Source organism: Massilia sp. 05N420, from assembly GCF_056397205.1.
Genome location: NZ_JBFTMX010000002.1, coordinates 170640 through 221511, shown reverse-complemented (window position 1 = coordinate 221511; position 50872 = coordinate 170640). Strand labels below are relative to the sequence as shown.

The following is a 50872-nucleotide window of genomic DNA, read 5'->3' as shown; positions in this document are numbered from 1 at the left end:
AGCGCCGCGTCGATGCGCATCCTGAACTCAAGGACTTCTACAACGAGCACGACGACTTCACGGTCACCAACAAGGACCGCAACAAGTACAACGAGGCGATGGAAGGCCTGGAGGACTGGGAGAAGGCGCTGCYGAAGGAAGGCAAGCACATGTACCTGGTCGACTTCAGCAACAAGGGCGGCTTGGTGACGCCGCTGATCCTCGAGATCACGCTCGCCAGCGGCAAGAAGTACGTCGAGCGCGTGCCGGCCGAAGTGTGGCGCTACAACCCGAAGAAGATCACGAAGCTGATCATCACCGACGAACCGATGACCAGCCTGGTGCAGGACCCGTACTGGGAAACCGCGGACACCGACCAGAGCGACAACGCTTGGCCGCGCAAGGTGACGCCGTCGCGCCTGGAGCTGTTCAAGTCGCAGCGTGGCGGTGACGACATGATGAAAGACTATAACGAGAAACTGAGCGAAAAGCTGAAAACCAAGGAAAAAGCGGACGACAAGGACGCCCAACCGATCGCGAAATAAATGAACATGACCATGAAACGCCTGCCCGCCAGCCTCGCCGCCTTTTCGCTGATCGCCGCCATCACCGGCTCGGCCTTCGCCCAGCAATTCGACGACAAATTCCGCCAGCTCGACGAGCTGCTGCCCACGCCCACCGACACCCGCACCGCCTCGGGTGCACCGGGCCACGCCTACTGGCAGCAGCGCGCCGACTACAAGATCCGCGCCCAACTGGACGAAGCGAATCGCGCCGTGAGCGGCAGCGAGACCGTTACCTACCACAACAACTCGCCGGACACGCTGAACTACCTGTGGGTGCAGCTGGACCAGAACATGTTCCGCGCCGACTCGGACAACCGCAATATCTCGAGCTACCCCTCGCGCGAGGCATGGCGCACGGCCGGCGCCGGCGGCCCGGGTGGAGCTCAACCTGGCCTGCAGTACGAAGCGGCCCGCTTCCTGGTCGAGAGCCGCAAGTTCGACGGCGGCTTCAAGATCGCCAGCGTCACCGGAACCGACGGCAAGCCGCTGCGCTACGTGATCAACAAGACCATGATGCGCATCGACCTCGACCAGCCGCTGAAGCCGGGCTCGCGCTTCTCCTTCAATATGGCGTGGTCCTTCAATGTGCCGGAGACGAACGTGCTGGGCCGCCGCATGGGCTTCGAACGATTCGATAAACAAGATAAAAACGACCTGTTCGAGATCGCCCAGTTCTATCCGCGCATGGCCGCCTACTACGACGCCCACGGCTGGCAGAACAAGCAGTACCTGGGCGACGGCGAGTTCACGCTGGAATTCGGCGACTACGACGTCGAGATCACGGTGCCGTCCGACCACATCGTCGCCGCCACCGGCGAGCTGCAGAACGAAGGCGAAGTCCTGACCAGCGCCCAGCGCGAGCGCCTGAAGCAGGCGCGTAGCGCCACCCAGCCGGTGATCATCGCCAGCCAGGCGGATGCGGAAGCCCGCGAGAAGGGCCGCGCCACCACCACCAAGACCTGGCGCTTCAAGGCGAAGAACGTACGCGACTTCGCCTGGGCCACCAGCCGCAAGTTCATCTGGGACGCGCAGGGCTTCAGGAAGGGCGGTACCGACGTGCTGGCCATGTCCTTCTATCCGAAGGAAGGCAACCCGCTGTGGGAAAAGTATTCGACCCAGGCCATCATCCACACCATCGACCAGTACAACAAGTATTCCTTCGACTACCCTTACCCGGTGGCGATTTCCGTGAACGGCCCGGTGGGCGGCATGGAATACCCGATGATCTCGTTTAACGGCGGCCGCCCGACCAAGGACAAGAAGACCGGCGAGCTGACCTACTCGCGCAGCACCAAGTATGGCCTGATCAGCGTGATCATCCACGAGGTCGGCCACAACTACTTCCCGATGATCGTCAACTCGGACGAGCGCCAGTGGACCTGGATGGACGAAGGCATCAACTCCTTCATGCAGTTCCTCGCCGAGACCGCGTGGGAAGACAATTACCCGGCCCGCCGCGGCGAAGCGCGCAACATCGTCGACTACATGAAGAGCCGCAACCAGCAGCCGATCATGACCAACTCGGAATCGATCACGAACCGCGGCAGCAATGCTTACGCCAAGCCGGCCACCGCGCTGAACGTGTTGCGCGAGACGGTGTTGGGCCGCGAACTGTTCGACTTCGCCTTCCGCACCTATGCCGAGCGCTGGAAGTTCAAGCGCCCCACTCCGGCCGACTTCTTCCGCACCATGGAAGACGCTTCCGGCACGGACCTCGACTGGTTCTGGCGCGGCTGGTTCTACACCACCGACGCGGTGGATGTGAGCGTGGACGGCATCAGCGAGTACACGATCGGGACCAAGGATCCGGAAGTCGAGAAGAAGTGGAAGAAATCCCTGAAGGACCAGGAACCGGTGTCGATCACCGACCAGCGCAACAGGGGCAGCCTGCCGCGCCGCGTCGACGCGCATCCGGAACTGAAGGATTTCTACAACGAGCACGACGACTTCACAGTCACCAACAAGGACCGCAACAAGTACAATGAAACCATGGAGGGGCTGGAGGATTGGGAAAAGGCGCTGCTGAAGGAAGGCAAGCACCTCTACCTGGTCGACTTCAGCAACAAGGGTGGCCTGGTGACCCCGCTGATCCTCGAGATCACCCTGGCCAGCGGCAAGAAATATGTCGAACGCGTGCCGGCCGAGGTGTGGCGCTACAACCCGAAGAAGATCACGAAACTGATCATCACGGACGAACCGATGACCAGCCTGGTGCAGGACCCCTATCTGGAAACCGCCGACATCGACACCAGCGACAACGCCTGGCCGCGCAAGGTGACGCCGTCGCGCCTGGAACTGTTCAAGAGCCAGCGCCCGCAGGACGACATGATGAAAGACTATAGCGAGAAACTGAAAACGAAAGACGCCAAGAAGGACAGCAAGGAAGCCGTGAAGGATGCCGAGCAGTCCATCGAAGCGGGCAGGAAGGTGCAATGAGCTTTCACCGTTATCGTGGCTTTATCGCCCGGTGTGCAGCGGYCGCCGTCCTGGCGGGCGCCTGCGCGCTGGCGCCGGCGCACAACTTCCACGCCGGGATCACCGACATCAGCTACAACGAGCGTACCGGCAGCCTTGAAGTCGTGCACACCTATATGGCGCACGACGTCGAGGCCCTGCTGACCAATCTGTACCAGCGCCAGTTCGACCTGTCCGACCCGGACGACCAGGCCGTGTTTCGCAAGTATGTCGAAAAACAGTTCTGGCTGGCGGACAAGGACAAGCGCCGCCTGCCGCTGAACTGGGTCGGCATGACGGCCGACGCCCAGAGCGTCGTCGTGTTCCAGGAAGTGCAGCAGACGCCGGCCTCGAAGGTCGAGTTCCTCCACGACGAAGTGATGATCGACTTCCTGCCCGACCAGCTGAATACCGTCAACCTGACGGTGGCCGGCAGCATCCGCACCTTTGGCTTCAGCAGCAATCACCCCGAGTTTTCAGTACATTAAGTTCCAGTTCAATGCGTCTTCGAGTCCTGCCTTGCGCGCTGGCCGCGCTGTTTTCCCCATTGTTGGTTCACCCCGCTGCACATGCCGACGATTTCGTGATCCAGCGCGTACTGGTCGAAGGGTCACGCGCGAGCCAACTCGGCCTGCTTGACTCCGCGAATGCCGGCAGCGTCAGCCAGAAAGAGCTGGAGATGCGCACCATCTACCGTCCCGGCGAACTGCTGGAAGCGGCGCCCGGCCTGATCGTCAGCCAGCACAGCGGCGAAGGCAAGGCCAACCAGTTCTACCTGCGCGGCTTCAACCTCGACCACGGCACCGACCTCGCCACTTATGTGGACGAGATGCCGGTCAACCAGCGCTCGCACGCCCACGGCCAGGGCTGGACCGACCTGAACTTCCTGATCCCGGAACTGACCGCCCGTCTCGACTATCGCAAGGGACCGTACTCGGCGCGCGAAGGCGACTTCGCCTCGGCCGGCAGCGCCTCGGTCACCTATGCGAACCGCCTGGTGCGCGATGTGGCCACGCTGAGCGTCGGCCAGAACGGCTATGCGCGCACCGCGCTGGCGGCGTCCAGGGATGCGGCCGGCGGCGCCCTCACCTATGCGCTGGAACTGCTGCACAACGATGGTCCCTTCACCCATCCGGACGATTACCAGAAGGTGAACGGCGTACTGCGCTACAGCCGCGGCTATGCGAACAATGGCTGGAGCGTCACCGCGATGGCCTATCACGGCCGCTGGAATTCCACCGACCAGATCCCCGAACGCGCGGTGGACGACGGCCGCATCGGCCGCTTCGACCTGGTCGACGATACCGACGGCGGCGAGGCGCGCCGCTACAGCCTGTCCGGCGTGTGGCGCCAGACCTCGGCCGACTCGATGTCGAAGGTGAGCGCCTACCTGATCCGCAACCAGCTGGACCTGTGGTCGAACTTCACCTACTACATGGAAGACCCGCTGCATGGCGACCAGTTCGCCCAGCCGGACCGCCGCGTGACCGGCGGCTTCAATGCCCTGCACACCTGGCATGCGCACCGCACCGACACGGTCACCTCGGACCTGAGCGTCGGCCTGCAGGCCCAGAACGACAATATCTTCAACGGCCTGCTGCACACCCAAGGGCGCCAGACCTTGGAGACCACGCGCCAGGACCACATCGTCGAGACCAGCCGCGCCGCCTGGATCGAGAGCGCCACGCGCTGGGGCGAGTCGTTCCGCGCCATCGTCGGCCTGCGCGCCGATCACTACCGCTTCCGCGTGAAGAGCGATTTGGCCGCCAACTCCGGCAGCGCCGGCGACACCCTGGTCAGCCCGTCGATGAACCTGGTGTTCGGCCCGTGGAAGAGCAGCGAGCTGTATCTGAACTATGGCCAGGGCTTCCACAGCAACGATGCGCGCGGCACGGTCGCCACCATCGATCCGAAGACATTGGCGTCGCTCGGCCAGTCGCCGGGCCTGGTGCGCTCGCGCGGCATGGAGATCGGCCTGCGCCTCGATGCGATCCCGAAGATGCAGACCGCGCTGTCGCTGTACCGCCTCGATTTCGATTCGGAGCTGAGCTATGTCGGCGACGAAGGCACCACCGAGGCCGGCTCGCCCAGCCGCCGCTACGGCATCGAATTCTCGAACTACTACAAGCCGGTGAAGTGGTTGTCGATCGACTTCGACGCCGCCTTCGCGCGGGCCCGCACGCGCGACGTGGAGCCGGGCGAGGACCGCATTCCGGGCGCGGTCGAAGGCGTGGGCCAGCTGGCCATCACCGCCAGCCAGCTCGGCAAGAACGGCGCCTGGGAAGGCGCGCTGCGCCTGCGCTACTTCGGCCCGCGTCCCCTCATCGAGGACAACAGCGTGCGCTCGCATGCCAGCACCACGCTGAACGGCCGCATCGGCTATCGCATCGCCAGGGACCTGCGGCTGGAGCTGGAAGGCTTCAACCTGGCCAACAAGAAGGTCTCGGCGATCGACTACTACTATGCGTCGCAGCTGCGCGGCGAGAGCGAGCCGCGCGAGGACATCCACTTCCATCCGCTCGAATCGCGCTCCTTCCGCCTTAGCCTCATCAAGAATTGGTAGGCAAAAAGTGCTACGCTAGCGGGATGACTACACCGCAACCACCCTATACCGACCCGTCGCGCATCGCCGATGCGCTGCGCACGGACGGCTATGCGCTGCTGCGTCCGCAAGACGTGGCAAGCCTGGCCGGCTGCTCCCTCGACGAACTGCAGGCCCTCGCGCCGAGCTGGGACCGGCTGGAACTCGACAACTACCTGAAGGACGGCGGCCGCTACCGGCGCCGGCGCCACTCCTGCTTCGTCGACGACGGCGGCGCGCTCACGCAGAGTCCCCACCGCGCCCACTGGCAGCCGGTCGAATACAACGCCCTGCACGGCGGCATGCACCGCCTGTTCGTACCGATCGAACCCGGCACCGCCGAGCAGCCGGCCTGGAACAAGCTGCTGCGCTCACTCGGCGCGGTGTGCTCGAAGGTGAAGGGCGAGCAGACCTGGTATGTCGAGGCGCACCAGTTCCGCATCGACACCGCCGACGGCATCGGCCGCCCGACGCCGGAAGGCGCCCACCGCGACGGCGTCGACTTCGTGGCCGTGATCCTGATCGGCCGCGAAAACATCAAGGGCGGCGAGACCCGCGTGTTCGAAGCCGAAGGCCCGAAAGGCCAGCGCTTCACCATGCTGGAACCCTGGACCATGCTGCTGCTCGACGACGCAGCCGTGATCCACGAATCGACGCCGATCCAGCCGCTGGGGGAGCATGGGCATCGGGATACCCTGGTGCTGACCTGGCGGGCCGGGGCGTTCCAGGGCGATGATGTGGAGACCACGGGAGCGTAAGCCACCACGAAACGCAAGACCGTCGTTCCCGCGCAGGCGGGAACCCAAGTTCTGTCCGCGCTGACGATACGCATGCAAACTTGGATCCCCGCCTTCGCGGGGACGACGGTTTGAATCGCGGGGACGTCGTCTTTAAAGCTACGGGCAAAAAAAAACCCGCTACCTTGCGGAGCGGGCGGAATCCAGATTCCGGAGAAAACTGGAGGAGACGGTTCAACTATAGCGCCATTTATTGTGCACCGCAATACGGTAAAACTACGATAGCGCGTTGACCTCGTCCTCCAGTGGGACCGCTCCTACAATCAGGCCTTGAGCACGCGGAAGGACGCTGCTTTTTGCGGCATTGCGGGAAAGACCTGACTCAGCTGCTTATCGCTCAAAAGTAAATGCTGTTCGGCGATTTGTGCCAGGACCGAACGGAAATCGGTCGTCACCGGCAAATCGCGGCCTTCGTTCAGCGCAGCCTCTTCCAGGCCCTGCCAGTCGCCGTAGACCCGGCCGCCGCTGACCTTCCCTCCCATTACCCACATCACGTTCCCGTGGCCATGGTCGGTGCCGCCGGTGCCGTTCTCGCGCGCGGTGCGGCCGAACTCCGACATCACGACCACCACGGTATCGTCGAACAGGCTGCCCAGGCGTTCGGCCAGCACCGCCAGGCCCTGGCCCAGCGGCGCCAGGCGGTTCGCCAGCTGGCCGGTGCCGGCGCCCTGCGCCACGTGGGTATCCCAGCCGCCCAGCGCGACGAAGGCCATCTGGATCTTCGGATCGTTGCGCATCAGCGTCGCCAGGCGCGCGGCATCGTCGGGGAAGCCGTTCGGCAGCGGCGCGCCGCGATCGGCCGCCTGCATCTGCGGCGTCTCGGCGGCGGCCATCATCACTTCGCGGTGGGCCTTGCGGCCATCCTCGTAGGCGCGGCCGAAGCGCGGGTGGCCGGCGTAGAGCTGGTCGAAGGCGGCGCCGATGGCCGGGCGGTCGAGGATGTCGGCACGGGTAGCCGAGGCCACGTTCGGCAGGTTGACGGCCGCGGCCTGGCCGGCCAGAATGCGCGGCATGACGGGGCCGATGCCCAGCAGGCGGCTCGGCGTGGCGGTCCCCGGCAGGGCCGTGACCAGGCGGTTCATCCAGCCATCCGGCGTGCTCTTGCGGCCGGGCGTGGCCGATTCCATGTAGTCCTGGGCGTCGAAGTGCGAGCGGGTGGCGTCGGGCGAGCCGCTGGCATGCACGAAGGCCAGCTTCTTCTGCTGCCACAGCGGCTGCAGGCTGGCCAGCGCCGGATGCAGGCCGAAGTAGCCGTCCAGGTCGAGCGCACCATTCTCCATACCGGGGCTGGCCAGGCCGATGCCGGGACGCAGGCGCAGGTAGTTCTCGTCGCCCACCGGCGCCACCACGTTCAGGCCGTCCACCGCCCCACGCAGCATCACCACCACCAGCTTCCTGCGGGTCGGGCTGTCGGCGGTGCCGCTGCCTGTGACCGCCCAGGCGTGGCGGCCCAGCGGCAGCATGATGCCGGCGCCCAGCGCCAGCGTGTTCAGGAAATCCCTGCGTTGCATGGTCGTTCTCCAGGTATCGAGGTTAGTGCTGCATGAAGTCGGGACTGCCCAGCAGCATGGCCGCGCGCAGATTGTCCGGGCTACGCGCGATGGTGTCGGCGGTGCGCGGCGACAGCGAACCCGCCAGCGTGGCCCGCAGACTGGCCGCATCCAGCGGCACCGGCGGTGCGGGCGGCGTCGGCGGGGGCGGCGCGAACATCGCCGGGGAGGCGTCGCTGCCGGCCAGGTTCTGCATCGGCGGGGCCGGCGGCGGCGGCGCCAGCAGCGGCCTGGTCGCCAGCGGCAGCCGGCCCTGGGCCAGCGCGGTGGCGAAGGCGATGCGGCGCGTCAGGGCGTCCGGGTTCAGCCAGGCCTCCTGGGTATTCTTGTAGCCGTCCGGGGTCTGGCAGCCGTACAGCGGCATGCCGAGCTGGTTCATGGTGTTCACCAGCGGACCGACGTTGACCAGCGGCGCACTGCCGGCGCGCGCGGCCGAGACCACGAACTGGTAGGGCGTCTTGAACTTGGCGCCGGCGGCCTCGCTGTCCATGAACTCGCTGCTGGAGAACAGGGTCTTCAGCACGGCGCGAATATCGCCCTGGCTGGCCAGCCAGGTCCGGCTCATGCGCTCGACCAGGGCCGGCGGCGGCGTATCGCTGACGAAGTACTGGGCCAGCTGGAAGCTGATGTGGCGCGCGGTGGCCGGGTGCATGGCCAACACGTCGAGCGCGTATTCGCCTTCGTCCTGGCCATTCGGTGCGATCTCGTGCCCGAGCCAGGTCTTGGCGCCCTTGTCGTGGCGGCCGGCGTCGAAGCGGAAGGTTTCACCCATGCGCACCAGGCGGCGCTGGTCGAAGGTCCAGCCGGTCAGCATGCGCGCCAGCTCGGTGACGTCGCGCTGGGTATAGCCGGCGTCCACGCCCAGCGTGTGCAGCTCCATCAGTTCGCGCGCATAGTTCTCGTTCAGGCCTTGCGCTCTGCCTTTCGCATTCGGCCGCGGCGTCGAGGAGACCACGTTATCGAGGTAGAACAGCATTGCCGGGTGCTTGGCGGTGGCGCCCAGCAGGGCGCGGAAGGAACCCAGCGCGTAGGGACGGATGGCGTCGCGCTCGTAGCTGGCCACCAGGGCGCGGTCGATGCCCTTGCCGGCGAAGACGTTGAAATGGTTGAACCAGAAGTCGACCATCACCTCCTCGAGCTGGCGCGGGCTCTCGACCGCGCGCAGCAGGCGCGCCTCGGCTTCCTCGCGGGCGGCGCGTCCCTGCTCGATGCGGCGGCGCTGCTTGGCGCCCTCTTCCTCGTTGCGCACTTCCTTGCGCAGCTCGATATAGTCGCCGAGGGCCGTGCCGGCGCTGCGCTTGACGGTCTCCAGCGCATCCAGGCGCGCCGACAATTCCGGCGGCATCGGGATGCTCTCGGGGTGCAGCTGCTCATCGATGTACTGCTGCGCACCCATGCGCTGGACCCGCTCGACGTCGCCCGGACGCGGACCGAAGGCCAGGCGGTTCAGCACATGCACCGCCTGCTGGTCGGGCGCGAGCGGCGCCGCGTGGAGCGCCGGTGTGAAAAGCAGGCTTGCTGCGAGGATGGCGAGCAAAGGACGGCTGGTCATGGTGAACGCTCCGGAGGTTTATCGAACAATCATCTCTACCAGGAAGTGTAGATAGGACTGCCTCTTTGCAAAAGTAAGGATTTGTAACCGCAGTCGCCGTACATACACGAGGCGCCGCGCCGCCTTCCTTTTGCTACACTGTCGCGACCATGACCAGACTCCGCCCCCTCCTCGCTCTCCTTCCTGTGGTCGTGCTGGCCGGCCTGGCCGGCGTCCTCGCCACCGGCCGCGCCGCCGACGACAAGAAGGCGGCGGCACCCCGTCCGGCGCTTACCGTCACCACGGCGCGCCCCGCCAGCGCACGCCTGCCGCTGCGCCTCGCCACCAACGGCAACGTCGCCGCCTGGCAGGAAGCCGTGATCGGCAGCGAGTCGAACGGCCTGCGCCTGCGCGAGGTGCGCGTCAACGTCGGCGACGTCGTCAGGAAGGGCCAGGTGCTGGCCGTGTTCGACGCCGACGTCGTCAACGCCGACCTGGCCCAGGCCAGGGCCGCCCTGCAGGAAACCGAAGCGAATGCCGCCGCCGCCCAGGCGGACGCCGAGCGCGCGCGCGCCCTGCAAAGCTCGGGCGCGATGAGCGCGCAGCAGGTCACCCAGTACATCACCGCCGAGCGCACCGCCAACGCACGGGTGGCAGCCGCGCGCGCCACCCTGTCGCAACAGCAGCTGCGCCTGAAGTACACCCAGGTGGTGGCGCCGGACAGCGGCGTCATCTCGGCGCGCAGCGCCACCGTGGGCGCCGTCGCCGGCGTGGGCACGGAACTGTTCCGCATGATCCGCCAGGGCCGGCTGGAGTGGCGGGCCGAAGTCACGGCGGCCGAACTGCCGCGCATGAAGCCTGGCCTGAAGGCCGAGGTCAGGACCGCCGGCGGCGCCGTCGTCAAGGGCACGGTGCGCACGGTGGCCCCGACCGTCGATCCGCAGACCCGCGTGGCCCTGGTCTACGTCGACCTGCCGCCCAGCCTGTCGCCTGACGCGCCATTGAAGGCCGGGATGTTCGCCGGCGGCCAGTTCGAACTGGGCGAGTCCGATGCGCTGACGGTGCCGCAGCAGGCGGTCGCGGTGCGCGACGGTTTCGCCTATGTGTTCCGCCTGAATCCGGACAACCGCGTCAGCCAGGTCAAGGTCACCACCGGACGCCGCCTTGGCGAGCGGGTCGAGGTGGTGGCCGGGCTGCCGGCGGATGCGCTGGTGGTGGTCAGCGGCGCCGGCTTCCTCAACGATGGGGATTTGGTGCGCAACGTGGTGCCGGTCGCCATGCCGGCGCGCTGAAGGGACGGCGATGAATTTCTCGGCCCTCTCGATCCGCAACCCGATCCCGGCGATCATGCTGTTCGCCCTGCTCACGCTGGCCGGCATCCTCGCCTTCCGCGCCAACAAGGTGCAGGACTTCCCGGACATCGAGCTGCCCATCGTGACCGTCACCGCCACCCTCGACGGCGCCGCCCCGGCCCAGCTCGAGACCGAGGTCGCGCGCAAGATCGAGGACTCGGTGGCGACCCTGCAAGGCGTCAAGAACATCTACACGCGGGTGCTGGACGGCGTGGCCACCGTCACCGTCGAATTCATCCTCGAGAAGGACTTGTCGGACGCCGTCAACGACGTGCGCGACGCCGTCTCGCGGGTGCGCGCCGACCTGCCGGCCGAGATGCGCGACCCCAGCGTGACCAAGACCATCACCGCCGGCCGCGTGGTGCTGACCTTCACCGCCGAGGCGGCGCAAGCCAACGGCAAGCCGGCGCTGGATGCGCCCGACCTCAGCTGGTTCATCGACAATACCGTCTCCAAGCGCCTGCTCAGCGTGCCGGGCGTGGGCGCGGTCAAGCGCGTCGGCGGCGTGTTCCGCGAAGTGCGGGTCGAACTCATTGAAGCGCGGATGGCGGCGCTGCGGGTATCGGCCCTGGACGTCTCGCGCCAGCTGCGCAACGTGCAGCGCGAAGAGCCCGGCGGACGCGGCGACGTCAGCGGCGCCGAGCAGTCGGTGCGCACCCTGGCCACGGTGCGGACGGCCCAGGAGCTGGCGCGCATGGAGATCCCGCTGCCGGACGGCCGCCATGTGCGCCTGAACGACATCGCCACGGTATCGGACAGCATCGCCGAGCCGCGCGCCCTGGCCGAGCAGGATGGCCACACCGTGGTCGGCTTCGAGATCTTCCGCACCCGCGGCGCCGGCGAGACCGAGGTCGCGGAGGGCGTGCGCGTCGCCGTGCGCGAGCTGCAGGCGAAACATGGCAACGTGGTGCTGCGCGAAGTGATCGACAACGCCCGGCCGGTGCAGGAAAACTTCGACGCTTCGATGGAGATGCTGTACGAGGGCGCGATCCTGGCCGTGCTGGTGGTGCTGTGGTTCCTGCGCGACTGGCGCGCCACCATCGTCGCCGCCACCGCCCTGCCGCTGTCGGTGATCCCGGCCTTCCTCGGCCAGTACCTGTTCGGCTACACCCTGAACATGGTGACCCTGCTGTCGCTGGCGCTGGTGGTGGGCGTGCTGGTCGACGACGCCATCGTCGAGATCGAGAACATCTCGCGCCACCTCCGCATGGGCAAGACGCCGATGCAGGCCGCGCTGGAAGCGGCCGACGAGATCGGCATGGCGGTGATCGCGACGACCTTCTCGCTGGTCGCGGTATTCCTGCCGACCGCCTTCATGAGCGGCATCCCCGGCAAGTTCTTCAAGCAGTTCGGCTGGACCGCGGTGCTGGCCATCCTGGCCTCGCTGCTGGTGGCGCGCCTGCTGACGCCGATGATGGCGGCCTACTTCCTGAAGCCGGCCAGGCAAACGGAAGAGAAGGACGGCCCCATCATGCGCCGCTACATGCGCGCCATGCAGTGGTGCCTGCGCCACCGTGGCCTGACCATGCTGGCGGCGGCCGCGTTCTTCGCCGCCTCGATCTCGCTGGTGCCGCTGCTGCCGACCGGCTTCATCCCGGCCGGCGACCGCGCCCAGACCCAGATCAAGGTCGAGCTGCCGCCCGGCGCGACCCTGGAGCAGACGCGCGCGGTAACCGAGCAGGTGCGCCAACTGGCCCTGCGCGACCCGCTCATCAAGACCGTGTTCAGCTCCATCGGCGGCGGTTCCAGCGGCGACGTGTTCGCGCCGGGCGCCGCGGCCGAAGCGCGCCGCGCCGTGCTGACCGTCACCACCGTGCACCGCGACGAGCGCAAGGAATCGCTGGCCCGGATCGAATCCCGCCTGCGTGCAAGGCTCATGGACATCCCGGGCGCACGCTTCACGGTCGGCCCGCCGGAATCCGGCGTCAAGATGCAGCTGGTGCTGCGCAGCGAGGATCCGGTGGCCTTGACGGCCGCCGCGCGCCAGGCCGAACGCGAACTGCGCACCCTGCACGGCATCGGCAACGTCAGCTCGAGCGCGTCGCTGGTGCGGCCGGAGATCATCGTGCGTCCGGACTTCGCGCGCGCCGCCGACCTGGGCGTGACCGCGGCCAGCATCGGCGAGACCGTGCGCGTGGCCACCGCCGGCGACTACGAGCAGGTGCTGGCGAAGATGAACCTGTCCGAGCGCCAGGTGCCGATCCGCGTGAAGCTGCCGGACGCGGTGCGCGCCGACCTCGATGCCATCGGACGATTGACGGTGCCGGGCAAGAACGGCCCGGTCCTGCTGGCCAACGTGGCGGACATCACGATGGAAAGCGGCCCGGCCCAGATCGACCGCCTGAACCGCAGCCGCAACGTGACCCTGGAAGTGGAGCTGAACGGCCGCTCACTGGGCGAGGTGAACACCGAGGCGCGCGCCCTGCCCGCCCTGCGCAAGCTGCCGGCCTCGGTGACGATCGCCGAGCTGGGCGACGCCGAAGAGATGCGCAAGCTGTTCGCCAGCTTCGGCACGGCGATGCTGATCGGCGTGCTGTGCATCTACGGCGTGTTGGTGCTGCTGTTCACCGACTTCCTGCAGCCGGTGACGATCCTGGCCGCGCTGCCGCTGTCGATCGGCGGCGCCTTCGTGGCCCTGCTCCTGACCCACGATGCGCTGTCGATGCCGACCATGATCGGCCTGATCATGCTGATGGGGATCGTGACCAAGAACTCGATCCTGCTGGTCGACTACGCGATCCTGGCGCGGAAGGCGGGCATGAACCGCTTCGACGCCCTGGTGGACGCCTGCCACAAGCGCTCGCGCCCGATCGTCATGACCACGATCGCGATGGGCGCCGGCATGCTGCCGCTGGCCCTCGGCCTGTCCGGCGACCCGAGCTTCCGCTCGCCGATGGCGGTGGCCGTGATCGGCGGCCTGATCACCTCGACCCTGTTGAGCCTGCTGGTGGTGCCGGCGGTGTTCACCTATGTGGACGATGCCAAGCACTGGTTCGGACGGATGGGGAGGAAGTTGCGGAAGCAGCCGCGGCAGCGGGCGCGTAAGGAAAGCGCGGTCAAATGAACGTCGCCCCCGCGCAGGCGGGGGCCCAAGTTGGCCGGCGCTACCGAAACGCGTGCAAAACTTGGGTCCCCGCCTCCGCGGGGACGACGTTCTGAAGCCAACAAAAAAGCCGGCCCAAGGGCCGGCTTGCTCACCTACCAATCGATCTAACGATCAATAATCGCGACGGCCACCACCCAGGATCTTGGCCAGCAGGAAGCCCACACCCGCAGCAATCGCCACGGCGGTACCCGGGTTCTGGCGCACGTATTCGCGGCCCTGGTCCATGTACTGGCCATAGGCGTCGGTCAGCTGTTCCTTGCGCTGACCCAGGCTGTCGCCCGCGCCGCTCAGCATGCCCTGCAGCTTGTCCACGCCGGCGTGGGCGGTCGTTGCCAGGCGGTCGACCACCGGCTGCACGCTGTTGACGGCCTTGTCGACCATCGGCTTGGCGGCGTCCGCGGCCTGGTCGATCTTGCCGTGCAGGTCCTGGGCCTTCTGGTCGACCAGGTTTTGTGCCTTGTTCGCCATGTCCTTCATGTCGCCGCCGGTGCCGGAACCGGTGGCCGAGCCGGTGCCCATGCCGCTCTGGCTGCTGCCCGACGAACCAGTGGGACCCATGCTGGAGCCGCCGCGGTTGAGGTTGGACGAGCCGGTCGAACCGGTCGAACCGGTCGAGCTGTTGGTGCCGCTGGCGGTCGAGCCGCTGGCGCTCATCGCACCCATCGAGCCGACGCCCTGCGACGAGGTCGAGGTCGACGACGAGCCGGCATTGCTGATGCCGCCCACGGCGCCGGTGCTCGACGCGGTCGCGCCGCCGGTGCTCGAGCCGGTCGAACCCATCTGGTCCTTGCCCTGGTTCGGCTGGCTGCTCTTGTTCAGGCTACCCGAGCTGTTCGAGCTGCCTTGATTACCTGCATTGCTACCTTTTGCTTCGCTCGGCTTTTGATTATCCATGATGTATTCCTCGTAAAATTTTGACGAACGCGGAGTAGACCGATACTCGACCATCAACACATTGACCCTGAACACTTTCAGGAGTTCCGCGCATAGGGATGATCCATTTCGGGTTTCGCTGGGTAGGGCCGCGATGCCGGTTCGACACCGGTTGCGCAGCGTCGCGATAGAAAAAATACAACTTACGGTCGATGGGGACTGTGCGCTGACTAACAGAGCTGTTGGATCGTGGAGAAAGGGAGCGTTGGAAAGCAAAAAGGCACCCCGATGGGATGCCTTTTACGCCAAAACTGGTGCCGCTGACCAACATCGAACCAGCATCCCGACCCGTGCATGAGTGGCGCTAAGGGTACTGCAAAACCTAATCATATCAATGACTTACTGATGAGTGCAAGCGATACTGGACGAGCGTCGAAGACGCCTTGTGTTACCCGATGTGATGCCCATGTGATACCTGGACGTCTTCGTATTTACGCCTTTGAAGGCCTAACAAAACTCATTAGTTGCTATTGGGGCAACAAACTCGTACACTGATCCATTCCTACGGTCCGCTGTCGGCCCAACAGCAGGCGCATAAGTCATAGTCATATTTGACCTCGATAAATCAATACCTACGCACGAAATAGACTCATGAATCGAAGTTCCATCCGTTGCGTTGTCGTGGCATTGTCTCTGTCCGTGGCGGTAGGGTTCGCGGTTAAGGCATGTTCCAGTCCTGAACTTGTCGAAACCTTTGGCGAAAAGAGCGAATGGTCAACGTTGCAGGCCATCGAATTCCAAACACGAGACACCCCCCTGCGCGAGCCAGTTGTACGTAAGGTCGCTGATCGTGAGGTTCTTGGGGTAAAAGGGGCAACAGGGAAAAACGTCTGGATTCTATTGCGAACCGAATCCCCTCCGTTCTACAAACAGATGCCGGATGGACAATACGATTTACCGGTTGCCTTTGTGGAAAAGCTAGCCCATGAACATCGACTTTCGTACACGGTTGACGTTGTTCTACGCTCGCACGTACTTGAAAAATGACCCATGTGAAGACCCCTTGGGGGAAATACAGTCGTCGGCTTGGGGGCGAAAGCGGACGCTACAATAGGTGCGCAATCGGCTGCACATAGAAAACGTGCTCGCTCGATAAACGTCCAACAACAAGACCAAAAAGCAAGCCTTTAACCCTTTTTTGGATTCGCGCTTAGGTCAAACCCCCGGGGGTCTTTTTCTCGTGTTTACTGATTTCCACAAAGAGTCCGGCCATGGATCACCTTTGAAGATGCTGGTTGGCCTGCGCCTGTTTCTTCATTTCGTTCCCTGCTTGCTTCGACCATAGCGAATCCTCGGAATCCAGAAATGGCAATGGACGGGCATGTCCGAAACCGACCGCTTACGTACATGCTCAATACGAATGTACGAAAGTAAGCTTGACGTGGTTTCGTACAGGTCCTATTATTCGTACATCACTTTCGTACACATAGGAATCCGAATGTCCCGCCTGTTTGCTTACTGCCGTGTTTCGACCAATGACCAAACCACGGAGAACCAAGTTCAAGAGATCGCTGCGGCGGGCTTTGCTATCACCAAACAGCGCATCGTTACCGAAACGGTATCGGGTTCGGTAGCTGCCTTGGAACGCCAGGGGTTCGCTAGGTTGCTCGACAAGCTGGAATCGGGTGACGTACTGGTCGTAACGAAGCTTGACCGTCTTGGACGTAATGCGATGGACGTACGGGCTACTGTCGAGCGTTTGGAAGGTGCTGGCGTCAAGGTTCATTGTCTAGCCCTGGGCGGCGTAGACCTTACTAGCCCAGCAGGCAAGATGACCATGCAGGTTATTAACGCTGTAGCCGAGTTTGAACGTGATTTGCTAATCGAACGGACGAATGCAGGTATCAAACGTGCTAAGGCCGAAGGGAAAGCCTTTGGGCGACCATCGGCCCTTACGGTAGCCCAGCAGGAACAGGTAAAGGAACAGATCAAAGCAGGCGTAGCCGTTGCACAGATCGCTAAGGCGTTCGATACGTCCCGCCAAACGATCATGCGGGTACGGGCTGGGATGGAAGCGGCCTAACTGCATCCATGGAAACCGCTAGATACTAACTCTGCCTATTTTTTAAGCAATTATTATATAGGGCATACAGAAACGATCCCTTTTCAACGTAGGCGGACCTTGGGGAACCCTGGGGCTTGACCTGTAGAAGCTAAAATCCACAGCTAAGAGAAAGACACCGACAGCGAAGCTAAAAGGTACAGCTAAGAGAAAGACCGTACCGCTGTGGGGGGTAGGGGAGCATACTAAAGATGACCTTAGGCTGACTAAGGACTAAAGGTCAGAAAGTAGGCCCTAAAGGTGCATACTAAATGAAAATAACATAAGGTCTGCACCTATGGTCTAAAGCTATGCAAAACTATAGGTATCCAAAGAATCCTTAGGGTGCATAGGTATCCCCTATGGCGCAATCTGAATAAAAATCACTAAGGGTCTTTCTCTACAGGTTTGCGCCTGGGTCTTAACCTTTACCTGCCTAAAGCAATCCAAAGGAATCTATAGGGGATGATGGTCTACCCGTATGGGCGGTGACGGTCTTCCTTACCAGTCAAGACAGTCTTCTTGATTGGTGTTTTTTTCTTCTAAGTTTCTGCCTGTTCGTCCAGTCTACGGGATGCCCAGGAAGCCATAGAAGGCCCCCCACAACGTTTCTGCGCATCAGGGCATACTTGCCTAGCCTCAACGCTGTACGCTTCCCTACGGGCTTCCTAGCGCGTTTTGGAGACCCCAGGTTGCGCTACGTGATCGGTGTTTTTTGATCCCAACCACCTACTAGGACGCTATTGCGCCTGGGAAGCGTTTAGCGGCGTTTTGAGGCGTCTTTCCCCAAGACAGCATCAATCCTGCTTGACCCAGCAAGAAGGCCTTGTAGGGCTTCCTATGGCTTCCTGTAGCCGCTTATGCCCACACGGCCGCCACGGCCTTATTGACCCATTCGGCTAACACTTCCAAGGGATACCCCTGGCCGTATCTCGCGCCGGTCCCCTTCGTCGTATGACCAAGGATTTCGTCTTGGATGGAATCAGGGCATTGGACAGCCCGCAGCAGGTCTTTCATTGTATGTCGCAGGCTATGGTTATCGACCTTTGCGTTTTTAAGACCATCACGACTACGAAGCCATTTAATCAACGTTGCAGATGCAGAGTCGCTTTTGCACTTATCCGCCGTCGTGTACTGAGGGAACAGGAATTTGGAACCGTTACTGATGACTTGGGCGGCTTTGATGGCTTCAATGGCCTTAGGCGTCAACGGAACCTTACGAACGCTGCCCTTGTCGTTCTTTAAGGAACGCCAGGGATGCTCTTTGAGGTCGATGTAAGGGGTTTCTGTATCGAGATAAACGTCAGCCGATGCCAAGCCGGTCACTTCGGCCAACCTACAGCCGGTTTCGGCCAAGACCGTAACGATACAGCGGGGCTGGTCCCAGCGTTTTTTAGCAGCGACCCATTCGTTCACGGCACGATGCAGGGCTTTCAATTGGTCTAAGTCGAACGGAAGACGGTCCTGGGCATCCTTACCAGCATTGGGAATCTCGACGCTGGAAAACTGGTTATCAATTTTAAGTTCGTTTTCCCTAATAGCGCGCCCAACCGCAGCGATGATGCTATTTAAGTAGCGGGCAACGGTCGTAGTCGTGACCGGCTTACCGTCTTTATTGTGTTCGCCAGCAAGTAGCCATTTCACGAATTCATTCACGTCCTGGCGACGGATTGCAGCAAGCGCACGGTCTTCCTTGAAGAAGTCCCTCAGGTAGCCAAAGGCAATCTTCGCCGTTTTGGCGGCCTTTTCGGAGCGGGAAGTAAGGTACTGGTCAAGACAGTCGCTCAAGGCGAATTCCCGGCGTCCCAGGGCAACCTGCAAGGCCGTAGCGACAACGGGGGATAAGTGCGGGTCAATATCCCGTTGCTGATTAACCGGATGGCCGTATTCGTATGCTTCCTGGAGACGATCCTTAACCTTGGTAGGTAAATCGTCTTCGACCATATCCAGAAAGAAACCCAATGCTTCCTCATCCGCTTTAGGCGCAGCAGGGTCAATACCCCTATTCCGAAGTAGCGTTTCCGCTTGGGCCAGCAGCCCAGCTTTGGACGGATTGCGTAGCTGTTCCCATTCCTTGTCGTGCTTCGCGGCAAGCTTGGCGATCTTGGATGCAGCGGCCTTTAGGTCGTCTGTTTGCAGGCTGATTACGATCTGTTCCTTGCCTGTCCATTCGGAACCTGAGGCTTCCAACAAGGGCTTAACGTCGTCAGGAATACGACGGCGGTAGTAAAGAAGGGAACTGGTAGGCTTCTGCCAGAGATATTTGACCTTGACGGACACGATTCGGGATAGGGCAAGAAGGGGCATGCGGTAGCGTAAGTGGTACGGGTATGATACCCATTTGTGATACCACTCGTGCTAGTAGGATACACCAAATCCCAACCAAATCAATGACTTGGAAGGGAATGGTATAGTAAAACTGGTGCCGCTGACCGGAATCGAACTGGTGACCTTCGCATTACGAATGCGCTGCTCTACCGACTGAGCTACAGCGGCGGGAGCCGTATTCTAACAAACAACTTCGTCAACTGGCTAGCCCGGCTCGGCAATTTTGTCCAGCTTACTCCTGGTGGTAACTGGTCACGCGCTCGACCTCGCTCTTCGAGCCGAGGAAAACCGGCACGCGCTGGTGCAGCTTGGTCGGCGGAATGTCGAGGATGCGCTGGCGGCCGTCGGTAGCGGCGCCGCCGGCCTGCTCGACGATGAAGGCCATCGGATTGGCTTCGTACATCAGGCGCAGCTTGCCCGGCTGGCTGGAATCGCGCAGGTCGGCGGGGTACATGAAGATGCCGCCGCGGTTCAGGATGCGGTGCACGTCGGCCACCATGGAGGCGATCCAGCGCATGTTGAAGTCCTTGCCGCGCGGACCGGTTTTACCGGCCAGCATTTCGGAGACGTAGCGCTGCACCGGCGGATGCCAGTGGCGCTGGTTCGACATATTGATCGCGAATTCCTTGGTCTCTTCCGGAATCTGCATGTCCTTCTGGGTCAGGACCCAGGAACCCATCTCGCGGTCCAGGGTGAAGCAGTTGACGCCGTCGCCGGTGGTCAGCACCAGCATGGTCTGGGGGCCGTAGACGGCGTAGCCGGCCGCTACCTGCTTGGTGCCCGGCTGCATGAAGTCGGCTTCGGTCGGGGCGGTCATGCCTTCCGGCGCCTTCAGGACCGAGAAGATGGTGCCGATCGAGACGTTGACGTCGATGTTCGAGGAGCCGTCCAGCGGATCGAACAGCAGCATGTATTCGCCCATCGGGTAGCGGTTCGGGATCGGGTGGATCGATTCCATCTCTTCCGAGGCCATGGCCGCCAGGTGGCCGCCCCATTCGTTGGCTTCGAGCAGGATCTCGTTCGAGATGACGTCGAGCTTCTTCTGCACCTCGCCCTGGATGTTCTCGGTGTTGGCGCTGCCCAGGATGTCGCCGAGGGCGCCCTTGCCGACCGAGTGGCTGATGGTCTTGCAGGCGCGCGCGACCACCTCGATCAGGAGGCGCAGCGATGCCGGGATGTTGTTGTGGAGGCGCTGCTCCTCAACCAGATATTGGGTCAGGCTGACACGTTTCATGGACTTCCTTTGGTTTGTAATAGTTAATTGGCGAGTGCTTTGCTGACGACTTCACGCACGTCGTTCGACAGCTTGCCCTGGCCGGCCACCTGCTGCAGCGCCTTCTTCATGTGCGCCTGCAGGGCCGGCGAAAAGCGGCGCCAGCGGTCCATGGCGCGCGACAGGCGGCTGGCCACCTGCGGGTTGAGCGCATCCAGGGCGATCACCTGCTCGGACCAGAAGGCGTAGCCGCTGCCGTCCGGGGCGTGGAACTGCACCGGGTTGTTGACGCAGAAGGCGGCGACCAGGCTGCGCGCGCGGTTCGGGTTGCGCAGCGTGAAGGCCGGGTGCTTCATCAGCTCGCGCACGGCCGCCACGTCGGTGGTCGGGGCCGATGCCTGCATCATGAACCACTTGTCGACCACCAGGGCCTCGCCCTGGAACTCGTCGTAGAAGCGCTGCAGCGCATCGCGGGCGCCGGGTGCGCGCGCATGCACGAGGGCGCTCAGGGCGGCCGCGCGGTCGGTCATGTTGGTGGCTTCGTCGAACTGGCGCTGGGCCAGGGCGATCGATTCCTCGTCCGGGGCCGCGCACAGGTAGCTCAGCGCCAGGTTCTTCAGCGCGCGTTTGCCGATCGAGGCGGCGTCCGGGCTGTACTCGCCCGGGGTCTGGTTGGCCTGGTACTGGGCCAGCAGCCCGGTGCGCAGGCGGGCGCCGATGTCGGCGCGCACGAACTGGCGCGCGGTATGGATCGCCAGCGGATTCACCACGTCGAGCTGGTCGGCGATCATGGTTTCCGAGGGCAGCAGCAGCGCCTGTTCGCGGAAGGCCGGATCGAGGCTTTCATCAAGCAGCATCTTGCGCATCGCTTCGACGAAGACGTCGTCCAGGTCGAGCGCGTCCGGACCGCCGTTGGCGCCGGCCATGCCGGTCAGCTTGAGCAGGCGGCCCATGGCCAGGCGCTGGCCGGCTTCCCAGCGGTTGACCGGGTCGCTGTCGTGGCTGAACAGGTGGACCAGTTCGGCGTCGCTGTAGCCGTGCTTCAGGATCACCGGGGCCGAGAAGTCGCGCAGGATCGATGGCGTCGGCTGTTCCTGGACGTCGGTGAAGACGAAGGTCTGGTCGGCATCGACCAGCTCCAGCACGGCCGTGGTGCCGGGCTGCTGGCCGTCGATGGTCAGCGGCAGGTCGCGTCCATCCTTGCCCAGCAGGCCGACGGCCACCGGGATGTGGAAGGGCAGCTTGTCCGGCTGGCCCGGGGTCGCCGGGCAGGACTGGATCAGGCGCAGGGTATAGGTTTTCGCCTGTTCGTCGTAGCGGGTCTCGGCCTGCACGATGGGCGTGCCGGCCTGGCTGTACCAGCGTTCGAACTGGGTCAGGTCGCGGCCGTTGGCGTCGGCCATTGCCATGCGGAAGTCGTCGCAGGTGACGGCCTGGCCGTCGTGGCGGTCGAAGTACAGGTCCATGCCCTTGCGGAAGCCTTCGCGGCCCAGCAGGGTCTGGAGCATGCGGACCACTTCGGCGCCCTTCTCGTACACCGTGACGGTGTAGAAGTTGTTGATCTCGACGAAGGAGTCCGGGCGCACCGGATGGGCCATCGGGCCGGCGTCTTCCGGGAACTGGGCCTGGCGCAGGGTGCGCACCTGGTCGATGCGGGTGACCGCGCGGCCGGTGTCTGTGCCGATCATGTCGGCCGAGAATTCCTGGTCGCGGAACACGGTCAGGCCTTCCTTCAGCGACAGCTGGAACCAGTCGCGACAGGTGACGCGGTTGCCGGTCCAGTTGTGGAAGTATTCGTGGCCGACCACGGCTTCGATGCCCTGGAAGTCGAAGTCGGTGGCGACGCGCGGATTGGCCAGCACGAACTTGGTGTTGAAGATGTTCAGGCCCTTGTTCTCCATCGCGCCCATGTTGAAGTCGCCGACGGCGACGATCATGAAGCGGTCGAGGTCGAGCTCGAGGTCCCAGCGCTCCTCGTCCCAGCGGATGCTGCGCTTGAGCGACTGCATCGCGTAATCGGTCTTGTCGAGGTTGCCCTCTTCCACCCACACCTGGAGTAATGCCGTGCGGCCGTCCTGGAGCTTGAATTTTTCCTCCTGGCAGACCAGGCGCGCGGCCACCAGGGCGAACAGGTAGGACGGCTTCTTGAACGGGTCTTCCCACTTGGCGTAGTGGCGGCCGTCGGGCAGCTCGCCCTCTTCGACCAGGTTGCCGTTCGAGAGCAGGACCGGATATTTGTCCTTGTCGGCGCGCAGCATGACCATGTACTTGGCCATCACGTCCGGACGGTCCGGGAACCAGGTGATGCGGCGGAAGCCCTCGGCTTCGCACTGCGTATAGAAATTGCCGTTCGAAACGTAGAGGCCGCTGAGCGTCGTGTTACTCTCGGGAACGCAAATCGTCTCGATCTCCAGCGTGACGCTGTCCGGCGTGTTCGGGATGCGTAATACTGTGCCGTCGATCGTGTAATCGCCCTCGGCCAGGGTTTTGCCGTTCAGGCGGATTGCCACCAGTTCAATATCCTCGCCGTACAATTCGATGTCGCGCCAGCTGCTGTCCGGATTGCGGCGCATCGTCATCCGGTTGGCGACGATGGTGCGGGCGGGATCGAGGTCAAAACCGAGCTCCACGGTGTCGACCTGGTAGCTGGGGGCAGTGTAGTCCTTGCGGTAGATGGTCTGGGGCGTATCGGTGCGCATGGTTGGGGTCCGCGAACGATGGTGGAATGAATGCTTATTTTACCAACAGCGGCGGCATGCTTCGATTCCACGTTCGTCTGCGGTTTTTATATGTATCGCACTGTAGCTGCCGTAACCGCCCGTAAATGTATTTCTGAAAATTGAACAGCAGGCGTAAACTGTATTCGTGAAGAATTCCGATTGAAGCAAAGATAGTCAGATGGAGCATGTCATGAAACGCATAATGATCGCGGCGGCGGCATCCTTGAGCCTGCTGCTGGGCGGTTGCGCGACCACGATCCGCAGCGACGTCACCACCTTCCACCAATGGCCGGCCCAGATCGCCGACAAGAGCTACGCCTTCGAGGCCCCGGCCCCGCAGGACAACACGCTCGAGTTGCAGAACTACGAGAACCTGGTGCGCGACCAGCTGAGCCGCCTCGGCTTCCACGAGGCGCCGCAGTCGGCGGCCCTGAAGGTGGCGGTGCGTTTCGTCACCGTCGACGTGCCGACCCAGGTGCTGTATCCGTCCTATGCGCCCTTCTATCCCTATTCGGCGCGCTTCGGCTACGGCGGTTTCCGCCGCCGCTACTGGGGCGGCGGCTGGTACAACCCATTCTACGACCCGTTCTGGGGCCCGGTGCCGCGCTACGACGTGGAAGAGGAACACCGCTATCACCGCCAGCTGCAGATCTCCATCAGCTCGGCGACCGACAGCAAGCGCCTGTTCGACGTGACCGTGCGTAACGTCAGCAAGACGATGTCGACCCCGGCGCTGATGCCGGCGCTGGTGCAGAGCGCCTTCGAAGGCTTTCCGGGACCGAATGGCGGGGCGCGGGTGGTCGAGTTGAAGCAGGAGCCGCGCAAGGGTTGAGTTTCAGCCCTTGAATGAAAACGGGACGCGCTGCTCGAGGGCAGGCGTCCCGTTTTGTTTGCCCGTCGCTCCCGCGATTACTCGTCGCTCCCGCCTGCGCGGGGACGACAAATTGAAGCTGCGGGAACGACGTACTGAAGCTGTGGGCCGCCGCACACTTCACTTCAGGCCAAATACCTCTCCGAAAAAAACGTAATCGCCACAATCAGCAAAACCGCCAGCGCCAGCACCGCCAGCAGGCGGCCAAAGCGCGGGCTGTCGTCCTGCTGGGGCTCGATCGGGGGTTCGTTGTCGTCGCTGAACTCTCTCATGGCTGTCATGGCAGAAGGATGGTCTTGCCGGTGGTGCGCCGCGATTCCAGCGCGATGTGGGCCTGGGCTGCGTCCGCCAGCGGGAAGCGCTGGTGGATCTCGATCCTGATCTTGCCGCTGGCGACCATCTGGAACAGGTCGGCCGCCATCGCTTCCAGGTCTTCGCGCTTCGCCGCATAGGTCTGCAAGGTCGGGCGCGTGATGTAGAGCGAGCCGCGCGAGACCAGTTCGGAGAGCGCGAAGGGCGGCACCGCGCCGGACGAGTTGCCGAAGCTGACCATCAGGCCCAGCGGCTGCAGGCAGTCGAGCGAGCGCAGGAAGGTGTCCTTGCCGACCGAATCGTAGACCACCGGCACCTTCGCCCCGTTCGTGATCTCCAGCACGCGCTGTACCACATCCTCGGTGTTGTAGTTGATGACGTGGGCCGCGCCATGCTGCCGGGCCAGCTCCGCTTTCTCGTTTGACCCCACCGTGCCGATCAGGTTCACGCCGAGAGCGCGCGCCCACTGGCAGGCGATCAGGCCGACGCCGCCGGCCGCCGCGTGGAACAGGATGGTGTCGCCGGCCTTCAGCGGATAGGTACGGCGGAACAGGTACTGCACCGTCAGGCCCTGCAGCATCATCGCGGCGCCGGTCTCGAAGTCGATCTCGTCCGGCAGCTTGACCAGGATGTCGGCCGGCATCACGCGCAGCTCGCTATAGGCGCCGTTCGGACGCGCGGCATAGGCCACGCGGTCGCCCGGCAGCACATGGGTCACGCCTTCGCCCACCGCCTCGACCACGCCGGCGCCCTCCTGCCCCAGGCCGCCTGGCAGCGGGGCCGGATACAGGCCGTTGCGGAAATAGACGTCGATGAAGTTCAGGCCGATCGCATGGTTGCGCACGCGCGCTTCACCGGGGCCGGGCTCGCCGACCTCGACCTCGGCCAGTTCCATCACCTCGGGACCGCCGGTACGCGCGTAGCGGATCGCTTTTGCCATTGCCATTCTCGTTCTCCTTTGTCAGGACAGTTCCATCAGCCGGGACAGGACCAGGCGCGCGCTCGAGACATTCGTCGCGCATGGGATGTTATGGACGTCGCAGGCGCGCACCAGGGCGTTGATGTCGGGTTCGTGCGGCTGCGGGGTCATGGGGTCGCGCAGGAAGATCACACAGTCGATCTCGCCGTTGACGAGGTGGGCGCCGATCTGCAGGTCGCCGCCCAGCGGGCCCGAATGCATGCGCGTGACATCGAGGCCGAGCTCGTTGTTCAGGCGGCCGCCGGTGGTGCCGGTGGCGGTGAGCGTGCAGCGGCCCAGGAACTCCCGGTACTCGGCGGCAAGCGCGATCATGTCGTCTTTTTTCTTGTCGTGGGCAATCAGGGCAATGCGTGGTTTCATTTTTTCCCTCAGGTTCTTTTCAGCGACAGCATATAGATTCCCGCCAGCACCAGYCCGGTCCCGGCCAGTTGTACGGTCGTGATCGGCTCACCCAGCAGCGCCCAGCCCAGGAACAGCGTGGACACCGGGCCGATCATGCCGGCCTGCGAGGCGGTCGCGGCGCCGATGCGCTGTACCGCGATCATCGTCATGAAGACCGGGAAGATGGTACAGAATATTCCGTTCACGAGCGAGAGGCCGTAGACCTGCAGCGGCTGGATCAGCAGCGAGGCCGGGCGCAGGATGAAGAACTGGGCGATGCAGGCCACGCTCGAGACGCACATCGCGTAAGCCACCAGGCGCAGCGAACCGATGCGCCTGACCATCTCGCCGGTGCCCAGCAAGTAGATCGCATACGCCACCGCCGAACCCAGCACCAGCAGGGAACCGGTGACGATGCTGCCGGCGCCGCCCTGCAGGTCGTGCACGAACACCAGCACGATGCCGCAATAGGACAGGCCCAGCGCCAGCCATTGCGCGCCGCCGATGCGGCGCTTCAGGAACACGGCGGTAATCAGGAGCACGAAGGTCGGCGTCAGGAACAGGATCAGGCGCTCCAGCCCGACCGAGATGTATTGCAGGCCCAGGAAATCGAGGTAGCTGGACAGGTAGTAGCCGATCAGGCCCAGGCCCACCAGGCGCCAGCGGTCGACGACGGACAAAGGCGGCTGGGTACGCATCTTCCAGATCGCCACACCCGCAAATACCGGAAGCGAGAACAGCATTCTGAAGGCGATCAAGGTTACTGCATCGATGTGGTAGCGATACAGCAGTTTGGCGACTACAGCTTTGGTGGAGAACAGGACGGCGCCGGCAATGGCGATGGCGAGGCCGCCGATCAAGGCCGGACGTGGGACCGGCGCAACGGAAATGTCGATTGCAGATTTGCTCATCGAAAGATTGTAGTGCGAATCCGGATTTCCGGCTGAGGGCGGCTGCGAACGCCGCAAGGTGGTAGTGGTCCAACCGCCGCTGACCCACTTCAACGAGGAGATGTTCATATGAGCACTGCTGGCGGCGTCAAGCGCAGCGGCTCCGAACGCACCGTCGTATTGGCCCTGCTGGGCCTGCTCGCGGCCCTGTGCTGGGCCTACCTGCTGTACCGTGTCGGCCGCATGGCGCCGCTCGGCCTCGGCGCCGCCGGCAAGACCGCCGCCGCCCCTTGGCACGCCGGCGACCTCGGGCTGCTGTATGCGCTCTGGGTGGTCGTGATCGCGGCGATGATGCTGCCGGCGGCGGCGCCCTCGGTGCTGCTGTACGCACGCGTCAAGCGCCTGCGGCGCGAACGCTGGGTTTATGCCGGCACCCTGGTGTTCATGCTCGGCTACCTGTTCGTCTGGTGCTGCTGCGCGCTGGCGGCGGCGCTGGCGGCCTGGCTGCTGCACGATACCGGCGCGCTCGACGAGAGCATGGCGATCGCCGACCCGACCGTCGGTGCGCTGGCGCTGGCGGCGGCCGGGGTCTACCAGTGGACGCCCGCCAAGCACATCAGCCTGGACAACTGCCGCACACCGCTGGCCTTCGTCCTGACCCATTGGCGGCGCGGCACCTGGGGCGCGTTCCGGATGGGCATCGCCGATGCCCGCTATTGCACCGGCTGCTGCTGGCTGCTGATGGCGCTGGTGCTGCCCTTCGGCGTCCTCAACCTGCCCCTGATCTGCGGCCTGATCGCCCTGATCCTGGCCGAAAAACTGCTCCCCGGCGGACACCTGCTGGCCTGCGCCACCGGACTCGGACTGGTGGCCTGGGGCACCGCGCTGTTGTTTCCCTGACAGTTTTTGAGCAAGGGCGCTATGATAAAATGTCGAGGATTAAATCCATACCGTCTAAGGGAATCTCGACATCATGGCTGGACACAGCAAATGGGCCAATATCAAGCATAAGAAGGCCGCCACCGACGCCAAGCGCGGCAAGATCTGGACTCGTCTCATCAAGGAAATCACGGTTGCAGCCCGTATGGGCGGCGGCGACATCGCCTCGAACCCGCGCCTGCGCCTGGCAGTCGACAAGGCCGCCGACGCCAACATGCCGAAGGACAACGTCACCCGAGCGATCCAGCGCGGCTCGGGCGGCCTCGAAGGCGTCAACTACGAAGAAATCCGCTACGAAGGCTACGGCATCGGCGGCGCCGCGATCATCGTCGACTGCATGACCGACAACCGCGTCCGCACCGTGGCCGAAGTGCGCCACGCCTTCAGCAAATACGGCGGCAACATGGGCACCGAAGGTTCGGTGTCCTTCATGTTCAAGCACGTCGGCCAGTTCCTGTTCGCGCCGGGCGTGGAAGAGGACAAGCTGATGGAAGCCGCGCTGGAAGCCGGCGCCGACGACGTCATCGCCGACGACGAAGGCGGCTTCGAAGTGCTGTGCGACCCGAACGCCTTCGCCGGCGTCAAGGACGCGCTGGAAAAGGCCGGCTTCAAGGCCGATTCCGCCGAAGTCATCATGAAGCCGGACACCGAAACGGTGTTCACCGGCGAAGACGCGCAGAAGATGCAGAAACTGCTCGACGTCCTGGAAAACCTGGACGACGTGCAGGAAGTGTATACGAACGCCGTCATCGAAGAGTAAGCAAGGACCCACGAAAGGCCCCCATGAAAATCCTGGTAGTCGGCTCTGGTGGCCGTGAACACGCCCTGGCCTGGAAACTGGCCCAATCCGACCGCGTCCAGACGGTCTACGTGGCGCCCGGCAACGGCGGCACGGCGCACGATGCGCGCCTGGTCAACATCGACATCACGGATCCGGCCGCGCTGGCCGACTTCGTGGTCGCCGAGCACGTCGCACTGACCCTGGTGGGTCCGGAAGCGCCGCTGGCGGCCGGCATCGTCAACCTGTTCCGCTCGCGCGGGCTGAAGGTCTTCGGCCCGACCCGCGAGGCGGCCCAGCTGGAAAGCTCGAAGGACTTCGCCAAGGCCTTCATGGAGCGCCACGGCATCCCGACCGCGAAGTACCAGACCTTCTCGGACCCTGTCCAGGCCCATGCCTGGATCGACGCCAACGGCGCCCCGATCGTCATCAAGGCCGACGGCCTGGCGGCCGGCAAGGGCGTGGTGGTCGCGATGTCGCTGGAAGAAGCGCACCAGGCGGTCGACCACATGCTGTCGGATAACCGCTTCGGCGATGCCGGCGCCCGCATCGTGATCGAGGAATTCCTGGCCGGCGAGGAAGCCAGCTTCATCGTCATGTGCGACGGCAAGAACGTGCTGGCACTGGCCACCTCCCAGGACCACAAGCGCCTGAAGGATGGCGACCAGGGTCCGAACACGGGCGGCATGGGCGCCTACTCGCCGGCGCCGATCGTGACGCCGTCGATGCATGCGCGCGTGATGCGCGAAATCATCAATCCGACCATCCAGGGCATGGCCAGGGACGGCATCCCCTACTCCGGCTTCCTGTACGCCGGCCTGATGATCGACGCCGCCGGCAACCCGAAGACGCTGGAATTCAACTGCCGCATGGGCGACCCGGAAACCCAGCCCATCATGGCGCGCCTGAAGAGCGACTTCGTGACGGTGCTGGAACACGCCTGCAACGGCACGCTGGACGCCGTGGAACTGGAATGGGACCGCCGCACCGCGGTGGGCGTCGTGATGGCCGCCGCCGGCTATCCGGACGACCCGGTCAAGGGCGACGTCATCGACGGCATCCCGGCCGAAACGCCGGAATGCATCACCTTCCACGCCGGCACCCGCCTCGTCGACGGCACCCTGCAAACCTCGGGCGGCCGCGTGCTGTGCGTGGTGGGCCTGGGCGACAGCGTCAAGATGGCCCAGAAGCAGGCTTACGAGACTGTGGAGAAGATCCACTTCAATGGGGCGCAGTATCGGCGCGACATCGGCTGGCGCGGCGTCAAGCAGTAAATTTTCCGCGCACTAAAAAGACGGGACGTTTGCCAAGGCAGCGTCCCGTTTTTTTGGCACCACCGTCGTCCCCGCGAAGGCGGGGATCCAAGGACCAGCTTTTCTGGACCAGATTCACCTTCCAATCCCTGTTCCAACGCTTGATCAGTTTTTCTCGACGCGCTGCTTCCATGACGTAGGTATGCACCTCATACCAGACGAGATGTGTCAGTCGATATTGCTTCGTGAATCCATCGAAAACGCCTTCACGATGCTGCCAGACGCGCTTCAGCAGATCGGTTGTGCTGCCGACATATAAAGTTCCATAAGGGCGATTCGTCAGGATGTAGACATAGCTGTGCTTTTCCATCATTGCCGAACCCATGATTAAAACACCGATGTTCCGTTTACATCGCTTGCGCAGGCATGCGTCCCCTCAATAAGAACTTGGGTCCCCGCCTTCGCGGGGACGACGGTGGCGCGGGAATGACGATTCAACAGCCAGTGGTGTACAATCCCCGATCCATTTTTTTTCCAGCCACCACCTCACCCACATGTCCACCCCGAACCCTGCCGCCGTCAAGGCCTGGCTGCTCGATCTGCAGGCGCGCATCGTGCAGGCGCTGGAGGAAGTCGATGGCAAGCCGTTTTTGCGCGACACCTGGGAACGTGCCGAGGGTGGCGGTGGTGTTTCGCGGCTGATCGAAGAAGGTAATGTGTTCGAGCGCGGCGGCTGCAATTTCTCTCACGTGCAAGGCAAGAGCCTGCCGCCGTCGGCGATGGCCGCGCGGCCGGAACTGGCGGGGCGCGCCTGGGAAGCGATGGGGGTGTCGCTGGTGCTGCATCCGCGTAATCCCTATGCGCCGACCGTGCACATGAACGTGCGCTTCTTCGAGGCGACGCTTGATGGCAAGGAGCCGGTCTGGTGGTTCGGCGGCGGCATGGACCTGACGCCCTATTACGCCGAGGAAGGCGATGTGCGCCACTTCCACCAGGTCTGCCACGATGCGCTGGCGCCTTTCGGCGAGGACCTGCATCCGCGCTTCAAGCGCTGGTGCGACGATTATTTCTACCTGAAGCACCGCAAGGAAGCGCGTGGCGTCGGCGGCATCTTCTTCGACGACTTCAACGAGATCGGTTTCGACCAATCCTTCGCGCTGGTGCAAAGCGTGGGCAAGGGTTTCCTCGATGCCTATCTGCCGATCGTCAAGGCGCGCAAGGACCAGCCGTATGGCGAGCGCGAACGCGACTTCCAGGCTTACCGCCGCGGACGTTACGTCGAGTTCAACCTGGTCTGGGACCGCGGCACCCTGTTCGGCCTGCAGTCGGGCGGGCGCACCGAGGCGATCCTGATGTCGATGCCGCCGATCGTGAAGTGGCGCTACGACTGGCACCCGGAACCGGGCAGCCCCGAGGCGAAGCTGTACAGCGACTTCCTCGTCCACCGGGATTGGCTGGCCCCGTGATCCGCTGCATTGCCCTGCTGGGAGGCAGTTTCGACCCGGTACATGACGGCCACGTCGCGCTGGCCGAACTGTTCGCGCACCTGCTTCATCCGGACGAACTGCGCATCATGCCGGCCGGACGGCCGTGGCAGAAGAAGGCCGGCCTGGAAGCCGGCGATGCCGACCGCGTAGCGATGCTGGAACTGGCGTTCGCACATGCGGCCTGTCCGGCCATCGTCGACCTCCGGGAAATCGAGCGCGACACCCCGACCTACACGGTCGAGACCTTGCGCGAACTGCGCGCCGAACTCGGACCCGATGCCTCGATCGTGTTCCTGATGGGCGCCGACCAGTTGCAGAAGCTGGACAGCTGGATCGACTGGAAGGACTTGTTCGCGCTGGCGAATTTCGGCGTCGCCGCGCGGCCGGGCTACCGGCTCGACGCCGCCTTTCTTCCGCCCGCGGTGGCGCAAGAACTGACGCCGCGCCTTGCCACGCCTGAAGAAGTTCGTGCGAGCAAGGCCGGAAAAGTCTGCCTGGCACATACGCTGGCGGTCGATATTTCGGCCACCGAAGTACGTGCGGCTTTARAGGACAATGCGCCATCAAAGGTAAGCGCGCTCCTTGCGCCGCAAGTGCTAGACTATATTCAACAACATAACTTATACAAGAGCTAATGGATATCAAGAAACTGCAAGCGATCGTCGTCGACGCCCTCGAAGACGTCAAGGGCCAGGAGATCGCCCTGTTCGACACGACGAACCTGACCAGCCTGTTCGACCGCATCGCGGTCGTGTCGGGCACCTCGAATCGCCAGACCAAGGCACTGGCTGCCTCTGTCCGCGACAAGGTCAAGGAAGCAGGCGGCGACGTGGTCGGCATGGAAGGCGAAGACACCGGTGAATGGGTGCTCGTCGACCTGGGCGACATGATCGTGCACATCATGCAGCCGGCCATCCGCCAGTACTACCGCCTGGAAGAAATCTGGGGCGAGAAGCCGGTCAAGCTGGGCGCGGCCAAGCGCAAGTCCACCTCCGAAGGCCAGGAAGCCGCCGCCGCCCCGAAGACCAAGGGCAAGCACCTGGCGGCCAACCAGGAGCAGCCGGAAGCCAAGCCGGTCAACGAGCGCAAGCCGGCCGCCAAGCGCGCCACCGCTGCATCGAAGACCGCCGGCGAAGCGGCTTCTGCCAAGAAGCCGGCGGCCAAAACGCCGGCCGCCAAGATCCCGACCGGCGCCCGCGTGAAGGTTGCCGTGCCGAAGGCCGTCGCCGCATCCGCTGCCGCCGCGAAAGCCGCCAAGGCCGCCGCGCCGAAGCGCGCGACCAAGGCTGCCGCTCCGGCCGCCGAAGGGGCAGCACCGGCCAAGAAGGTCATCCGCCGCATCAAGAAGGCCGACGAATAATCCCGTCGGATAAGTTTCAATAATGCAGTTGATCATTGCCGCGGTCGGCCACAAGATGCCGGCCTGGATCGAGACCGGTTTTGCCGAGTACGTCAAGCGCATGCCTCCCGAGCTGCGCATCGTGCTCAAGGAAATCAAGCCGGTCGAGCGTTCGGGCAGCAAGACCGCGGCCACCGCGATGGCGCTCGAACGCGAGCGCATCGAAGCCGTGTTGCCGAAGGGGGTGCGCATCATCGCCCTCGACGAGCGCGGCAAGGACCTCACCAGCGTCGGCCTGTCCCAGCAGCTGGAAGCCTGGCAGCAGGATGGGCGCGATGTCGCCTTCCTGATCGGCGGTGCCGACGGCCTCGATCCCGAACTGAAAGCCCGCGCCGATGGGCTGATCCGCATCTCGAGCATGACGCTGCCGCACGGAATCGTGCGGGTCATGCTGGCGGAGCAGCTGTATCGTGCCTGGTCGATCACCCAAAACCATCCCTACCACCGCGTTTAGGAAGCGTTCCGGCTTCTTCGAAGATGAAATTTCTCGATAAAAAGATCTACCTCGCCTCGAAGAGCCCACGCAGGCGCGAACTGCTGCGCCAGGTCGGCGTGGAATTCGAACTGCTCAGCCTGCGTACCGATCCCGCGCGCGGCGAGGACGTGAGCGAGGACGAGCATCCCGGCGAGGTGCCGCTCGACTATGTGGCCCGGGTGGCGCGCGAGAAAGGCGCCTTCGCCTGGAAGGTGCTGGCCCTGCGCCGCATGCCGCTGCGCCCGGTGCTGTCGGCCGATACTACCGTCACCATCGACGGCCGGATCCTCGGCAAGCCGGCCAATACCCAGGAAGCCGTGGCCATGCTGGAGAGCCTGTCCGGCCGCACCCACCAGGTGCTGACCTCGGTGGCCCTGCACTACATCGACATCGCCGAGCAGGTGACCCAGGTGTCCAATGTGCGCTTCGCCAAACTGAGTCCGGCCGACATCAAGGCTTATTGCGCCACCGCCGAGCCCTACGACAAGGCCGGCGCCTACGGCATCCAGGGCCTGGCGGCGCTGTTCATCGAACATATCGAGGGCAGCCATTCGGGCATCATGGGCTTGCCGGTGTTCGAGACGGCGCAGCTGCTTCGGAAGGCTGGCGTTAGGTTCTTCTGAACGGGCGCCGGGGTCTCAGGTATTTTGGCTGGAACGGTCGAGCTGTCCACCCTACGCTGGTATGATGGCGCCTTGAACATTTCACGCACGGCCCTAGCCACATGACTGAAGACATCCTGATCAATATCACCCCACAGGAAACGCGTGTCGCGCTGGTGGTACAGGGAGCCGTGCAGGAGCTGCACATCGAGCGCACGCTCACGCGCGGCCTGGCAGGCAATGTCTATTCGGGCAAGGTGGTACGCGTGCTGCCCGGGATGCAATCGGCCTTCATCGACATCGGCCTGGAACGTGCCGCCTTCCTGCACGTGGCCGACATCTGGGAAGCCCGTCCCCACGACAACAATGGCGGCGGCAACGTCAACGCCGCGCCGACGCCCATCGAAAAAATCCTGTTCGACGGCCAGGTGCTGACCGTGCAGGTGATCAAGGACCCGATCGGCACCAAGGGCGCGCGCCTGTCGACCCAGATCTCGATCGCCGGCCGCATGCTGGTCTACCTCCCGCAGGACAAGCATATCGGCATCTCGCAGAAGATCGAGAAGGAATCCGAGCGCGAGGCCCTGCGCGCGCGCATGCAGGGCCTGCTGCCGCCGGAAGAAAAAGGCGGCTACATCGTGCGCACCCAGGCCGAAGACGCTTCCGACGCYGACCTGGCGGCCGACATCGACTACCTGCGCAAGACCTGGGGCGCGATCCTGCAGGGCGCGCGCACCCGTCCCGCCACCAGCCTGCTGTACCAGGACCTGAACCTGGCCCAGCGCGTACTGCGCGACTTCGTGCACGACGAGACGGCGGCGATCCTGGTCGACTCGCGCGAGAACTACCTGAAGCTGGTCGAATTCGCCCAGGTCTACACGCCCAGCGTGCTGTCGCGCCTGCAGCATTACACCGGCGAGCGCCCGCTGTTCGACCTCTATGGCGTCGAGGAAGAGATCCTGCGCGCGCTGGGCCGCCGCGTCGACCTGAAATCGGGCGGCTACCTGATCGTCGACCAGACCGAGGCGATGACGACCATCGACGTGAATACCGGCGGCTTCGTCGGCGGACGCAATTTTGCCGACACCATCTTCAAGACCAACCTCGAGGCGGCCCACGCGATCGCGCGCCAGCTCCGCCTGCGCAACCTGGGCGGCATCATCATCCTCGACTTCATCGACATGGAGAACAACGAGCACCGCAACGCCGTGCTGGCGGAGCTCAAGAAAACCCTGTCGCGCGACCGCACCAAGGTGTCCGTCAGCGGCTTCTCGGCCCTGGGCCTGGTCGAGATGACCAGGAAGCGCACCCGCGAGTCGCTGGCCCATATCCTGTGCGAGCCCTGCCCGGCCTGCGGCGGCAAGGGACAGGTCAAGACCTCGCGCACCATCTGCTACGAGATCCTGCGCGAGCTGCTGCGCGAGGCCAAGCAGTTCAACCCGCGCGAATTCCGCATCCTGGCATCGCAGGAGGTGGTCGACCTGTTCCTGGAAGAGGAATCGCAGCACCTGGCGATGCTGGGGGACTTCATCGGCAAGAAGATCTCGCTGCAGGTCGAAAAGGGTTATCACCAGGAGCAGTACGATGTGATTCTGATGTGAGCTTTACACGTCAGTTTCGCCAGATGTAACTCATGCATTTGTCATAGTACTCAGATGCTGTTGCTGCTACAGGACAATAGCGTTAAAAATCCCGATAGGGGCAACGCACTTGCCCAGTTTGGACTACAATTTGTGACAATTTGCTGATAATTCGAGAGTTGGCGGTACCGCGGTTTCAAGCGATGGCTTGCTATGAGCGGCCAGCCGACCGCTAGGCGCTGCCAAACGTCCGATCGACGGTTGGCAGGCTTCCTGATTGACCACTGGCGGCGTCGGTTTTTGTGCTGACTAGCGACCCGTAAGAGACAATGAACGACCCACTCATCCCTGCCGATTTGCTGAAGAAGTCGGACAAGATCCTGTTCATCGCCCACCTGGCGTTGGGCGATTATACATATCTGCAGAACTGCTTCCAGGCGTTCGCGCGGGCCTACCCGCACCTGAAGCTGCACCTGTGGGTCGACGAAGTCCGCCGCACCAGCGACTCGTCGCAATGGCCGCACCTTAAAAAGAACGTGCTGTACGACTGGCTCGATGCCTGCGATTTCATCGAGAAGGTCTACAAGCAGAACTACTCGCCGGACCTGTTCGAGGCCTCGATCAAGGAAGCCCGCGAGGAGCACTACCCGATCGTGGTTTCGCTCGGCACCCTGCGCCCGCACTTCTACGCCAACCTGGCCCGCCGCATCAGCCCGGACGGCTTCGTGGTCGGCCTGAAGAAGCCGATGGGCCTGTCCGGCCTGCCGCATTACTTCACCTACCGCAAGCTGGACGCCGCCCTCGATCCGGACGTGGCCGACCGTTCGATCGCGCCCCACATCAGCGACGTGCATGCGGAGTGGTTCCGCCGCCTGGCGAACGTGAACATCCCGCCGGCCGAGCGCATCCCCTTCGTCCACATCCCGGAACGCTTCGTCGAGGGCGCCAAGACCCGCCTGCACGACTGGGGCTTCGACAAGCGCCAGGGCAAGCTGGTGTTCATCAACCCCTTCGCCAAGACCCGCAAGCGCTGCTGGCCGGTCGAACGCGTGGCCGAACTGATCACCACCATGCGCGGCCAGCCGGAATGGCGCGACGCCTGCTTCATCGTCAACGCGGTGCCGCAGGAAGTCGAGCGCGTGAAGACCATGCTGACCGAGCGCCAGCTGGACCGCACCCAGCTGTTCAGCGCCAACGAGAACTTCTTCCAGCTGCCGGCCATGCTGGCCCAGTGCGACCTGATCGTCTCGGTGGAAACCGCCGTGATGCACCTGGCGAACGCCGTCGGCGTGCCGGTGGTGGCGCTGATGCGCCAGAAGACGCCGGAATGGGCGCCGGTCGACAAGGCCAACAGCACCGTGATCACGGCGCACCAGCGGCGCGATTGGGTGAAGGCGATTCCGGTGCAGGATGTGATGCACGCGTTGGCGTGATCCACCCTACCGTGCGGACGGGAAAAAGAGCTGCTCCCCAGCCGGTTTGAACGCCGCAATCTTCGCCTGCCCCTCCGGCGAAGTAATCCAGTCGATCAGCTGCTTCGCCCCCTTGTAGTTGATGCCCTTGTGCTTCTCCGGATTCACCGCGATGATGCCGTAGAGGTTGAACATGCGCTTGTCGCCTTCGACCAGGATCGCGAGGCCGGTCCTGGCTTTATACGCGCCGTAGGTGGCGCGGTCGGTCAGGGTGTAGGCGTTCATCTCGGCCGCCATGTTCAGCACCTCGCCCATGCCCAGGCCGGCCGACACGTAGTTGCTGCCCTGCGGCTTGGCACCGATCTCCTTCCAGTAGCCCCTCTCCATCACGTCGGTGCCGGAATTGTCGCCGCGCGAGATGAACTTCACCTTGGTCGAGGCGATCTTCCTGAAGGCGCCCAGCACGTCGTGCATGCCCTTGACGCCGGCCGGGTCCGAGGTCGGGCCGACCACGATGAAGTCGTTGTACATCACGTCGTGGCGGTCGACGCCCCAGCCGTCAAGCACGAACTTGTCTTCGAGCTGGCGCGCGTGCACCAGGGTGACGTCGACGTCGCCGTTCTTGCCCAGCTCCAGGGCCTTGCCGGTGCCGACCGAGATCACCTTGACCTTGATGCCGTACTTCTGCTCGAAGCCGGGCAGCAGCCAGGACAGCAGGCCGGAATTCTCGGTACTGGTGGTGGTGGACAGGCGCAGCACTTTCGCATCCTGCGCCTGGGCCGGCGTAGTGGCCATCCCGAGGGTGGCGCCGAGGACGAGGGCAATACTGAACGGACGGCGTTGCATGGTGTCTCCTTGTTGTCAACGAACTTCGAGCTTCCCGTCGCGCAGCTTGAGGCGATGCACGCCGGGCAGGCCAATCAGGTCGCGGTCGTGGCAGGCGATGACGACGCTGCCTCCTGCTTCGACCACGGTGGGGATCAATTCGATCACCTGCTCGCGCGCCTGGCCGTCCAGGTTGGCGGTCGGTTCGTCGAGCAGCAGCAGTTTCGGCGACAGCACCCGGGCGCGCGCCAGCGCCACGCGCTGCCGCTCGCCGCCCGACAGCCTGGCCGGATCGGCGTCGCGCAGGTGGGCGACGCCGGCCCAGGCCATCGCCTCCTCGACCCTGGCGGCCGCCTGGGCCTTCGGCAGGCCGCGCACGTGCAGGCCGTAGCCGATGTTGTGGGCGACGCTGGTCGAGAACATCACCGGATGCTGGTGCACGTAGACGATGGCTTCGCGCATCGCCTTCGGGTAGGGATGCGGGTTCACTTCCTGGCCCTCGAAGCGCATGCTGTCGACCTCGGCGCGTTCCAGGCCGCCCAGCACGCGCAGCAGGGTGCTCTTGCCGGCGCCGTTGATCCCGGTGAGCACGTAGGCGCTGTGGGTCGCGACCTCCATGCAGCCGATGTCGTACAGCAGGCGCTCGCCGTAGCGCTTGCGCAGGCCCTTCACGCCCAGCAGGGCGCGGCGCCGCTCGCCGCCGGTGCGCACCTCAGTACCCCTGACCATGCCCTGCAGCGAAATCGGCTGGATCATGCCCTGTCCTTCGCCGCATGGGCATCGCCCTGCAGCAGCATCAGCGCGCCGTTCATCAGCAGCGCAATCGATACCAGCACGATGCCCAGCGCGATCCCCTGCGCGAACTCGCCCTTGCTGGTTTCCAGGGCGATGGCGGTGGTGATGGTCCGCGTCTCGCCCTCGATATTCCCGCCCACCATCAGCGCGCAGCCGACTTCCGAGATCACCCGCCCGAAGCCGGACAGCACCGCCGCCATCACGCCGAAGCGGGCCTCGTGCAGCACCCGCAGCATCACCTGCAGGCGCGAGGCGCCCAGGGAGATCGCGGTCTCGGCATAGCGCGGATCGATGGCCTGCACCGCGGCCAGGGTGAAGGCCAGCAGCACCGGCAAGGCCACCACGAACTGGCCGGCGACGATGCCCGGCTGCGAGAACAGCCATTGCAGAGACCCCATCGGCCCGTGGCGCGACAGCAGCAGATACAGCAGCAATCCGATCAGCACGGTAGGCAGCGACAACGCCGCCTGCGCCAGCCAGATCGCGATGCGGCGCCCCGGAAAGCGGTGCAGGCCGATCAGGTAACCCAGCAGCACCGCCGGCGGCGTCGCCAGCAGCAGCCCGAACACGCTGGTCTTCAGCGAGACCCAGATGATGCGCCACAGGTCGGGGTCGCCCGTGAACAGCAGCGTGAAGGCGCGCAGGGTCGCGTCGAGCACGTTACATCGTCGTCCCCGCGCAGGCGGGGACCCAAGTTCTGCGGGCGTCACGATCGCGTTGGCAAACTTGGCCCCCCGCCTGCGCGGGGGCGACGTGGGGAATTGTCGCGGGAACGACGTAGTGCTTACGCATAGTGCCGCTGACGCTCCGCCTCCAGCGCGTCGAGGAAATCCGGTTCGAACACCAGCCGCTCCGCCCCCGTCAGCAGCAGGAAATGCCGGCCGCTGCAGCGCGCCAGCAGCGACATGCCGACCTTCTCCGCCACCATATGGCCCATCTGGGTGGTGCCGGAGCGCGACAGCAGGAAGGGGATGCCCATCTGGGCGCCCTTGATCACCATTTCCGAGGTCAGGCGGCCGGTGGTGTAGAAGACCTTGTCCCCGCCCTCGACGCCGTCCAGCCACATCAACCCGGCGATGGCGTCGACCGCGTTGTGGCGGCCCACGTCCTCGACGAAATACAGCAGCTCGCCCGTGTTCGAGAACAGCGCGCAGCCGTGCACCGAACCGGCCTGCTTGTAGACCGACTGCTGGGTGCGGATGGTCTCGACGATGCGGTAGACGACCGACTGGGTCAGGCGCGCCTCATCAGGAAGACTGATGGAATCAACCTCATCCATCAGCCCGCCAAATATGGAACCCTGGCCGCAGCCGGTGGTGACGACCTTTTTCGCGGTGCGCTCCTCGACGCCGGTAATGCCCTTGCGGGTCACCACCGCCACCGCGTCCACCGACCAGTCGACCTGGATCGATACCACCTCGTCCAGCGAACGTATCAGGCGCTGGTTGCGCAGATAGCCCAGGGTCAGCGCTTCCGGCGCGCCGCCCAGGGTCATCAGGGTCACGAGTTCGCGCTTGTCGACGTAGACGGTCAGCGGGCGCTCGGCCGGGATGTGCAGGACGGAACGGCGTCCGCGCTCGTCGATGGCCGTCACCTCGTGGGTGAGGCTGGCGCTTGCCTGGGACAGCAGAGGTCGATAGCGATGCTCGTTCATCTTGCTATTCTGCCACGGCTGCCAGAATCTGGCCGCCACCATAGGAACCCTGGCGCCCCACCTCCCCACCCAGGCGCACCTGGATCGCGCAGTACTTGAACTCGGGGATCTTGCCGAAGGGGTCGAGCGCCGAGTTGGTGAGCCGGTTGATCGCCGCCTCGTAGTAGCAGAACGGCACGAAGATGGCGCCGCGCGGCGAGCTGTCGTCGGCGCGCGCATACAGGCTGACTTCACCGCGGCGCGAGGTGATCGTGATGACCTCGCCCGGCTTGCCTCCCATCGCCTCCAGGTCGAGCGGATGCACCAGGGCCACCGGATCGGGCTCGATCGCATCCAGCACGCCGGCGCGCCGGGTCATGCTGCCGGTATGCCAGTGCTCGAGCTGGCGGCCGGTGATCAGGACCATCGGGTACTCGGCGTCCGGACGCTCGTTGGCCGGGATGATGTCGGCCGGGACGAAGCGCGCCCTGCCCTTCTCCTCGCCAAGCCCGCGCGGGAAGTCTTCGACGAAGACCACCGGCTGGCCGGGGTCGCCCTCCGCCGTGCAGGGGTAGGTGACGGCGCCTTCGCGTTCCAGCCGGTCCCAGGTGATGCCGCCGATGCTGGGCATCAGCCTGCGCATCTCGTCGAACACCTCGGACACGTGACCGTAGTTCCACTGCAGGCCCAGCTGCTTGGCCATCTGCTGGATGATCCACAGGTCCTGCCTGGCATCGCCCGGCGCTTGAATCGCCTGGCGGCCCAGCTGGACCACGCGGTCGGTGTTCGTGAAGGTGCCGGCCTTCTCGGCGAAGCTCGACGCCGGCAGGATCACGTCGGCCAGGTAGGCGGTCTCGGTCAGGAAGATGTCCTGCACCACCAGGCAGTCGAGCGCGGCCAGCGCCTCGCGCGCGTGATTCGCGTCCGGGTCGGACATGGCCGGGTTCTCGCCCATGATGTACATGCCCTTGATGCCGCCGGCAAGGATGTCGTCCATGATCTCGACCACGGTCAGGCCGGGCTTGTCGTCCAGCTGGGTGCCCCAGGCGGCTTCGAAGCGGGCCTTGGCCTGCGGGTTGTCGACGCGCTGGTAGTCCGGGTACATCATCGGGATCAGGCCGGCGTCGGAAGCGCCCTGCACATTGTTCTGGCCGCGCAGCGGATGCAGGCCGGTGCCGGGACGGCCGATCTGGCCGGTCATCAGGGCCAGCGCGATCAGGCAGCGCGCGTTGTCGGTGCCGTGCACGTGCTGCGAGATGCCCATACCCCACAGGATCATCGAGCCCTTCGAGGTCGCGTACAGGCGCGCCACGTAGCGGATGGTGTCGGCATCGATGCCGCAGATCGGCGCCATCGTTTCCGGGCTATAGCCTTCGACGTTCTTCGCCAGCTCGTCGTAGCCGATGGTGCGGCTTTCGATGAAGCCCTTGTCGACCAGGCCTTCGGTGACGATCACGTGCATCATCGCGTTCAGCAGCGCGACGTCGGTGTCCGGCTTGAACTGCAGGTAGCGGTGGGCATGGCGCCCCAGTTCGGAGCGGCGCGGATCCATCACGATCAGCTTGGTGCCGGTGCGGACCGCGTTCTTCATCCAGGTGGCGGCCACCGGGTGGTTCACGGTCGGATTCGCGCCGATCACGACCACGACCTCGGCGCGGGTCACGTCCATCACCGGGTTCGAGACCGCGCCCGAGCCGATCCCCTCCAGCAGCGCGGCCACCGAGGACGCGTGGCACAGGCGGGTGCAGTGGTCGACGTTGTTGCTGCCGAAGCCGGTGCGCACCAGTTTCTGGAACAGGTAGGCTTCTTCGTTGCTGCCCTTGGCCGAGCCGAAGCCGGCCAGCGCGCGCTTGCCATGGGTGTCGCGGATGCGCGCCAGCGTGCCGCCGGCCAGTTCGAGCGCCTCTTCCCAGCTCGCTTCGCGGAACACCTCCATGACGGTGCTCGGGTCCATCGTGAAGTCGCCAGTCTTGGGCACGCCCGCGCGGCGGATCAGCGGTTTCGTGAGGCGATGCGGATGGTGGGCGTAGTCGAATCCGTAGCGGCCCTTCACGCACAGGCGGCCATGGTTGGCGGGGCCGTCGCGGCCCTCCACGTAGAGGATCTTGTTGTCCTTGACGTTGTAGGTCAGCTGGCAGCCGACGCCGCAATACGGACAGACCGAATCGACTTTTTTATCGGGGATGGAGAGCGCCGCATCGCGCGCCGGGCTCAGGGCGCCGGTCGGGCAGGCCTGCACGCATTCGCCGCAGGCCACGCAGGTGGAATTCCCCATCGGGTCATCCTGGTCGAACACGATTTTTGCGTTTTCGCCGCGGAAGGCCAGGCCGATCACGTCGTTGACCTGTTCGTCGCGGCAGGCGCGCAGGCAGCGCGTGCACTGGATGCAGGCGTCGAGGTTGACGGTGATCGCGGCGTGCGTGGCGTCCTGCTGCGGTTCGCTGCGCGTGGCCGGGAAGCGTGGCTTGCCGACGCCGAGCTTCGCCGCCCATACGTCGACTTCGTTATGGCGGGTGTACTCCTTCTCGGGCATGTCCGAGGCCAGCAGCTCCAGCACCATCTTCTGCGCCTTGACGGCGCGCTCGCTATTGGTGGTGACCTTCATGCCCTGGATTGGCGCGCGGCAGCAGGACGGCGCCAGCACGCGCTCGCCGTCGATCTCGACCATGCAGGAGCGGCAGTTGCCGACCGCTTCCAGTCCTTCGGCATAGCAGAGGCGCGGGATTTCGATGCCTTCGCGGTCGGCGACTTCGATCAGGGTTTCGTGGCGCAGCGCCTGCACTTCCCTGCCGTTGATCGTGAAGGTGACTGTCTGGAGGCTCGCGTTCATGGTTGCACCTGCTGGCTTGCGTTCAAACTGAGTTCATGCGGGAAGTACTTGATCACGCAATCGAAGGGATTCGGCGCGGCCTGGCCCAGGCCGCAAATCGATGCGTCGCGCATCACCTGGGACAGTTCGCCCAGCAGCCCGGTATCCCACTGCGCCTGCTCCATCAGGGCCACGGCCTTGGCGGTGCCGGCGCGGCAGGGCGTGCACTGGCCGCAGGATTCGTCCTTGAAGAAGCGCAGCGTGTTCAGGGCCGCGGCCTTGGCCGTGTCCTGGGTTGAGAGCACCACCACGGCGGCCGAACCGATGAAGCAGCCGTAGGCTTGCAGGGTGTCGAAGTCGAGCGGGATGTCGCCCATCGAGGCCGGCAGGATGCCGCCCGAGGCGCCGCCCGGCAGGTAGGCGTAGAACTGGTGGCCGTCCTGCATGCCGCCGCAGTATTCCTCGATCAGCTCGGTGATCGTGATGCCGGCCGGGGCCAGCTTGACGCCCGGGTCGCGCACCCGGCCCGAGACCGAGAACGAGCGCAGTCCCTTGCGCCCATGGCGGCCGTGGCTGGCGAAGTGTTCCGGGCCCTGCTCGACGATGTCGCGCACCCAGTGCAGGGTTTCGACATTGTGTTCCAGGGTTGGACGGCCGAACAGGCCGACCTGGGCCACGTAGGGCGGACGCAGGCGGGGCATGCCGCGCTTGCCTTCGATCGACTCGATCATGGCCGACTCTTCGCCGCAGATGTAGGCGCCGGCGCCGCGGCGCAGGACGATCTCCGGCATGCCGTCCATGAAGGGCTCGGCGCGTAACAGCGCCAGCTCGGCTTCCAGCATGGCGCGCAGGCCGTGGTATTCGTCGCGCAGGTAGATATAGATGGTCTCGATGCCGACCGCCCAGGCGGCGATCAGGGCGCCTTCCAGGAAGCGGTGCGGGTCGCGCTCGAGGTAGACGCGGTCCTTGAAGGTGCCGGGTTCGCCTTCGTCGATGTTGATTGCCATGAGGCGCGGACCCGCTTCGGCGCGCACGATGCGCCACTTGCGGCCGGCCGGGAAGCCTGCGCCGCCCAGGCCGCGCAGGCCGGAGGCTTCCAGCGCAGTGATCACGCTCTCGACCTCGCGGCGGCCTTCGACGCAGTCGCGCAGCAGCGCATAACCGCCCTTGCCGCGGTAGGCCGCCAGGCCGTCGTGGTTCTGGTGGATATCGGTGGTTTCCTTCGTCGCCACCTTGGCCAGCAGGGTTTCCACGCTCGCGCGCGGCACCGGATGCTGGCCGACCAGGGCCGCCGGCGCCTGCTCGCAGCGGCCGATGCAAGGCGCCGCCAGCACCCTCACCTCGGTGCCGAGGATGGCCGGCAGCCTGTCGAGCAGTGCCTGGGCACCCGCCATCTCGCAGGACAGGCCGGCGCAGACGCGCACGGTGATCGGGGCCGGCGCTTCCTCCCCATCGCGCAGCACGTCGAAGTGGTGATAGAAGCTGGCGACTTCGTAAACCTCCGATTGCGCCAGTTTCAGCTCCTGGGCCAGCGCCGCCAGGTGCCTGGCTGCCACGCAGCCGAACGCGTCCTGGATCCGGTGCAGGTATTCGATCAGCAGATCGCGCCGGCGCGGGCTGTCGCCCAGCAGGTCCTGCACCTCGCGCAGGGCCTGGGGGTCGGCACGCCGGCCCTTGGGCGCCTCGCGCTTGCGCTGGCGGCTGGCGCCCTGCACGGCGATGGGGATGACGGGATGGTTCATGGCGGTATTCCTGTAATGCGTGTTACGTATTTCGATCGATTTGCCGACGTCCGGTGTCGTGGGGTGGGCACTCCGTGCCCACGCGTGACGGTCAACGTAAGGCAGGCGTCACGCGTGGTCGGAGGACCGCCCACCCTACTTGAAGAGAACGATCGCCTTCTGCAGCGTGATCCACATGCCGATCGCCAGCGGGATGCCGACTGCGGCCCAGGCCAGCAGCGTCACCAGCGCGCCGCCCGCGGCGACCGGTGCCGCAGTCATGGCGGCGGCGCCGGACACGCCGGCGACCACGCTGTCGCTGCCGGCGGCAGCGGCGGCACGACTGCCGGCCGAGGCGGCGACGTCGCGCTCATGGGCGCGGCGCTTCTCTTCCGCCAGTTCGGCGTCGCTCATGAAGTACTTGTCGGCCACCGGGCGCACCAGCAGGTTGCAGACGAAGCCCAGCACGAGTAAAGCGGCCATCGCGTACATCGCGGTGTCGTAGGCCTGGGCCTTGGCGACGCCGTGCGCGATCTGGTATTCGCGGATGTAGTTGACCAGGTTCGGGCCCAGCAGGCCGGCGGCGGCCCAGGCGGTCAGCAGGCCGCCGTGGATCGCGCCCACCATCTGGGTGCCGAACAGGTCGGCCAGGTAGGCCGGCACGGTCGAGAAGCCGCCGCCGTACATCGACAGGATGATGCAGAAGGACAGCACGAACAGGGCCAGGTGGCCGCCGTGCGCGAAGCTCGGGATCGCCGAGTACAGCACGAAGCCCAGCACCAGGAACACGAAGTAGGTCATCTTGCGGCCGATGTAGTCGGAGCAGGTGGCCCAGGCGAAGCGGCCGCCGATGTTAAACAGCGACAGCAGGCCGGTGAAGCCGGCGGCGATGGTCGCGATCTGCGCCTTCTGCGCGGTGTCCAGTTCGTTGAAGGCGGCGGTCACGCCGATCAGGCGGCCGCCGAACACTTCCTGCAGCAGCGGCGACGCCATCGCCAGGATGCCGATGCCGGCCGAGACGTTCAGGAACAGCACCAGCCACACCAGCCAGAACTGCGGGGTGCTCCAGGCGCGCTTCACGTGCACGTGGCGGTTGGTGATCAGGGTCTTGCCGCTCTTGGCGGGGGCGGTCCAGCCTTCCGGCTTCCAGCCGTTGGCCGGCACGCGGTAGGACAGCGCGCCCACCATCATGAACACGAAATAGATCGCGGCCAGGGCCAGGAAGGTTTCCCACACGCCCACCGAGGTCGGGGTGGCGAAGTGCTTCATCAGCTTGTCGGCCAGCGGTGCGCCGATCATGGCGCCGCCGCCGAAACCCATGATGGCCATGCCGGTCGCCATGCCGCGGCGGTCGGGGAACCATTTGATCAGGGTGGAAACCGGCGAGATATAGCCGAGACCGAGGCCGATGCCGCCGATGACGCCCGAACCCAGCCACATCAGCCAGATCTGGTGCTTGTAGATGCCCAGCGCCGAGATCACCAGGCCGCCGCACCAGCACAGCGCCGAGACGACGCCAGCCTTGCGCGGACCCGCGTGTTCGAGCCAGCCGCCGAACAGCGCGGTGGACAGGCCCAGGAACAGGAAGAACAACGAGAACATCCAGCCCAGCATCGAGATCTTCCAGTCGCAGGTGGTGGACGTGATCTCGGCGAAGAAGCTCATGTCGGCCGGGCAGGCCAGCGATTCCTTGATGCCGATGGCCTTCGACAGCGGCAGCCAGAACACCGAGAACCCATAGGCCATGCCGATGCACAGGTGAATCGCCAAGGCCGCCGGCGGCACCAGCCAGCGGTTGAAGCCGGGTCTGGCGATGGTGTGCTCCTTGTCCAGCTTATCCAGTAATGCCATGTCTCCTCCGTATTTTTTATTCGAATTAATATGTTTTAAAAAGCATATATTTCTGGCTTACTCTTACTGCAATTCCAAGCGTATCATGGCCTCTTTCTGTCAGAAATAGGCTTTATTTAGCATATAAGCCATGCTCAAGGTCCACATCCGCCCGCACTGGGAAATCAGTTTCAACAATGACGCGCCGCTCGACACGGCAACCCTGCTGGCGCTGCTGCTGGCGATCCAGGACCAGGGTTCGATCGCGGCGGCGGCCAAGGCGGCCGGCCTGTCCTACCGCTATGCCTGGGGTGTGCTGCGCGAAGCCGAGGAGCTGTTCGGCGAGCCCCTGCTCGAAACCGGGCGCGGACGCGGCACCCGCCTGACCCTGCTCGCGCAAAAGCTGGTGTGGGCCGACCGCCGCATCGCCGCGCGCCTGTCGCCGACGCTGGACAGCCTGGCGTCCGAACTCGAGACCGAACTGGGCAAGCTGCGCATGCGCGGCATCGGCATGCACTCGGTGCGCATCGACGCCAGCCACGGCTTCGCGGTGGCCTCCCTCACCGGCTACCTGGACAAGCTCGAACTGCCGGTCGAGCTGCGCTACCGCACCAGCCTGGATGCGGTGGCCGCGCTGGCGCGGCGCGAGTGCGACCTGGCCGGCTTCCACGTCCCGGAGGGCGAATTCGAAGAAGCGACGGCGCGCCGCTACCTGCGCTGGCTGGATCCGGAGCGGCACTGCCTGGTCAACCTGTGCGAACGCCAGCAGGGCCTGCTGGTCGCGCCCGGCAATCCGCTCGGCATCGCCGGCCTGGGCGACCTGGTGCGCCCTGGCCTGCGCTTCGTGAACCGCCAGGCCGGCTCCGGCACCCGCATGCTGCTCGACATGATGCTCGACCGCGAGGGCATCGACCGTGAAGCGATCAACGGCTGGAACAGCGCCGAGTTCACCCACTCGGCGGTGGCTGCCTACATCGCCAGCGGCATGGCCGACGTCGGCGTCGGCATGCGCACCGCGGCCGAGCAGTTCAAGCTCGGCTTCATCCCGCTGGTACGCGAACGCTACTTCTTCGCCGTCCACCTGGACGCCCTCCAGGACAGCCTGATGGCCCAGCTGCTGGCGATCCTGCGCCAGCCCGGCTATCACCGCCTGGTCGACGCCCTGCCCGGCTACGACGCCAACCGTACCGGCAGCATCGAATCGCTAGCGGAAGCCTTCGGCGCCGCGGGCGCATCGCGCCGGGCTCCGTCCGAAGCGGGAGCGGCAACATGACGCACATCGACGTGGAAGCCCTGCTTACCGCCCTCCCTGCGCGCATCGACGCCATCGTGCGCCGGCATGCGCGGACGGCGCCGGACGCGCCGGCCCTGCGCGAAGACGGCCGCACGCTCGGCTATCGCGAGCTGGAAAACGGCATCGACGCCTGCGCCGCCTGGCTGCGCGACCTGGGTGTGCAGGCCGGCGAGCGGGTGATGCTGGTCAGCGAGAACTGCGTGGCCCAGGTCGCGGCGCTGTTCGCGATCGCCAGCCTGGACGCCTGCTTCGTCAATGTGAACGCGCGCCTGACGGCGCCTGAGCTGGCGACGATCCGCAGCCATTGCGGGGCGCGCGTGGTGCTGTACACGGCCGCCGTCTCTGCCGATGCGGCCGCCCATGCGGCAAGCGCCGGCGCGGGTGCCCATGCGCACGGCGGGCTGGTGGCCTGCGTGCATGCGGACAGCGCCGAGCCGGTGCCGGCCGCCGGGACGCCGGCCGCCCTGGTCTACACCACCGGTACCACCGGTAATCCCAAGGGTGTGATGCTCAGCCATCGCAACCTGCTGTTCGTAGCGGCCGTCTCGAGCCGCCTGCGCGGCCTGGCACCGGGCGACCTGGCGTACGGCGTGCTGCCGGTCTCGCACGTCTACGGCCTCAGCTCGGTGCTGCTGGGGACGCTCTACGCGGGCGCCTGCCTGCTGCTCGCGCCGCGCTTCACGCCGCAGGCCATGCTGGAGGCGATCCGCGGCGGCGAACTGACTATCGTGCAGGGCGTGCCGGCCATGTATGCGCGCCTGCTGGAGCTGTGCGCCGCCGAAGGAGGCGGGCCGCAGGGCTCCCCGGCGCCGCTGGCCTCGCGGCTGCGCTTCGCCTACGCCGGCGGCTCGCCGCTCGACCCCACGCTCAAGCGCGACGTGGAGCGTCTGCTCGGCGTGCCGCTGCATAACGGCTACGGCCTGACCGAGGCCGCGCCCACGGTCAGCCAGACCCGCCTGAATGCGCCACGCGCCGACACCTCGGTCGGCCATGCGATCCCGGGCGTCGAGCTGCGGGTCGACGGGACCGACGGCAAGCTGTTCGTGCGCGGTCCCAACGTGATGCTGGGCTACTACCGCGATCCGGCGGGCACGGCCGCCGTGCTGGACGCGGACGGCTGGCTCGACACCGGCGACCTGGCGCGCCAGGGTCCGGACGGCGCCCTCTTCATCGACGGACGCAGCAAGGAGCTGATCATCCGTTCCGGTTTCAAGGTCTATCCGCTGGAGGTGGAGACGGTGCTGAACGCGCACCCGGCGGTGACGCAGTCGGCGGTGATCGGGCGCGCACTGGAGAGTGGCAACGAGGAAGTGGTGGCCTTCGTCCAGCCGGCGGCCGGCACGGCCCTGGCGGCGGACGAGCTGCTGGACTGGGCCGGCGCCCGCCTCGCCCCCTACAAGCGCCCGGCGCGCATCGTCTTCATGGACAGCCTGCCGGCGGCGCCGAGCGGCAAGGTGCTCAAGCACCGGCTCAAATCGCAGGCTTAACGGCGCCGCTTTTTCCAGTTGTAACCCGGTCCGGTGACGTCCACGCCCGGATGCCCGACCACGTCCGGGTGCTCCGAGCACATGGTGATGAAGCGCACCGCCTCGCCCGCGCGCTGGCGTGCGCGCAGCTCTTCCATGAACTTCATGGCGGCGATCATGTCACTCGTATCGAAGGGCTGTGCATGCGGCACGCCGCTCTCGTCCTCGATGGTGGTCCAATACACCATATACATCCATCCCTCCTCTTTCCTCGTCCATTTCGCGGCATTTTCTCATCTTTCCCTCTCCTCCTATACGTAGGACTTGTCCTAAATCGAGTCTATATGTTCGGTGGACCACAAAAGAAGATGGGTCCGCCGACTAGGCTTAGACCTTGGTTCAAAACCGCAGGAAGACTCATGAATCTGAACAACCATATCCAGCCCGCAACATCGCCGCTCCAGCTCTGGGGCGGCCTCGAATGCACCGTCAACCGCGTACGCGACAATTACTTCTCCCAGATGGAACGCAACGGCCATGCAGCCCGCCTGCAGGACCTGGAGCGCTTTGCCTCGCTCGGCATCCGCGCGATCCGCTACCCAGTCCTGTGGGAGCGCACCGCGCCCGACGGCATCGACAGCGCAGACTGGTCATGGCCGGACGAACGCCTGCCCGTACTGCAGCAACTGGGCGTCACGCCCATCGTCGGCCTGGTCCACCACGGCAGCGGCCCGCGCCACACCAGCCTGGTATCGAGCGACTTCCCCGAGAAGCTGTCGGAATACGCCGGCGCGGTGGCGCGGCGCTACCCCTGGATCGAGTACTACACCCCGGTCAACGAGATCTGCACCACCGCCCGCTTCTCCGGCCTGAACGGGGTCTGGTACCCGCACGGCAGCAGCGAAGCGACCTTCGTCCGCGCCCTCATCAATCAGTGCCGCGCGACCGTGCTGGCGATGCGCGAGATCCGCAAGGTCAATCCGGACGCGAAACTGGTGCAGACCGACGACCTGTCGCGCACCTACGGCACGTCCGAAATGGCGGAGTTCACGAACTTTTTCAACGAGCGCCGCTGGCTCGGCTGGGACATGTTGTGCGGCCGGATCGACGAGAACCACGCCCTGTGGGACTACCTGCTGGAATCCGAGGCAAGCGCCGAGGAACTGCTGTGGTTCAGGGAGAACCCCTGCCCGCCCGACATCATGGGCGTCAACTATTACATCACCAGCGAGCGCTGGCTCGACCATCGCCTCGATCGCTATCCGGACAGCCGCCATACCCAGTACCGTGGCGTCCCGCATGTGGACATCGAGTGCCCGCGCGTGCTGGCCACGCCGACCCCGGGCATCGGGCCGCTGCTGCACGAGATCTGGGAGCGCTACGGTCTGCCGATCGCGATCACCGAGGCCCATATCGACGCCAACCGCGAAGACCAGCTGCGCTGGCTGGTCGAGATCTGGAACGCCGCCAAGAAAGTGCAGCAGAACGGCGCCGACATCCGCGCCGTCACCGTCTGGGCCCTGCTCGGCTCCTTCGACTGGAACTGCCTGGTGACCGAATGCCGCGGCTACTACGAGCCCGGTCCCTACGACGTGCGCGGCCCGCAGCCGCGCCAGACCGCGGTGGCGCACCTGATGCGCGAGCTGTCCACCGGCCGTCCGCTGTCGCATCCGGTGCTGCAGGGCCAGGGCTGGTGGCGCCGTCCGGGGCGCCTCTGGGCCAAGCCGGTGGCGACCCGCGAAGCGGTCGCCGACATCAACGACCGCGGCGCCTTCCGCTCGACCTTCCCGCAGCCGATCCTGATCACCGGCGCCACCGGCACCCTGGGCCGCGCCTTCGCCCGCATCTGCGAGCGGCGCAACCTGGCCTGCCACGTGCTGAGCCGCCAGGAGATGGACATCGCCGACCCGGCCTCGGTGGAAGCGGCGATCGTGCGCTACAAGCCCTGGGCGATCGTCAATGCCAGCGGCTATGTGCGGGTCGACGATGC

The 50872-nt window shown here is 64.9% G+C and carries 41 protein-coding genes, 1 tRNA gene and 1 pseudogene (1 of these 43 running past the window's edge); 23 read left to right on the top strand and 20 right to left on the bottom strand.

The features are described from left to right. The 5 genes and pseudogenes from AC1DIX_RS02005 to AC1DIX_RS01985 form a co-directional block, all read left to right on the top strand. Positions 1–524: pseudogene (locus AC1DIX_RS02005) on the top strand (aminopeptidase); the annotation flags it as partial. Positions 525–530: 6 nt separating this feature from the next. Next, positions 531–2981, top strand: a complete 2451-nt coding sequence (locus AC1DIX_RS02000) for a M1 family metallopeptidase (RefSeq protein ID WP_477321595.1) — start codon at positions 531–533, stop codon at positions 2979–2981. After that, on the top strand, positions 2978–3487 hold the full coding sequence (locus AC1DIX_RS01995; protein ID WP_477321585.1) for a DUF6702 family protein: 510 nt from the start codon (positions 2978–2980) through the stop codon (positions 3485–3487). Before AC1DIX_RS02000 ends, AC1DIX_RS01995 begins: the two co-directional genes overlap by 4 nt. Before the next feature lie 11 nt (positions 3488–3498). Continuing rightward, positions 3499–5562 carry a TonB-dependent receptor gene (locus AC1DIX_RS01990; protein ID WP_477321583.1) on the top strand — a complete coding sequence of 688 codons (2064 nt, stop codon included), beginning with the start codon at positions 3499–3501 and terminating at the stop codon, positions 5560–5562. Between the two features lie 23 nt (positions 5563–5585). Beyond that, positions 5586–6338 (top strand): 2OG-Fe dioxygenase family protein, encoded by a 753-nt coding sequence (locus AC1DIX_RS01985; protein WP_477321581.1) that lies wholly within the window; start codon positions 5586–5588, stop codon positions 6336–6338. 302 nt (positions 6339–6640) lie between these two features. On the opposite strand, the gene AC1DIX_RS01980 is transcribed toward AC1DIX_RS01985, so the two are convergent. Further along, positions 6641–7888, bottom strand: a complete 1248-nt coding sequence (locus AC1DIX_RS01980) for a DUF1501 domain-containing protein (RefSeq protein WP_441934832.1) — start codon at positions 7886–7888, stop codon at positions 6641–6643. Positions 7889–7910: 22 nt separating this feature from the next. Further along, positions 7911–9479, bottom strand: a complete 1569-nt coding sequence (locus tag AC1DIX_RS01975) for a DUF1800 domain-containing protein (RefSeq protein WP_477321578.1) — start codon at positions 9477–9479, stop codon at positions 7911–7913. 149 nt (positions 9480–9628) lie between these two features. On the opposite strand from AC1DIX_RS01975, the gene AC1DIX_RS01970 reads away from it, so the two are divergent. After that, positions 9629–10750: an efflux RND transporter periplasmic adaptor subunit gene (locus AC1DIX_RS01970; RefSeq protein WP_477321576.1), complete on the top strand. Its 1122-nt coding sequence runs from the start codon at positions 9629–9631 to the stop codon at positions 10748–10750. 10 nt (positions 10751–10760) lie between these two features. Then, complete coding sequence (locus tag AC1DIX_RS01965; RefSeq protein ID WP_477321574.1) at positions 10761–13874, top strand: efflux RND transporter permease subunit; 3114 nt, start codon at positions 10761–10763, stop codon at positions 13872–13874. A 153-nt stretch (positions 13875–14027) separates the two neighbouring features. Here the strand turns inward: AC1DIX_RS01965 and AC1DIX_RS01960 are convergent, their stop codons facing one another. After that, the gene (locus AC1DIX_RS01960) at positions 14028–14810 is read right to left on the bottom strand and encodes an ElaB/YgaM/YqjD family protein (RefSeq protein ID WP_441934828.1); all 783 of its coding nucleotides are present in this window, start codon (positions 14808–14810) and stop codon (positions 14028–14030) included. Positions 14811–15440: 630 nt separating this feature from the next. Here AC1DIX_RS01960 and AC1DIX_RS01955 point away from each other — a divergent pair. Together AC1DIX_RS01955 and AC1DIX_RS01950 are read left to right on the top strand one after the other, a co-directional pair. Next, positions 15441–15836: a hypothetical protein gene (locus AC1DIX_RS01955; RefSeq protein WP_477321572.1), complete on the top strand. Its 396-nt coding sequence runs from the start codon at positions 15441–15443 to the stop codon at positions 15834–15836. Between the two features lie 451 nt (positions 15837–16287). Next, positions 16288–16872 carry a recombinase family protein gene (locus AC1DIX_RS01950; RefSeq protein WP_477321570.1) on the top strand — a complete coding sequence of 195 codons (585 nt, stop codon included), beginning with the start codon at positions 16288–16290 and terminating at the stop codon, positions 16870–16872. An 876-nt stretch (positions 16873–17748) separates the two neighbouring features. Here AC1DIX_RS01950 and AC1DIX_RS01945 read toward each other — a convergent pair. The 4 genes from AC1DIX_RS01945 to pepN all read right to left on the bottom strand — a co-directional run bounded on the left by AC1DIX_RS01945 (position 17749) and on the right by pepN (position 23130). Next, the gene (locus AC1DIX_RS01945; protein ID WP_477321568.1) at positions 17749–19197 is read right to left on the bottom strand and encodes a DUF6538 domain-containing protein; all 1449 of its coding nucleotides are present in this window, start codon (positions 19195–19197) and stop codon (positions 17749–17751) included. A gap of 113 nt (positions 19198–19310) precedes the next feature. Next, positions 19311–19386: transfer RNA gene (locus AC1DIX_RS01940), tRNA-Thr, on the bottom strand. Positions 19387–19450: 64 nt separating this feature from the next. Further along, a complete protein-coding gene (locus AC1DIX_RS01935; RefSeq protein ID WP_441934827.1) occupies positions 19451–20452 on the bottom strand; it encodes a class 1 fructose-bisphosphatase in 1002 nt (333 codons plus the stop codon). A 23-nt stretch (positions 20453–20475) separates the two neighbouring features. Then, complete coding sequence (gene pepN / locus AC1DIX_RS01930; RefSeq protein WP_477321566.1) at positions 20476–23130, bottom strand: aminopeptidase N; 2655 nt, start codon at positions 23128–23130, stop codon at positions 20476–20478. A gap of 211 nt (positions 23131–23341) precedes the next feature. Here pepN and AC1DIX_RS01925 point away from each other — a divergent pair, with 211 nt between their 5' ends. Then, positions 23342–23983, top strand: a complete 642-nt coding sequence (locus AC1DIX_RS01925) for a DUF4136 domain-containing protein (RefSeq protein WP_477321564.1) — start codon at positions 23342–23344, stop codon at positions 23981–23983. Between the two features lie 164 nt (positions 23984–24147). Here AC1DIX_RS01925 and AC1DIX_RS01920 read toward each other — a convergent pair whose 3' ends face one another. The 4 genes from AC1DIX_RS01920 to AC1DIX_RS01905 are packed head-to-tail and all read right to left on the bottom strand — an operon-like array spanning position 24148 to position 26605. Then, positions 24148–24294 (bottom strand): hypothetical protein, encoded by a 147-nt coding sequence (locus AC1DIX_RS01920; RefSeq protein ID WP_441934824.1) that lies wholly within the window; start codon positions 24292–24294, stop codon positions 24148–24150. Between the two features lie 5 nt (positions 24295–24299). Next, entirely contained in the window at positions 24300–25274 is a 975-nt protein-coding gene (locus AC1DIX_RS01915; RefSeq protein WP_477321593.1) for a quinone oxidoreductase family protein, read from the bottom strand. A 21-nt stretch (positions 25275–25295) separates the two neighbouring features. Further along, on the bottom strand, positions 25296–25673 hold the full coding sequence (locus AC1DIX_RS01910; RefSeq protein ID WP_441934823.1) for a methylglyoxal synthase: 378 nt from the start codon (positions 25671–25673) through the stop codon (positions 25296–25298). Between the two features lie 8 nt (positions 25674–25681). After that, positions 25682–26605, bottom strand: a complete 924-nt coding sequence (locus tag AC1DIX_RS01905) for a DMT family transporter (protein ID WP_441934822.1) — start codon at positions 26603–26605, stop codon at positions 25682–25684. A 108-nt stretch (positions 26606–26713) separates the two neighbouring features. Between AC1DIX_RS01905 and AC1DIX_RS01900 the strand changes: the two genes are divergently transcribed. From AC1DIX_RS01900 to purD, 3 genes are all read left to right on the top strand, one after another. After that, positions 26714–27484 (top strand): DUF2182 domain-containing protein, encoded by a 771-nt coding sequence (locus tag AC1DIX_RS01900; protein ID WP_441934821.1) that lies wholly within the window; start codon positions 26714–26716, stop codon positions 27482–27484. Between the two features lie 73 nt (positions 27485–27557). Further along, the gene (locus AC1DIX_RS01895; RefSeq protein WP_441934820.1) at positions 27558–28283 is read left to right on the top strand and encodes a YebC/PmpR family DNA-binding transcriptional regulator; all 726 of its coding nucleotides are present in this window, start codon (positions 27558–27560) and stop codon (positions 28281–28283) included. 23 nt (positions 28284–28306) lie between these two features. Continuing rightward, positions 28307–29575, top strand: coding sequence for a phosphoribosylamine--glycine ligase (gene purD / locus AC1DIX_RS01890; protein WP_441934819.1), 1269 nt, complete (start codon positions 28307–28309; stop codon positions 29573–29575). Here the strand turns inward: purD and AC1DIX_RS01885 are convergent. Next, positions 29565–29939 carry a GIY-YIG nuclease family protein gene (locus AC1DIX_RS01885; protein ID WP_477321562.1) on the bottom strand — a complete coding sequence of 125 codons (375 nt, stop codon included), beginning with the start codon at positions 29937–29939 and terminating at the stop codon, positions 29565–29567. The two genes, purD and AC1DIX_RS01885, sit on opposite strands and share 11 nt — an antisense overlap. A gap of 169 nt (positions 29940–30108) precedes the next feature. Between AC1DIX_RS01885 and hemF the strand changes: the two genes are divergently transcribed. The 7 genes from hemF to AC1DIX_RS01850 all read left to right on the top strand — a co-directional run bounded on the left by hemF (position 30109) and on the right by AC1DIX_RS01850 (position 36530). Next, positions 30109–31020: an oxygen-dependent coproporphyrinogen oxidase gene (gene hemF, locus AC1DIX_RS01880; RefSeq protein ID WP_441934817.1), complete on the top strand. Its 912-nt coding sequence runs from the start codon at positions 30109–30111 to the stop codon at positions 31018–31020. After that, positions 31017–31676, top strand: coding sequence for a nicotinate-nucleotide adenylyltransferase (locus AC1DIX_RS01875; RefSeq protein WP_477321560.1), 660 nt, complete (start codon positions 31017–31019; stop codon positions 31674–31676). The genes hemF and AC1DIX_RS01875 overlap by 4 nt, the downstream gene beginning before the upstream one ends. Beyond that, entirely contained in the window at positions 31676–32401 is a 726-nt protein-coding gene (gene rsfS, locus AC1DIX_RS01870; protein ID WP_477250746.1) for a ribosome silencing factor, read from the top strand. The genes AC1DIX_RS01875 and rsfS overlap by 1 nt, the downstream gene beginning before the upstream one ends. Before the next feature lie 22 nt (positions 32402–32423). Then, positions 32424–32894 carry a 23S rRNA (pseudouridine(1915)-N(3))-methyltransferase RlmH gene (gene rlmH / locus AC1DIX_RS01865; protein WP_075793150.1) on the top strand — a complete coding sequence of 157 codons (471 nt, stop codon included), beginning with the start codon at positions 32424–32426 and terminating at the stop codon, positions 32892–32894. 23 nt (positions 32895–32917) lie between these two features. Continuing rightward, entirely contained in the window at positions 32918–33538 is a 621-nt protein-coding gene (locus AC1DIX_RS01860; protein ID WP_477321558.1) for a Maf family protein, read from the top strand. A gap of 101 nt (positions 33539–33639) precedes the next feature. After that, a complete protein-coding gene (gene rng / locus AC1DIX_RS01855; RefSeq protein WP_441934813.1) occupies positions 33640–35118 on the top strand; it encodes a ribonuclease G in 1479 nt (492 codons plus the stop codon). A gap of 308 nt (positions 35119–35426) precedes the next feature. Continuing rightward, a complete protein-coding gene (locus AC1DIX_RS01850) occupies positions 35427–36530 on the top strand; it encodes a glycosyltransferase family 9 protein (RefSeq protein WP_477321555.1) in 1104 nt (367 codons plus the stop codon). 6 nt (positions 36531–36536) lie between these two features. Here AC1DIX_RS01850 and AC1DIX_RS01845 read toward each other — a convergent pair whose 3' ends face one another. The 7 genes from AC1DIX_RS01845 to AC1DIX_RS01815 all read right to left on the bottom strand — a co-directional run bounded on the left by AC1DIX_RS01845 (position 36537) and on the right by AC1DIX_RS01815 (position 46143). Then, positions 36537–37355 (bottom strand): ABC transporter substrate-binding protein, encoded by an 819-nt coding sequence (locus tag AC1DIX_RS01845; protein WP_477321553.1) that lies wholly within the window; start codon positions 37353–37355, stop codon positions 36537–36539. 15 nt (positions 37356–37370) lie between these two features. Next, the gene (locus AC1DIX_RS01840; RefSeq protein WP_477321591.1) at positions 37371–38063 is read right to left on the bottom strand and encodes an energy-coupling factor ABC transporter ATP-binding protein; all 693 of its coding nucleotides are present in this window, start codon (positions 38061–38063) and stop codon (positions 37371–37373) included. Positions 38064–38086: 23 nt separating this feature from the next. Then, positions 38087–38788 (bottom strand): ABC transporter permease, encoded by a 702-nt coding sequence (locus tag AC1DIX_RS01835; protein WP_441934810.1) that lies wholly within the window; start codon positions 38786–38788, stop codon positions 38087–38089. A gap of 125 nt (positions 38789–38913) precedes the next feature. Further along, positions 38914–39783 (bottom strand): formate dehydrogenase accessory sulfurtransferase FdhD, encoded by an 870-nt coding sequence (locus AC1DIX_RS01830; protein ID WP_441934809.1) that lies wholly within the window; start codon positions 39781–39783, stop codon positions 38914–38916. A gap of 4 nt (positions 39784–39787) precedes the next feature. Beyond that, positions 39788–42592, bottom strand: coding sequence for a formate dehydrogenase subunit alpha (fdhF, locus tag AC1DIX_RS01825; RefSeq protein WP_477321550.1), 2805 nt, complete (start codon positions 42590–42592; stop codon positions 39788–39790). After that, positions 42589–44313 carry an NAD(P)H-dependent oxidoreductase subunit E gene (locus AC1DIX_RS01820; protein ID WP_477321548.1) on the bottom strand — a complete coding sequence of 575 codons (1725 nt, stop codon included), beginning with the start codon at positions 44311–44313 and terminating at the stop codon, positions 42589–42591. Before AC1DIX_RS01820 ends, fdhF begins: the two co-directional genes overlap by 4 nt. A 135-nt stretch (positions 44314–44448) precedes the next feature. Then, positions 44449–46143, bottom strand: coding sequence for an OFA family MFS transporter (locus tag AC1DIX_RS01815; RefSeq protein ID WP_477250753.1), 1695 nt, complete (start codon positions 46141–46143; stop codon positions 44449–44451). Between the two features lie 130 nt (positions 46144–46273). On the opposite strand from AC1DIX_RS01815, the gene AC1DIX_RS01810 reads away from it, so the two are divergent. Both AC1DIX_RS01810 and AC1DIX_RS01805 read left to right on the top strand, forming a co-directional pair. Next, positions 46274–47395: a substrate-binding domain-containing protein gene (locus tag AC1DIX_RS01810; protein ID WP_477321546.1), complete on the top strand. Its 1122-nt coding sequence runs from the start codon at positions 46274–46276 to the stop codon at positions 47393–47395. Beyond that, on the top strand, positions 47392–48903 hold the full coding sequence (locus AC1DIX_RS01805; protein WP_477321544.1) for a class I adenylate-forming enzyme family protein: 1512 nt from the start codon (positions 47392–47394) through the stop codon (positions 48901–48903). Before AC1DIX_RS01810 ends, AC1DIX_RS01805 begins: the two co-directional genes overlap by 4 nt. Here AC1DIX_RS01805 and AC1DIX_RS01800 read toward each other — a convergent pair. After that, positions 48900–49136, bottom strand: coding sequence for a hypothetical protein (locus tag AC1DIX_RS01800; protein WP_477321542.1), 237 nt, complete (start codon positions 49134–49136; stop codon positions 48900–48902). The two genes, AC1DIX_RS01805 and AC1DIX_RS01800, sit on opposite strands and share 4 nt — an antisense overlap. Positions 49137–49301: 165 nt before the next feature. Between AC1DIX_RS01800 and AC1DIX_RS01795 the strand changes: the two genes are divergently transcribed. Continuing rightward, on the top strand, positions 49302–50872 hold the 5' portion of the coding sequence (locus AC1DIX_RS01795) for a family 1 glycosylhydrolase (protein WP_477321540.1). Its footprint extends 682 nt past the window's final position; only the first 1571 of its 2253 coding nucleotides appear in the window; its start codon is at positions 49302–49304; its stop codon lies beyond the right edge, outside the window.

Bases quoted from the DNA above. Each gene is read 5' to 3' on its own strand.
- AC1DIX_RS01885 (WP_477321562.1), bottom strand. From the start codon at position 29,939: ATGGGTTCGGCAATGATGGAAAAGCACAGCTATGTCTACATCCTGACG.
- AC1DIX_RS01920 (WP_441934824.1), bottom strand. From the start codon at position 24,294: ATGAGAGAGTTCAGCGACGACAACGAACCCCCGATCGAGCCCCAGCAG.
- AC1DIX_RS01810 (WP_477321546.1), top strand. From the start codon at position 46,274: ATGCTCAAGGTCCACATCCGCCCGCACTGGGAAATCAGTTTCAACAAT.
- AC1DIX_RS01955 (WP_477321572.1), top strand. From the start codon at position 15,441: ATGAATCGAAGTTCCATCCGTTGCGTTGTCGTGGCATTGTCTCTGTCC.
- AC1DIX_RS01820 (WP_477321548.1), bottom strand. From the start codon at position 44,313: ATGAACCATCCCGTCATCCCCATCGCCGTGCAGGGCGCCAGCCGCCAG.
- AC1DIX_RS01900 (WP_441934821.1), top strand. From the start codon at position 26,714: ATGAGCACTGCTGGCGGCGTCAAGCGCAGCGGCTCCGAACGCACCGTC.
- AC1DIX_RS01945 (WP_477321568.1), bottom strand. From the start codon at position 19,197: ATGCCCCTTCTTGCCCTATCCCGAATCGTGTCCGTCAAGGTCAAATAT.
- AC1DIX_RS01845 (WP_477321553.1), bottom strand. From the start codon at position 37,355: ATGCAACGCCGTCCGTTCAGTATTGCCCTCGTCCTCGGCGCCACCCTC.
- purD (WP_441934819.1), top strand. From the start codon at position 28,307: ATGAAAATCCTGGTAGTCGGCTCTGGTGGCCGTGAACACGCCCTGGCC.
- AC1DIX_RS01850 (WP_477321555.1), top strand. From the start codon at position 35,427: ATGAACGACCCACTCATCCCTGCCGATTTGCTGAAGAAGTCGGACAAG.
- AC1DIX_RS01915 (WP_477321593.1), bottom strand. From the start codon at position 25,274: ATGGCAAAAGCGATCCGCTACGCGCGTACCGGCGGTCCCGAGGTGATG.
- AC1DIX_RS01990 (WP_477321583.1), top strand. From the start codon at position 3,499: ATGCGTCTTCGAGTCCTGCCTTGCGCGCTGGCCGCGCTGTTTTCCCCA.
- rlmH (WP_075793150.1), top strand. From the start codon at position 32,424: ATGCAGTTGATCATTGCCGCGGTCGGCCACAAGATGCCGGCCTGGATC.
- AC1DIX_RS01965 (WP_477321574.1), top strand. From the start codon at position 10,761: ATGAATTTCTCGGCCCTCTCGATCCGCAACCCGATCCCGGCGATCATG.
- rsfS (WP_477250746.1), top strand. From the start codon at position 31,676: ATGGATATCAAGAAACTGCAAGCGATCGTCGTCGACGCCCTCGAAGAC.
- AC1DIX_RS01895 (WP_441934820.1), top strand. From the start codon at position 27,558: ATGGCTGGACACAGCAAATGGGCCAATATCAAGCATAAGAAGGCCGCC.
- fdhF (WP_477321550.1), bottom strand. From the start codon at position 42,592: ATGAACGCGAGCCTCCAGACAGTCACCTTCACGATCAACGGCAGGGAA.
- AC1DIX_RS01910 (WP_441934823.1), bottom strand. From the start codon at position 25,673: ATGAAACCACGCATTGCCCTGATTGCCCACGACAAGAAAAAAGACGAC.
- pepN (WP_477321566.1), bottom strand. From the start codon at position 23,130: ATGCGCACCGATACGCCCCAGACCATCTACCGCAAGGACTACACTGCC.
- AC1DIX_RS01925 (WP_477321564.1), top strand. From the start codon at position 23,342: ATGAAACGCATAATGATCGCGGCGGCGGCATCCTTGAGCCTGCTGCTG.
- AC1DIX_RS01950 (WP_477321570.1), top strand. From the start codon at position 16,288: ATGTCCCGCCTGTTTGCTTACTGCCGTGTTTCGACCAATGACCAAACC.
- AC1DIX_RS01935 (WP_441934827.1), bottom strand. From the start codon at position 20,452: ATGAAACGTGTCAGCCTGACCCAATATCTGGTTGAGGAGCAGCGCCTC.
- AC1DIX_RS01980 (WP_441934832.1), bottom strand. From the start codon at position 7,888: ATGCAACGCAGGGATTTCCTGAACACGCTGGCGCTGGGCGCCGGCATC.
- hemF (WP_441934817.1), top strand. From the start codon at position 30,109: ATGTCCACCCCGAACCCTGCCGCCGTCAAGGCCTGGCTGCTCGATCTG.
- AC1DIX_RS01985 (WP_477321581.1), top strand. From the start codon at position 5,586: ATGACTACACCGCAACCACCCTATACCGACCCGTCGCGCATCGCCGAT.
- AC1DIX_RS01970 (WP_477321576.1), top strand. From the start codon at position 9,629: ATGACCAGACTCCGCCCCCTCCTCGCTCTCCTTCCTGTGGTCGTGCTG.
- AC1DIX_RS02000 (WP_477321595.1), top strand. From the start codon at position 531: ATGACCATGAAACGCCTGCCCGCCAGCCTCGCCGCCTTTTCGCTGATC.
- AC1DIX_RS01805 (WP_477321544.1), top strand. From the start codon at position 47,392: ATGACGCACATCGACGTGGAAGCCCTGCTTACCGCCCTCCCTGCGCGC.
- AC1DIX_RS01815 (WP_477250753.1), bottom strand. From the start codon at position 46,143: ATGGCATTACTGGATAAGCTGGACAAGGAGCACACCATCGCCAGACCC.
- AC1DIX_RS01840 (WP_477321591.1), bottom strand. From the start codon at position 38,063: ATGGTCAGGGGTACTGAGGTGCGCACCGGCGGCGAGCGGCGCCGCGCC.
- AC1DIX_RS01830 (WP_441934809.1), bottom strand. From the start codon at position 39,783: ATGAACGAGCATCGCTATCGACCTCTGCTGTCCCAGGCAAGCGCCAGC.
- AC1DIX_RS01860 (WP_477321558.1), top strand. From the start codon at position 32,918: ATGAAATTTCTCGATAAAAAGATCTACCTCGCCTCGAAGAGCCCACGC.
- AC1DIX_RS01975 (WP_477321578.1), bottom strand. From the start codon at position 9,479: ATGACCAGCCGTCCTTTGCTCGCCATCCTCGCAGCAAGCCTGCTTTTC.
- AC1DIX_RS01800 (WP_477321542.1), bottom strand. From the start codon at position 49,136: ATGTATATGGTGTATTGGACCACCATCGAGGACGAGAGCGGCGTGCCG.
- AC1DIX_RS01960 (WP_441934828.1), bottom strand. From the start codon at position 14,810: ATGGATAATCAAAAGCCGAGCGAAGCAAAAGGTAGCAATGCAGGTAAT.